This window comes from Brevundimonas sp., from assembly GCF_046299535.1.
Classification (GTDB): domain Bacteria; phylum Pseudomonadota; class Alphaproteobacteria; order Caulobacterales; family Caulobacteraceae; genus Brevundimonas.
In genome coordinates this window covers 1-56,693 of the sequence record NZ_JBKBIB010000004.1, presented here as the reverse complement: position 1 = coordinate 56,693, position 56,693 = coordinate 1, and the positions used below count along the sequence as shown (strand labels likewise).

The following is a 56,693-nucleotide window of genomic DNA, read 5'->3' as shown; positions in this document are numbered from 1 at the left end:
CAGCCTATTACGCCGCTCTGCGGGGACGGCTCGAGCAACGCATGCTCATGGGCGTCCGTCGCCGCGACAAGCACGACGTCTGAAGCGTCAGTCGAAGACCTCGGCCAGGCTTTCGGGCCCCGCGCCTTCCTTGACCGTGCGTAGTTCGTAATACAGCGACGCCACGCCCGCTGAAGCGATCACCCCTGACAGCACATTGACGACCGGTCCGGAGAGAAGGTTGATCCACAGGTTGGGCCCGCCGCCGTCGATCCATGAGCCGCCGGCGGCGACGCTGACGGCCGCGATCGCCACACCCAGGATCCAGGTCAGCAGGATATAGATGACGAGCAGGCCGAACACGTTCCACCGATAGCCTCGCGTGAGGTCCCGGCTTCGCTGAAAGCTCTCCAGCACACCCCGTTTCTCGACGACGACCGCAGGGGCGGCCACCGACCACAGGACGGCCAGGATGACGCCCGGCACGATGAGCAGAAGGAAGGCGAACCCCATGCCCAGACTGGCCAGGATCCCGAGCCCCAGCAACGGAAAGAACGCCCTCACGCCGACGCCCAGAGCGTCGCTCAGGCCTGTCTTCTTGCCGTTGAAGCCGTCCACTGCCGCCTTGACCGCTGTCCCCTGCAGCATGAAGAAGCCGATCAGGTAGAGCAGGGAGCCAAGGCCGACGAAAATAAAGCCCGTCCTTGTCGAATCGTCGCTCCAGAAAAACGTCTGGCCCACGGCTGACAAGGTGCTCGGCAGACCGACCAGCACGAGCGAGGCGACGAGCAGCACCAGCCAATTGTCCCGGATCGACCCGAAGGTCCGGCTGACCACACGGCCCAGATCAAATGCACCCTGGGTCGAGGCGGCGCCGCTCTCGCTGGACTGCAGGATGAAGATTTCCCCGGGCTTGCCATCCTCAGTGGGGCTGAAATCGACCCGCTGCCCCTTGCGGGGTGTAAGTCCGGCATGGACGGCCGTGGCCGGGAACAGATAGCGATTTCCGTCGTCGCCCATGATCGCAACCATTCGGGTGGCTGCATCAAAGGTCAGAATTTCACCGCGCATGTCTCGCTCCCTCTCGTGCCACGACACTATTGAAGAGAGATTCGCACGACGCACGCACGCATTTCATGGCGGCAGGCCAACTTCCAATGCATCGGCGAGTTGCCGCTCCAAGCTCGCTCCTGCTCCCCATGGCTGAAGTGCTCCATCGCCTTCGCCCACGGAATGTTCAGGGGAGTGATGGCGCACATCCGCGCTCCCTCATCGCCGCAATCGGGCGGGGCAGACTGGCCGAACCAGCAAGCTCCAAAAGAAGACGTTGCGCACCGCCGCTTTGAGCCCGAGGCAGACATTCCCGGGTGATGCGGAGTCGAGCCGACTACCCCTTGAGCCGCTCTTGAGTGGTTTTCAGGCGGTTCCAAGTGGTCCCGACACAGCCGCCGGTAGGCGCGGAGGGACTCGAACCCCCAACCAGACCGTTATGAGCGGTCGGCTCTAACCATTGAGCTACGCGCCCGCCGTGGCGGAGCGGACTGGCTAGCAGGCCGGGCGGTCATGGGAAAGCCTGCAACATTACCTTGATGCAGGGCTTGATGAATGGAACCTGCACCGTGGGCCTGTGCGTTCATTCAGGCGCAAAAGGCCAAGGTTCGGCCACGGCTGGGGCGCACGCTCCTGCCGGACGCACAACAGGATGCTCCGAAGGAGACACCATGCCTCGCTTTTCCGCCCGCGCGGTCGCCATGCCCCGCCACAACCTGCCCCTGATGCTGGGCGCCGCCGTGCTCGCCGCCGGCGCGGTCATGACCGCCGCCCCGGCCCTGGCCCAACAGGCCGCGCCCGCCAACCAGACCATTCTGGTCCAGCCCGAGACCCCGACCCTGAACCTGTCGGCCTACGGCGAGGTGCGCGCTGCGCCAGACAAGGCCATGATCACCTTCGGCGTCCAGACCGAGGCGACCACGGCGGCCGAGGCCATGGCCCAGAACCGCACCCGCATGAACCAGGTGATGCAGGCCCTGCGCCGGGCCGGGATCGAGGAGCGGTACATCCAGACCTCGGGCCTGAACCTGTCGCCGCAGTATGATTATGTGCAGAACGAGCCGCCCCGCCTGCGCGGCTATCAGGCCATCAACCGGGTGACCGTCGAGATTCGTGATCTGGACCGGGTCGGCTCAACCGCCGACGCCGTGGTGAACGCCGGAGTCAACCAGATCGACGGCATCAGCTTTGGCCTGATCAACCCGCAACAGGCCGAGGACCAGGCCCGCATGGCCGCCGTCCAGGCGCTGCAGGCCAGGGCCAATCTGTACGCCAACGCCCTGGGCGTGCGCCTGGCCGGCATTCGCAATCTGTCCGAGGGCGGCGGCTATTCGCCCCAGCCGCCCCAGCCCATGTTCGCCCGCACGGCCATGGCCATGGACAGCGCCGAAAGCACCAGCGTGGCGCCCGGCGAACTGACCGTTCGCGTCAATATCAGCGGCGTCTACGACATCGTGCGGTAAGGCTGGCCGCCAGACAGCAAAAAGGCCCGCCATCCGGCGGGCCTTTTCAATTGTGCGCCAAGATCGCGCTCAGGCAGCGAGCGTCCGCGACGCGCGTGTTAGCGCATCAAAGAATAATCAGGCCGCATCCTTGATGTGATTGCCGTCGTCCAGCAGCACCACATTGGGCGTATAGTTGCGGGCCTGTTCGGCGGGCAGCTGGCCATAGGTGACGATGATCACCTTGTCCTTCTTCTGCACCAGACGGGCGGCGGCGCCGTTGACGCCGATGACGCGGGAGCCGCGCGGCGCCTCGATGGCGTAGGTGGTGAAGCGCGCGCCGGTGGTGATGTTCAGCACATCCACCTGCTCGTGCGGATAGATCTCGGCGGCGTCCAGCAGGTCGCGATCAATGGCGATGGAGCCCTCGTAGTCGAGATCCGCCTGGGTCACCGTCGCGCGGTGCAGCTTGGATTTCATCAGGGTGACCAGCATGGGGAGCTCCGGCCTCCTATGTCCGTGAGCGGGGGCACGTCCCCCGTTGATGCGCCGCATATAGGGGTTTCGGCGCCCGTCTTCAATCAGGACTGCGGCGGTGCAGCATGACGTTCGCGCGTTACGGGACGTTCATTTGACGGTGACGGGTCAGGCTCTATGGTCGCCTGTGGGCCATTTCGGCCAAACGGTGATTTCTCAGGACTCCGATGAAGCAGTTCGCTTTGACCATCGCTGGCGTATTTGTCGGCCTTCTGTTGTTCTTCATTGGAATTCCGCTGCTTCTGATCGCGTCCGCCGCCGGCTCTGCCAAACCCGTGGTGCCCGCCCAGGCGGTGCTTGAGGTGGACCTGCGCGGCGGTCTGACCGACCAGGCGCCCACCAATCCCTTCGCCGGGTTCGGCGGGTCGGGTCTGTCCGTGATGCGCGTCGTGGACGTGCTGGCGCAGGCCCAGGACGACGACCGCATCAAGGTGGTGCTGGTGCGTCTGCCCGAAAGCGGCATGACCCCGGCCTCCGCCGATGAATTGCGGCAGGCGATCCACCGCTTTCGTGACACCGGCAAGGTGGTGATCGCCCATTCCCAGGGGTTGATGCCTCTGGGCGCCGTTGTCTCGACCTATATGCTGGGAGCCTCCGCCGACCAGTTCTGGATGCAGGAGAACGCCAGCTTCCAGGCCACAGGCCTGGCGTCCGAAGAAATCTTCTTCGGACGGGCCTTCGAGCGCTACGGCGTGCGCGCCGATTTCGAGCAGCGCTATGAATACAAGAACGCCGTCAACAGCTTCACCCAGAGCGATTTCACCGAAGCGCACCGCGAGGCGGCCGAAAGCTGGATGGGGTCCATCTACGACAGCGCCCTGGCCAATGCGGCCCACGACCGGAACATGGAGCCGGACGCCCTGCGTCAGGCCATCGAATCCGGCCCTCATACGCCTGCGCGCGCCCAGGCGCTGGGGCTGGTGGACAACACCGGCGGCGTCCAGCAAGCCGAAATCGAGGCGCGGCGTCGCGCCGGCGACAACGGCCGGATCATCCGCTTTTCCGAATACGCTTCCGCTGTGGGCCAGCGAAACGGTTCAGGGCGCAACGCCATCGCCATCGTGGGCGGCGAGGGCGCCATCCTGACGGGGCGCAGTTCGGCCGATCCGTTCGGCGCCGGATCCATGATGAGTTCTGACGATATCGCCCGCGCCATCCATGACGCTATCGACGACCGTTCGGTGCGCGCCATCGTCTTCCGGGTTTCTTCTCCCGGCGGGTCTCCCGAGGGCTCCGAACAGATTCTCGACGCGGTCCGCGCGGCCAAGGCGGCGGGAAAGCCGGTGGTGGTCTCCATGGGCGCCTACGCAGCCTCGGGCGGGTACTGGATTTCATCGGAGGCGTCCGCGATTGTGGCCCAGCCCTCCACCCTGACCGGCTCCATCGGCGTGTTCGGGGGCAAATTCGTGCTGGGCGATGCGCTGGGGCGCTTTGGCGTGGACGTGCGCGGGCTGACCGTCGGCGGCGAGTACGCTGACGCCTTCGCCACCGATCGCCCCTTCAACGCCGGAGAGCGAGCCGCCTTCGCCGCCTGGATGGATCAGGTGTATGAGGACTTCGTGACCCGCGTGTCAGCCGGCCGCAACCTGCCCCCCGCCCGGGTGCGGGAGATTGCGCGCGGCCGCGTCTGGACCGGAGCCCAGGCCCATGAGCTTGGCCTGGTGGACGAACTCGGCGGCATTCATGAAGCCATCAGGCGGGCCAAAATCCTCGCCGAGATCCCCGAGGACGAGGCCGTGCGCTTCCGCCGGTATCCGCGACCCCGGTCGACCTGGGAAGCGCTCGGTGAAGCGTTCGGCTCCTCCAGCGAGGCGGCCGAGACGCTGGTTCGCCTCGGCGCGGTCATGGACGATCCCGACGTTCAGGCCGTCATGGCCCGCGCCCGCGCCGAGCGCATGCGCTCCGAGGGCGCCGTGATCATGGCGGACCAGCCGCTGCGCTGACACTCACCTGTGAGGGGATGTCGCATTGACGGCGTCCCCCCGGGGACCGACATTGAGGTTCGTGCGTTGAGCAGGATCACAGCCTTTTTCAGTGATCATTCATGACGGCGTCGCCAAGGTAGCTCATGACCCAATTCCAGACCCGCTTCACCCGTATCGGTTTTTCCACGCGTCCCGCGCGCGGGACGGGTCTGATGGGCTTGGTCATGTGGCTGGGCGGTATGATCGCCGCCGGCATCGCCGTAACCATCGGCGCGCTGCTGGCGATTTTTACCGCCGCCGCTGTGGCTGTGATCGCCCTTGTGGCCGGCGTGGTCATGTTCCTCACCGGCTTCGCCATGCGCGCCCGTCGCTCGGCCCGCGCCCGCACCGCTGCAGCGGGGCCGAACGGCGTGATCGAGGCCGAGAAGGTGGGCGACACCTGGGTGGCCCACGGCTGGGAACGCCAGGGGCGCTGACGCCCCGCTTTCCATCGCGCGCGGTCCGGTCGAATATGGCCCCATGACCGCCCTCGACTTCATCGACGCCCCGACTCCCAACACCGACGCCCGGCGCGCCCCGCCGGACATGATCCTTCTGCACTATACCGGCATGCAGACCGGTCCCGAGGCGCTGGACCGCCTGCGCGATCCCGAGGCGCGCGTCTCGGCCCATTATGTGGTGGAGGAGGACGGCCGGGTGTTTCGTCTGGCCCCCGAAGAGCGCCGCTGCTGGCACGCGGGCGTGTCGTGGTGGAAAGGCGAGTCGGACATCAACGCCGCCTCCATCGGCGTCGAGATCGTCAACCCTGGTCACGAATGGGGCTATCGCGCCTTTCCGGAGGTCCAGATACAGACGGTGATTGCGCTCCTCGCGGACATCCGCTCGCGCTGGACCATTTCCGACCACCGCATTCTGGGCCATTCCGACGTGGCCCCGCGCCGCAAGACCGATCCCGGGGAACTGTTCCCGTGGAGGCGTCTGGCCGAGGCGGGGCATGGACTGTGGTTCGAGCCGGCCGCCGAACGCATCGCCGCCCTCGGCCCGCCGCTGGGTCCCGGCGACGAGGGGCTGGGCGTGCACGTGCTGCAGGCCGGCCTGCACCGCTTCGGCTACGAGCCCGCGCCGTCGGGGACCTATGATGAGGACACCCGTATCGTGGTGGCGGCGTTCCAGCGTCACTGGCGGCCCGAAAAGGTTGACGGGATCGCCGACGGCGAGACCCGCGCGCGCCTGATGGGCCTGCTGCAACTGGCTCAGGTCGAGAGCGTGACGGGCGTGCTGCCGTGAATCCGACGCTGGAGCAGCAACGTCAGGCAGTGCGCCGGGAGGTGGAGCGGCGGAACCTCGCCTCGTTCATGAACGCCACCAAATGGCGAGAACTGAGGGATGCGGTGCTGAACGAACTGCCGTTCCCACCCATGTTCCAGATGCAGCCGATTCTGGGGCCCCGCTTCGACCCATATCCGCCGTATGTGCCAGGCCACTACGGTGGCTGGGACCACGACCTGGAGCCGTTCTGGCATGTGGAGTGGGTCCAGGTGCGGCCGCGGTATGAACGGGGAAGGGGCGTCCTCGTCACGCCGGTGATCGAGGACTGCTCGGAACAGTTTCGCGCCATTCTGGACCGGCTGAACGTTCCCTATGCGGAACGGGGTCAGGATTTCTGGATATATGGCTATGCCGAAACGGCACCCGCTGATTGACGCCCGTCCCTGTTCGGCCCATCTGTCGCCCTGCCAGACGGCCGGACGGTCGCGGCGGGGTTCGCCCCGTCGAGGAAAGTCCGGGCTCCACGGTGAAAAGGCGGCGGATAACTTCCGCCCGGGGCGACCCGAGGGACAGCGCCACAGAAAGCAAACCGCCTTCTTCGGAGGGTAAGGGTGAAAGGGTGGGGTAAGAGCCCACCGCGTCTTCGGCAACGAGGGCGGCATGGCAAGCCCCGCCTGGAGCAAGACCGAATAGGGACGTCGCGCGGCTTCGGCCGCAGGGCTCACCGCCTGGGACGTCCGGGTAGGTCGCGAGAACCGGTCAGCAATGGCCGGTCCAGAGGAATGATCGTCGCCGTCTTTCGAGGCGGAACAAAACCCGGCTTACAGGCCGTCTGGCATTTCACCTCCATTAACCCTTTGGGCGCCCCTGTGGCGACCACAGTCATCCACAGGCTGTGAATACTTATGTGTTCTGTGAATGTTCTGGAAGTTAACAGAAGTGATCGCCCAAAACGGGCCTTCATGGTTAAGAAGTGTCAACTAATCCCATTGTCTCCCAACTGATCCCATGATACCCCATCCGTGAACCTGGGGAGGGTCGGCGTGGTGCCGGCCCGCATACGGCGACGGGTGTCGGGACGGATCGACGGATCCGAGGCGGGCAAGGGTGTTTCTCTCGACCTACGAGAAGCAACTGGACGCGAAACGACGCCTTCAGGCGCCGCAGGAGTTCCGCACCTCCGAAAACGGCGCCGCCACGGGCCTGTACTGCTTTCCCTCCATCGAGGCCGATTGCCTGGAAGCGGGCGGCGAGGGATTTGTGGCCGCCTATCGCGCCTTCATCGACAGCATCCCTTTCGGCGACCCGTTCCGCGCCGCCATGGAAAGCCAGTTCTACGGGGGTCTGAAGCAGCTCTCCTATGACACCGCAGGGCGCATCACCCTGACCGAGGCCCTGGTCGAGCGCGGGGGTCTGTCCGCCGACGTGGTCATGGTCGGCCTGGGCGATCGCTTCCAGATCTGGGACCGGGCCCGCTGGCGCGAGCATGAGGCCGAGCAGCGCAAGCTGGCCCAGCAGGCCATGCGCGAGATGGGCGAGGCGCGCCGCCGCGCCGCCCTGGCCGCGCGCGGGGAGGGCGGGTGATGACCTCTCCGCACGCTCCCGTCCTGCTGGATGAAGTGATCGAGGCGCTGGACCCGAAGCCGGGCGAGGTCATGGTCGACGCCACCTTCGGCGCCGGCGGATACACCCGGGCCATTCTGGCGTGCGGGGCGGCCGTGGTGGGCCTGGACCGCGATCCCACCGTTCGCGCTCACGCCGATGCGGTGGCCGCCGACTTCCCCGGCAAGTTCGAGTTGAGGCAGACGCCCTTCTCGGGCCTGTCCGCCGCCTTCGCGGAGACGGAGCATGAGCGCCTGGACGGCGCGGTGTTCGACATCGGCGTCTCGTCCATGCAGCTTGACCAGGCCGAGCGCGGCTTCTCCTTCATGCGTGACGGCCTGTTGGACGTGCGCATGTCCAGCGAAGGCGAGAGCGCCGCCGACATCGTCAACAGCTGGGACCACGGGCCGCTGGCCCATATCCTCAAGCTCTATGGCGAGGAGCGTCAGTCCGGTCGTGTGGCCACGGCCATCCTGCGCCGCCGCGTCGAGAAGCCCTTCACCCGCACCCTGGATCTGGCGGAAGTCGTGGAGAAAGCTCTGGGCGGGCGTCGCGGCGCCGCCATCCATCCGGCCACCCGCACCTTTCAGGCCCTGCGCATCGCTGTGAACGACGAGTTGGGAGAGCTGACCGCCGGTCTGGAGGCGGCCGAGGCGACCCTTGCGCCTGGCGGACGGCTGGCGGTGGTCACCTTCCATTCGCTGGAGGACCGCATCGTGAAGGCGTTTCTGACAGAGCGCACCGGAAACACGCCTGGCGGATCGCGCCACGCTCCGATGCAGATGGAAGCCCGGGCGCCCAGCTTCACCCTGTTGTTCAAGGGCGCCCGGGAGGCGGGTGAGGCGGAGCGCGCCGCAAACCCCCGCGCACGCTCCGCGCGTCTGCGCGCCGCGACCCGCACCGAGGCCCCGGCGTGGGGAAGGGCGGCGGCATGAGCGCGGCCCGGTCCTTTTTCGACTGGAAGGTGCGCGGCTTCCGCGTGGTCGAGATCATCGGCCTGGCCGTTCTCGCGGTCATCATCATGTCGGTCTATTTCGCCAAGGCCCAGGCCGCCCGCCAAAGCGCCGAAATCGACGGCCTGCACCAGGCCATCAGCAATGAACGCCAGCGGGTTCGTTTGTTGACCGCGGAGGCCGCGCGACTGGAAGAGCCCGGACGCCTTGAGGCCCTGTCGCGTCATGCCGGGCTGGAGCCGGTGTCCGTTGAGCAGCGCGCCGATCTGGATGGCCTGGACGCCCTGATGGGCGATGAGCATGCGCCGGAACTCGCTGCGGAGGCGGCGCAATGAGTTCGGTCGAGCCGCGCCATATCCCGTCAGCCGCGCCCTCATGGCGCTGGCTGACCACTCTGATCTGGTGGATTGAGCACGCCTTCGAGCGGGCCAAGGCGGATCAGCGGCCGGAAGAGGACACCCGCGTCCGCATCGCCCTGATGTTCATTGTCTTTGCGCTGCTTTTCACCGCCCTGGTAGCGGGCGCGGGTCATGCCGCCCTGTTGTCGGGCGGGGCGGGTGTGGGCGGCTGGCGGTCGGGACCGGTGCTGGCGCGCGGCGATCTGACCGACCGCAACGGCAGTCTGCTGGCGAGCAACATTCGTCACTATGGGCTCTATGTGGACCCGGCCGAGGTCTGGGACCGTGAGGCGGCTCTGGGCGCCATGACCGCCGCCCTGCCGCGCCTGCCGCGCCAGCGTCTGCGGGATGCGCTTTACGGTGACCGTCGCGTTGTGGTCATGAACGGCCTGACGCCTCCCGAGCGGGCCGCGCTCCGCGATCTGGCGTTGGGGGGCGTGTATTTTGAGGCCGAGAACGGTCGGGCCTATCCGCTGGGCGCCTCTGCAGCTCATGTGATCGGTTTCGCGGGCGAGCGGGGCGTGACCGGCGCCGAGCTGGCGTTCGACCGCGAAATCCGTGAGGCGGGCCGCACCGGCGCGACGGTGCCCCTGTCCATTGACCTGCGGGTTCAGGCCGCGCTTGAGAACGAACTCTACGCCGCCGCCGCCGGGATGGGCGCGCGCGGTGCGGTGGGCATCGTCACCAATATCCAGACCGGCGAAGTCCTGGGTATGGCCAGTTGGCCTGAATACGACCCGAACCGTAGGGGCCAGTCCCAACCCGGCGAGATGAACCGCGTGGTCTCCGGCCACTACGAGATGGGGTCGGTCTTCAAGGCCTTCACCGTCGCCGCAGGCCTCGACACGGGTCAGGCGGACATGACCACGACCTTCGACGCCTCGGACCCGCTGCGCATCGGCAACCGCACCATCCGCGACTTCCACGCCCAGAACCGTGTGATGACGCTGGAGGAAGTCTTCCTGCATTCGTCCAACATCGGCACCTCGCGTCTGGCCATCGAGATGGGCGGCGACACCATGCGGCGCTATTTCCAGGACATGGGGCTGCTGGACGCCGCACCCATTGAGTTGCACGAGTCCGCCGCGCCGCGCCGCCCCGTGAACTGGTCCGACACGACTCTGGCCTCTCTCTCGTTCGGCTACGGCATCATGGTCACTCCGGCCCAGGCGGCTGCAGGCATGGGTGCGCTGCTGAACGGAGGCCGCTATGTGCCCCTGACCCTGCGCCCCGCCGACGGCCCCCATCCCGGCTTGCGTCGCGTGGTCAGCGAAGACACCTCTCGCCACATGCTGGAGCTGATGCGGGCCAATGTGGTGCGCGGTTCGGGTTCGCGCGCCGATGCGCCTGGCCTGCGTGTGGGCGGCAAGACCGGCTCGGCCAACAAGGTGGTGGGCGGCCGTTACGACCCCACTGTCGCTATCGGCACGTTCGCCGCCGTCTTTCCCACGGACGGACCGCTGGATGCGCCGCGCTACATGGTCTTCATCCTGATGGACGAGCCCCAGGGCTATCCGCGCACCGGCGGTTTCGTGGCCGCCCCGGTGGCCGGGCGGATCATCGACCGCATCGGTGGATTTGTGGGGATCGACCGCGCCGCAGATCGCTGGCGGGCTGCGGACGGTCGTCCGATCCCCCAGGCCGGGGAGGTCGCCCGGTGAGTGGAGTGCGCCTGTCCGAACTGCTACGCCGCGACGTCGGTCATGACCCGATCATTACCGGCGTGACCGCCGACAGCCGCAAGGTCGCGCCTGGAACTCTGTTCGCCGCAATACCCGGCGCATCCGCTGATGGCCGCGCCTTTATCCCCCAGGCTCTCTCGGCCGGCGCCGCCGCGATCCTGGCGCCCAGCGACACGCCGGGCGAGGCTGCTCCGGTGCTGGTGCCCTGCGGTGATGTAAGACGCTCGTACGCCCTGGCGGCTCGGGGCTTCTTCGGCGCCCAGCCGAAGACCTGCGTGGCGGTGACGGGCACCAACGGCAAGACGTCGGTCGCCGCCTTCTGCCGCCAGATCTGGACCTTGCTGGGTATCGAGGGCGCCAGCGTCGGCACCCTGGGCGTCTGGCACGGCGACCTCGCCCTGACCCGCGCCAGCCTCACCAGCCCCGATGCGGCGGATTCGGCCCGTATCCTGTCGAAGCTGGCCGCCCGCGGCGTCACCCATGTGGCGCTCGAAGCCTCGTCACACGGGCTGGATCAACGCCGTCTTGACGGGGTTACCCTCAAGGCTGCGGCCCTTAGCAACCTGACCCAGGATCATCTGGATTATCACGGCGACATGGCGACCTATCGCGACGCCAAATTGCGCCTTTTCGACACCCTGCTGCCGCGCGGCCGCACGGCGGTGCTGAATGCGGATTCGCCGGCCTATTCGGGTTTCGCATCCCACGGCCTGATGGCGGGCCTGTCCATCATGGGCGTGGGCCAGCGCGGTCGCGACCTGTGCTTGATCGCCAGCGACGCTGCCAGCGAGGGCCAGCGCCTGACCATTGATGCCCGTGGCGAGGTGTTTGAGCTCATGCTGCCGCTGGTCGGCGCCTTCCAGGCCTCCAACGCCCTGGTGGCGGCCGGACTGTGCATCGCGGCGGGCGAGGCGCCAGACCGGGTGCTGGCGGCGCTTGAGCATCTGCAGGGCGCAGAGGGCCGCATGCAACATGTGGCGAGCGCCCCCAATGGCGGCGACGCCTATGTGGACTACGCCCATACGCCCGACGGCCTGGAAACAGTCCTGACCTCCCTGCGGCCCCACGCCAGAGGACGGCTGATCGTGGTGTTCGGCTGTGGCGGCGACCGCGACCGGGCCAAGCGGCCCCTGATGGGAGCCATCGCTCAGAAGCTCGCGGACGTGGCCATCCTGACCGATGACAACCCGCGCTCCGAGGATCCCGCCGCCATTCGCGCCGACGCGAAGATCACGGCGCCCGACGCCATAGAGATCGGCGACCGGCGCGAGGCTATCCGCCACGCCCTGTCCATGATGCGCGACGGGGATGTGGTCGTGGTCGCCGGAAAAGGGCATGAACAGGGTCAGATCGTCGGCGGAATCACCCATCCCTTCGACGACGCCCAGGAAATCGCCGAGGCCCTGAAGGAAGACGCGTGATGCCCCAATCGTCGGGGAAAGACCCCCTCTGGACGGCCGTCGACATCGCCGTCGCCACGGGCGGCCGCATGGACGGCGCCGGGTTTCAGGCCCGGGGGGTCACCTTCAACAGCAAGGAAGTGGAGCCCGGCGACCTGTTCGTGGCGCTGAAGGGCGCGCGCGACGGCCATGAGTTCGTCGCCTCCGCCTTCGAGGCCGGCGCGGCGGGCGCTCTGGTCGAGCGGCCGGTCGAAGGGGGGGCCTGCATCGTCGTCCCCGATACGCTGAAGGCGCTGGAGGCCCTCGCCGCCGCCGCCCGCGACCGCGCCCCCCAGGTTCGGCGCGGCGTGGTGACCGGCTCGGTCGGCAAGACCAGCGTCACCCAGGCCATCAAGGCGGGCCTCGATCTGGCCGGTCCGGCCCATGCCTCGGTCAAGAGTTTCAACAATCACATCGGCGTACCGCTGACCCTCGCCCGCATGCCGGCGGACGTGGAGCGCGCCGTCTTCGAGATCGGCATGAACGCCCCGGGCGAGATTGCGCCCCTGTCCCGCATGGTCCAGCCCCACGCCGCCTGCGTCACCACGGTGGGGCCAGTCCACATCGAGGGCTTCACCGACGGCGAGAGCGGCGTGGCCAGGGAAAAGGCCGCTGTATTCCAAGGGCTCGGCCCGGGCGGGGTGGCGGTCGTCAACGGCGACAACGACTGGACGCCCATGCTGCGTCAGGCGGCCCTGCGGGCTGGCGCGCGGGTGGTCTGTTTTGGCTCACCGTCCGACGCTGACGCCCGGTTGATCGACTTTACGCCCAATCCGGACGGTGCGCGGGTCGAGGCGGAGATCTTCGGGCGTCGTCAGGTGTTCACGTTGAAACAGTCCGGGTTTCACTGGGGGCATAACAGCCTCGCCGTGATCCTGATGCTGGACGCCCTCGACGTACCGCTAGAGACGGCGCTTCAGGCACTGTCCGAATTCCAGCCGCTGGCCGGACGGGGGCAGAACAGGACCGTCCGCATTCGCGGCGGCTCTTTCCTGCTGATCGATGAGAGCTACAACGCCAACCCCCTGTCCATGCGGGCGGGCTTCCAGAGTCTGGGCGCGCGGCCCGTGGCGGCGGGCGGACGGCGCATTGTCGCCCTGACCGACATGCTGGAGTTGGGCGATCAGTCCCAGGCCCTGCACGCGGGGCTGGCCGAGACCATCGACGCGGCGGGGCTGGATCTGGTCCATACCGCCGGCGCGCAGATGAGGCGCCTGCATGACGCCCTGCGCCCCGAGCGCCAGGGGATCTGGCGTGAGAGCGCCGCCGATCTGGCGGAAGCCTTGGTCGAGGATGTGCGCCCCAACGACATCGTCATGGTCAAGGGATCGAACGGTTCAAAGGCTTCGGTCATCGCCGCGGCCCTGGCCGACATGGAGCGTCGTCACGACGCGGAAGAAAGCGCCGGCTGATGTTCTACCTGCTCTATCTCTATTACGCCGATATCGCTCAGGATTATCCCCTGCTGCATCTGGTCCAGTATCAGACGGTTCGGGTGGGCCTGGCCCTGGTGACGGCCCTGATCGTGGCCATCGCCATGGGTCAGCGGTTCATCGACTGGATGCGCGCGCGGCAGGGCAAGGGCCAGCCGATCCGCGCCGACGGCCCGGAAAGCCACGTCCTGACCAAACAGGGCACGCCGACCATGGGCGGGCTGATGATCCTGGCGGGCATAGCGGTGGGGGTTTTCCTGTGGGCGGACCTGACCAATCCCTACATCTGGATCGTCTCGCTGGTGACCGCAGCCTTCGGCATCCTGGGCTTCATCGACGACTACGCCAAGGTGACGAAACAGTCCTCGGCGGGGCTGACATCGAAGCAGAAGCTGGCGGCGCAGGTGGTCGTGGCGGCCGTCGCGGGCGTCCTGACCGTCGTCTGGATGCAGATATCGCCGACCTCGCCGGGGCTTGAGACGTCCATCGCCTTTCCGTTCTTCAAGGAGGTGCTGCTGAATATCGGCTGGTTCTATGTGGTTTTCGCCGCTGTCGTGATCATCGGCGCGTCCAACGCCGTGAACCTGACGGACGGCCTGGATGGCCTGGCGGTAGTGCCGGTTATGATGGCGGCGGCCGCCTTCGGGATCATCAGCTATCTGGTGGGCAATTTCCTGTTCTCGGAATATCTGCAGGTCCACCATGTGCCGGGCTCTGGCGAGCTGGCGATTTTCTGCGCCGCCATTATTGGGGGGGGCGTGGGCTTTCTCTGGTACAACGCCCCGCCCGCCAAGATCTTCATGGGCGATACCGGCTCGCTGGCGCTGGGCGGGGCGCTGGGCGCCATCGCCGTGGCCACGAAGCACGAAATCGTCCTGGCCATCGTCGGCGGCCTGTTCGTGGTCGAGGCGCTGTCGGTGATGATCCAGGTGGCCTACTTCAAAGCCACCGGAAGGCGCATCTTCCTGATGGCGCCGATCCACCACCACTTCGAGAAGATGGGCTGGGCCGAGTCGACCGTGGTGATCCGTTTCTGGATCGTGGCGGGCATGCTGGCCCTGATCGGCCTTTCCACCCTTAAGCTGAGATAGCCATGATCGTCGTTCCCGGTTTTGAAGGGCGACGTGTCGCGGTCTTCGGGCTGGGGCGCTCGGGTCTGACCGCCGCCCGCGCGCTCCGCGTCGGCGGCGCCGATCCTGTGCTGTGGGACGACAGCCTGTCCAGCCGCCTCCAGGCCGAGGCGGAAGGCTTCGCGGTCGAGGACCTGTCACGCGCCGACTGGTCCGGTTTCGCCGCCCTGATCCTGTCGCCCGGCGCGCCCCTGACCCACCCCTCGCCCCACTGGACCGTGCAGATCGCCAAAGAGGCCGGCGTACGGGTCATGGGTGACATCGAGCTGTTCGCCCGCGCCGTGTCCGCCCTGCCCGAGGTGGAGCGGCCGAAGGTCATCGCCGTCACCGGCACCAACGGCAAGTCCACCACCACCGCCCTGATCGGATGGATACTCAAACAGGCTGGTCGAACCGTCCATGTGGGCGGCAACATCGGCATTGGCGTCCTGGCCCTGCCCGAGCCGACGCCCGACGCCATTTATGTAATCGAGGTCTCGTCCTACCAGCTGGATCTCACCAGCCGCTTCGGCCCGGACGTCGCGGTGCTCACCAACATCAGCCCGGACCATCTGGACCGCCACGGCGGCATGGCCGGCTATGTGGCCGCCAAGCGCCGCATTTTTCAGGAGCAGCCGCCCGGCGGCGTGGCTGTGATCGGCGTCGATGATCCATACAGCCAGGGCGTGGCCCGGGGGCTGGCCGCCTTCGTGCCGGTCACCGTGGCCGCGCCCGACAGCGACGATGAGTGGACGCCCCGTATTGACGACATGGAAGGGGTCGGCCTGCGCGGCGGCTGGCTCATGGACGGCGACGAGCGCGTCGCCGATCTGTCCACGGCGGTCTCCCTGCCGGGCCGGCACAACGCCCAGAACGCGGCCTGCGCCTACGCCGCCGTGCGCGCCGTGGGTCTGACCCGGGACGAAGCCGTGCGGGGCCTGCTGACCTTTCCCGGCCTGGCCCACCGGATGGAGCCGGTCGCCCGGCTCGGTCGCGTGGTTTTCATCAACGACTCCAAGGCCACCAACACCGATGCGGCGAAGCAGGCCATCGCCAGCTATTCGCGCGTCTGGTGGATCGCCGGCGGTCGCTCCAAGGACGGCGGCATCGCCGACCTGTTCCCGCTGTTCAGCCGTGTCGCCCATGCCTATCTGATCGGCGAGGCCGCCGATGCCTTCGCCGCCGAGATCGACGACGCGGCGCCCGTCTCCCTCTGCGGCGACATGCAGTCGGCGGTGTCGGCCGCCGCCCGTGATGCGGCTGACTGGGCCGGGGCGAACGACGAGGACGCGGTGGTTCTGCTCAGCCCTGCCGCCGCCTCCTTCGACCAGTATCCGGACTTCGAGGCCCGGGGTGAGGCGTTCCGCGCCGCTGTGCTGGGTCTCGGTGCTGTGCCGCCCGTGATCGAGGACGCCGCGTCATGACCGTGAACACCTACGCCCATCCGTTCTCGCGCAACGACACCTCCCATATCGCCCAGTGGTGGTGGACGGTGGACAAGGGCCTGCTGGCCGCCGCGTCTACGCTGATCTTTCTGGGCGTAGCCCTGTCTTTCGCTTCCAGCCCGGCGGCCATCCGCGCCGATGAGTCCATCACCGACCCCTTCCACTACGCCTGGCGCATGATCTTTTTTGCGGGAGCGGGGGGCGTGGCCATGCTGATCGCTTCGCTTCTGTCGCCGCGCGGCGTCCGGCGCATCGCGGTGGCCGCCCTGGCCTGCGCCCTGGTGGTGATGATGCTGCTCCCTTTCATCGGCAACGAGGTGAAAGGCGCGGCGCGCTGGATCAACCTGGGCCCCTTCGGCCTTCAGCCGTCAGAGTTCGCCAAGCCGGCGCTTATCGTGTTCGCCGCGTGGATGTTCGCCGAGGCCCAGAAAGGGCAGGGGGTGCCGGGCGTGTCCATCGCCTTCGGGGTCTATGCGCTGACGGCGGGGCTCCTGGTGATTCAGCCTGACATCGGCCAGACGCTCCTGATCACCACCGTCTTCATGGCCGTGTTCTTCATGGCCGGGGTGCCGGTGCGCTGGATCGCGGCCCTGGGCGGCGTTTTCGCGGGCGGCATGGTGGGCGTATACTTCCTGTTCGGCCATGTGCGTGATCGTCTGGACCGTTTTCTCTCGCCAGGGCAATCCGACACCTATCAGATCGACCGCGCGTCCGAAGCCATCTCGGCGGGGGGTCTGCTGGGCCGCGGGGTAGGCGAGGGGGTGATGAAGCGCAACGTGCCGGACCTGCACACCGACTTCATCTATTCGGTGGCGGCCGAGGAGTTCGGTCTGGTCTTCTCGCTGATCCTGATCGGCCTTTACGCCTTTATCGTTCTGCGCGGGCTGTCGCGGGCCATGAAGCTGGCCGATCCGTTCCAGCAGACGGCGGCGGCGGGCCTGTTCCTGCTCATCGGGCTTCAGGCCACCATCAACATCGCGGTCAATCTGAACCTGATCCCCACCAAGGGCATGACCCTGCCGTTCGTCAGCTATGGGGGATCGTCCATGCTGGCCATGGGTCTGACCATGGGATTCGCCCTGGCCCTGACGCGTCGCCGGCCGGGCGCCTATGAACCGGGCGCCTTGCTGCCGCGCAACCGCCGTCGCATCCTGCCCCGATGAGTCTCTCAAAAGTCTGCGTCCTCGCCGCCGGCGGCACCGGCGGTCACATGTTCCCCGCAGAGGCCCTCGCCCGCGAGATGTCGGCGCGCGGTTGGCGCGTCGTTCTGGCCACCGACCGGCGCGGCGAGCAGTACGCTCACAGTTTTCCCGCCGAGGAGCGCCTCGACCTGGACGCCGCCACGGGGTCCGGTCCCCTGGGCATGCTGAGCGCGGCCGGGGCCATCGCCCAGGGCGTGCTTCAGGCGCGCAAGGCGTTCGACCGGCTGGACCCGGCGGTTGTGGTCGGCTTCGGCGGCTACCCGTCCGCGCCCGCGCTGCTGGCGGCCATCAGCCAGAAGCGGCCGACCCTGATCCACGAGCAAAACGCGGTGCTGGGCCGCACCAATCGCTGGTTGGCCCCGTACGTGGACCAGGTGGTCTCGGCATTCCCGACGCTGGAACGGGCGCCGGCCAGGGTCCGCGCACCCGTCGAGGTGGTGGGCATCCCCGTGCGCGCCGACATCCGGGCCTTGCACGGCCGAGCCTATGTGGCGCCGGACTACCGCATCCGGGTGCTGGTCACCGGCGGCAGCCAGGGCGCCCGCATCCTGTCCGAGACCGTGCCCCGCGCCTTGGCCGCCTTGCCCGAGACCCTGCGCGCCCGCCTGAAGGTGGAGCAGCAGGCCCGTGCCGAGTCGCTGGAGGCGGCCCGGCAGATTTATCTGGAGTCCGGCATCGCGGCCGAGGTCGCGCCCTTCTTCCGCGACATGGCCGCTCGCCTGTCTGGCGCCCATCTGGTGATCGGCCGCGCGGGAGCCTCCACCGTGTCCGAGCTGGCTGTCGCCGGCCTGCCCTCGATCCTGATCCCGTTGAAGATCGCCACCGACGACCATCAGCGCGCGAACGCGAAACTGCTGGCCGATGCGGGCGCCGCCTGGGTCATCACCGAGGACGACCTGACGGTGGACAGCCTGACGGCGGCGGTGCAGTCCCTTCTGTCCAGTGCGTCTGCTCTGGCCGCACGCGCCGGGGCCGCTCGCTCGGTGGCCATGCCGGACGCCGTGAAGAGTCTGGCCGACATCGTGGAGCGAACCGCCGCATCCGGCTGATGCAAATGGGAACGGGAGGTCCGCCCATGACTTACGCCGCCATGCCCGAGGTGATCCGCAACCTGACCCGCGAGGTGTTCGCCCTGTGGCGCCGGTTCGACTGGCTGCCGGAATGGGCGGTGATCGGCCTCGTCGTTCTGGTCACTGTCGCTTTGAGCATCCTCGCCAACAGCATCGTCTTCCGCATCCTGACCTTCGCTGTGCGAAAGCGCGACCTGTTCTGGCGCGGCGTGGTGGCGCGGGCGCGGTTCAAGGTGCGGCTGGCCGTGCTGATCATCGCTTTCGCCCTGGCCATCACCATCTCGCCGCTGGACCCGGAAACCAGCGAGTTCATCCGCCGCACCCTCCTGTTCGCCTTCATCCTGGTGGTGGGCTGGATGGCGATAGGGGCCATGGACATGTGGTCGGCGGTCTATCTGCGCCGCTTCAATATGGAGGCGGAGGACAATCTGGTCGCCAGGAAGCACGTCACCCAGACACGCATCCTCCAGCGGGTGGCTGCGGTGCTGATCGGGGTGATCGCCCTGGCGCTGGCCCTGCTGACCATTCCCGAGGTGCGCAACTGGGGCCTGTCCCTTCTGGCCTCGGCAGGGGTTGTGGGGATCATCGCCGGCCTGGCCCTGCAGCCGTTCCTCACCAATCTGATCGCCGGCGTCCAGATCGCCACGGCTCAGCCGATCCGTATCGACGACGCCGTGATCGTCGAGGGCGAGTTCGGCAATATCGAGGAGATCACCTCCACCTATGTGGTGGTGCGACTGTGGGACTGGCGGCGCATGGTCCTGCCCCTGACCTATTTCATCACCACCCCGTTCCAGAACTGGACCCGCGACAGCTCGCGCCTGATCGGCTCAGCCTTCTTCTTCGTGGACTATGCCGCGCCCATCGACAGGCTGCGCGAGGCCTTCGAGGCCATCGTCAGGGCGTCACCTCACTGGGACGGCGACGTATTGGCCCTGCAGGTCACAGACATCACCGAGCGCACCCTTCAGGTCCGCACCCTGATGAGCGCGAAGAACGGGGGCGCGGCCTTCGACCTGCGCTGCGAGGTGCGCGAGAAGCTGATGGCCTTCATGCGCGACGAGTGCCCGCAGGCCCTGCCGCGCGAGCGCTTCGCCGCCGAGGACGTCAGTCCGTCGGCCCAGGGCCATCCAGCTCGGCCAGACGTGCGCGCCCCAGACTGACCGCCGCCGCCGCCGTGGCGACGCCCTCGTCGTCCGCCGCCGCCCCGCCGCAGGCGATGTCGAACAGGTCGCCCATGTCGCCCCCGGGGCTGACGGGGGCAGGGGGCGTGGAGTCGGGCGTGGCCGGCCCCTCGGTCCCGTCCTCGGCCAGGGACGCGAAATCCAGCCGGTCGCCGGTGCGCGCCGCGCAGTCGAATCGCCAGTGGGACCAGCCGCCCGCATAGGCCCGCCCGCCCGCCTCGAAGCCGGGCTCCACCACCTGAAGCGCCCGGATCGTCACAACGTCGCCCTCGCGCTGCAGGCTGGCCCGGTCGGCGAACACCGCGAACCGCCCGACGCTGCTCAGCACCAGGTCGTGGGCGATCGGCTGGGGCGCGGCGGTGTGAAGGGCGGCGGCGAGAAGGAGGGCGAACATCCTCCTCGCCTAGCAGCGCGCGGAACCACAGGCAAAGCGCCTTGGCCCTTCGCAGGCGGGATTGCGGCGGCTATAGGCCTGTGATGATCGCGCGCCTCAGACCCGTCCCCTTCCATCTCGGCCCCGTCCACTTCGTCGGCATCGGCGGCATCGGCATGAGCGGCATCGCCGAGATCATGCTCAAGATCGGCTATCTGGTGCAGGGCTCCGATGCGAAGGCCAGCGCCAACACCGAGCGGCTGGAGGCCCTGGGCGCCCGCATCTTCATCGGCCACGACGCCGCCCATGTGGGCGAGGGCGTTTCGGCGGTGGTCTATTCGACCGCCGTGAAGGCGGACAATCCCGAAATGGTCGTGGCCCGCCAGCGTCGCATTCCGCTGGTGCGCCGGGCCGAGATGTTGGCCGAGCTGATGCGGCTGCAGTTCTCCATCGCGGTGGGCGGCACCCACGGCAAGACCACCACCACCTCCATGATCGCGGCCCTGCTGGACGCAGGGGATCTGGACCCCACGGTGGTCAACGGCGGCATCATCAACGCCTACGGCACCAACGCCAAGGTCGGCGACGGCGACTGGATCGTGGTGGAGGCCGACGAGAGCGACGGCAGCTTCCTGCGCCTGAAATCCACCGTGGCCATCGTCACCAACATCGACCCGGAGCATCTGGACCACTACGGCGACTTCGACGCCGTGCGCCGGGCCTTCGTGGACTTCATCGAGAACATCCCCTTCTACGGCTTCGGCGTCGTGTGCCTGGACCATCCCGAGGTCCAGCGGCTGGTGGCCACCATCGATAACCGCCGCCTCATCACCTACGGGGTGAACCCCCAGGCCATGGTGCGGGCCGAGCACTGCGACATGGGCCCCGACGGCGCCCGCTTCGACGTGGTGATCCAGGGCGCCGGCCTCGCCGCGCTGGAAGAGCCCCTGCGCATCAGCGGCCTGCACCTGCCCATGGCGGGCTGGCACAATGTCTCCAACGCCCTGGCCGCCATCGCCGTGGCCCGCGAGCTGGGGGTGGACGACGAGGCCATCCGCAAGGGTCTGGCCGGCTTCGGCGGGGTCAAGCGGCGCTTCACCACCACCGGCATCGTGGACGGGGTCCGCATCGTGGACGACTACGGGCACCACCCGGTCGAGATCGCCGCCGTTCTGAAAGCCGCGCGTCAGGTGGTCGACACCGCCGCGGGCGGCAAGGTCATCGCCGTGGTCCAGCCGCACCGCTTCACCCGCCTGCGCGACCTGATGGAGGACTTCTCCACCTGTTTCTCCGATGCGGACACAGTGCTGGTGGCCGACATCTATGCGGCGGGCGAGGCGCCCATTGAGGGGATCGACAAACACGCCCTGGTCGAGGGGCTGCGCCGGTTCGGACACCGCCACGTCATGCCGCTGGAAAACGCCGCCGTCCTGCCTCGCGCGATCAAGGACGAGACCAACCCCGGCGACGTGGTGGTCCTGCTCGGCGCCGGCGACATCACCGCCTGGTCCTACGCGCTCCCGGCACAGCTGGAGGCGCTCGCGTGACCGCCCTGCCGGAGGTTCGCGGCAAGTTGCTGCGGGACGAGCCGCTGGGCCCCTACACCTGGTTCCGGGTGGGCGGCAACGCGGACGTGCTGTTCATCCCCGCCGACGCCGATGATCTGGCCGACTTCCTGAAAGGCCTCGACCCCGCGGTCCCCGTTCAGGTTCTGGGCGTCGGCTCCAATGTCATCGTGCGGGACGGGGGCGTGGAGGGCGTGGTGGTGCGTCTGGCCGGTCGCCCGTTCGGCGGCGTGACGGTGGAGGGAGAGACCGTCACCGCCGGCGCCGGCGCCCTGGACCCCATGGTCGCCCGCGCGGCGGCCAAGGCGGGCGTGGCGGGGCTGGAGTTCTATGCGGGCATTCCCGGCACCATCGGCGGCGCCCTGACCATGAACGCGGGCTGCTACGGGTCCGAGACAAAGGACGTGCTGGTCTCTGCCTGGGGCCTTAACCGGGCGGGCGAGCGGGTCGACTATCAGCTGGCCGATTTCGGCTACACCTATCGCCATTCCGAGGCGCCCGCCGACATCATCTGGATCGAGGCGACCTATCGCGGCCGGCCCGACGATCCGGCCGCCGTGCAGGCCCGCATGACCGAGATCACTGAGCGGCGCGAAAAAACCCAGCCCATCCGCGAAAAGACCGGCGGCTCCACCTTCAAGAATCCCGAGGGCCATTCCTCGTGGAAACTGGTCGACGACGCCGGCTGGCGCGGCAAGCTGTTCGGCGGCGCGAAGTTCAGCGAACTGCATTCCAACTTCATGATCAATTTCGCTGACGCCACGGCCGCCGACATCGAAGGTCTGGGCGAGGCCGTCCGCGCCGACGTTAAGGATAAATTCGGCGTCGACCTGCAATGGGAGATCAGGCGCATCGGGCGGCCCGCCTGAGCGCGGAGCTGGACCATGAACCGCCCGATCAAAGACCTCCACGTCGCCGTCCTGATGGGCGGGCTGTCCCCGGAACGGGAAGTCTCCCTGTCGTCCGGCCGCATGTGCGCCGACGCGCTGGAAGGGCAAGCGGCCCGCGTCACCCGCGTGGACGCCGGACGCGACCTGGCCCAGGTCCTGGCGGAACTGAAGCCCGACGTGGCGTTCAACGCCCTGCACGGCGTCTGGGGCGAGGACGGCTGTGTCCAGGGCATCCTCGAGACCTTGCAGATTCCCTACACCCACTCCGGCGTGCTGGCCTCCGCCGTCGCCATGGACAAGGACAAGTCCAAGGCGGTGCTGCGGGCGGCGGGCATCACGGTGCCCGGCGGCGGCCTGTTCGACCGCCACGACGTCGCATCGCGCCACGTGATCTCGCCCCCCTATGTGGTCAAGCCGAACGCCGAGGGCTCCTCCGTCGGCGTCTATCTGGTGCGCGAGGGCGCGAACCGTCCCGTCGCCGAGGTGGGCGAGCCCGGCTGGACCTATGGCGAGCAGGTCATGGTCGAGCCCTTCATCGCCGGCAACGAACTGGCGGTGACGGTTCTTGGGGAAAAGTCCGGCCCCCGCGCCCTGACCGTGACCGACATCACCCCCACCAAGGGCTTCTATGACTACGAAGCCAAATACACGCCGGGCGGCTCGCGGCACGTGCTTCCGGCCGATTTGCCGGCCCGCGTCTTCGAGGCGGCCCTCAGGATTTCCGAGCGGGCGCACACCGCACTTGGTTGCCGAGGCGTGACCCGATCGGACTTTCGTTATGACGATCTTAACGACGATCTTGTTCTGCTGGAGGTCAATACCCAGCCCGGCATGACGCCGACCTCGCTCGCCCCCGAGCAGGCCGCCTTCACCGGAATGGCGTATGCGGATCTTGTACGGTGGATGGTGGAGGACGCCTCATGCCCGCGGTAGTGCGCGGCGGTCGGCGACAGAGTTCAAATCAGGCCCCCCGAAAGAGCGCTCCCAGGAAAGGGGCGCCGCGTCGGGGCGGTTCGCGCAACGCGCCGAGGAACGCTTCCGGGACCCCCGGCAAGATGGCGGCCCTCGGGCGTCTGGATCTGTCGCCCCGCGCGGTGATCATCAGCTTCGTCGCCGGCGTTGTGCTGGTGGGCGTCGTGCTGTTCACCGGCGCGCGCGCTGATCGCATCGGCGCCTCCGTCACAAACGGCGTAAACGCCCAACTGGCGAGTATGGGTCTGGTCCTGAACCGTGTCCATGTGGCCGGCGCCTCGGACGAGGCGCGCCCCGCCATTCAGGCAGCCATCAATCTCACCCAGGGCCAGCCCATCACCGCCGTCGATCTGGACGCCGTTCGCGCCTCGGTGGAGCAGGTGGGCTGGGTCCGGTCGGCGCGCGTGGTGCGCCTGCTGCCCGACACCCTGGTGGTGTCCGTGGTCGAGCATGACCGGCTGGCGGTCTGGCAGACGGGCGGCCGCAACTATGTGGTCGACAGTTCCGGCCAGGTCATTCCCGGCGCCGACCCGGGCCGCTATCCGCGCCTGCCGCTGGTGGTGGGAACGGGCGCGGCCGAGGCCGCTTCGGACATTCTGCCCCTGCTGCGCCAGCGCCCCCGTCTGATGAACCGGGTCGAGGCTTTGGTGCGCGTCGACGAGCGGCGCTGGGACGTGCGGCTCAGGGACGGGGGCGTGATCCAGCTTCCGGCCGCCAATCAGGAAGCGGCCCTGATTCAACTGGATTCCATGGACCAGCGCGAGCGGCTGCTGGATCTGGGTTTTGATCGTGTGGACCTGCGCGCCCCCGACGCCGTGGCTGTTCGCCCGGCGGGCGCGTCGGCGTGATTTTGTGAGGGCTTGAACACCATGTCAGGGCGCAGGACCGATCAGAACCTTCCCATGGGCGCGCACAACCGCGCGCCGGTGGTGGCCGCCCTCGACCTGGGCCACGCCAAGGTCGCCTGCTTCATCATGAAGCCCGAGGGCGTGCGCCACGCCGACCGCACTGTGCGCGTCGCCGGCGCCAGCCATGTGCAGTCGCGCGGCATCAAGGGCGGCGCCATCGTCAACATGGACGAGGCCGCCCAGGCCATCGGCCACGCCGTCGAGCGGGCCGAGCGGGCGGCGGGCGCGCCTGTGTCCGGCGTGATCGTCTCCACCGCCATCGGCCAGCTGGCCAGCCACCGGGTGCAGGCGCGGGTGTCCCTGGGCGCCAATCCGGTCGGCGACGCCGATCTGGCCCGCGCCATCGCCATGGCCCTGTCGCAGGTGCGCCTGGCCAACCGCCGTCCCATCCACGTCCTGCCTGTGGCCTGGTCGGTGGATGGCTCCCGGGGCGTGCGTGACCCGCGCGCCATGCGCGGAGCCAATCTGGGCCTTGATCTGCTGGTGGTCTCCATGGCCGAGGGCGTTTTCGCCACTCTCAGCCACTGTCTGGAGCTGGCCCATCTGGATCTTCAGGGCGTGGCCGCCGCACCGGTGGTGTCGTCCCTCGCCGCGCTGGAGGATGATGAGATGGATCTTGGCTGCGTCGCCATCGATATGGGCGGCGGCTCCACCTCGGCGGCGCTGTGGGGCGGACGCTCCCTGCTGCACGTGGAAAGCCTGAACGTGGGCGGCGACCACGTCACCGCCGACATCGCGCGCGGCCTGTCCACCTCCAAGGCGGGCGCCGAGCGGCTCAAGACCCTGCACGGCTCCGCCATGGCCTCGCCCAACGAGGACCGCGAGATGCTGGAGGCCCCTCCGCGCGGCGAGGAGCCCGGCTCCAGCCCCGTCATCGTGCCCCGCGCCATGCTCAAGACCGTCATCGCTCCCCGGGTGGAAGAGACGCTGGAACTGCTGCGCGACCGTCTCAAGGCGTCCGGCCCTGGTCTGGAGCCCGGCACGGGCATCGTCCTGACCGGCGGCGCCAGCCAGCTGAACGGCGTACGTGAACTGGCCGTGCGCGTGTTCGACCGCCCGGTGCGCCTGGGCCGTCCCCAGAGGGCGCCCCACCTGGCCGACGCCGCGTCCGGTCCGGCCTTCTGTTCTGCCGCCGGGGTGCTGTTGCGCGCCGCCTATGGCCCGCGTGAGGCCGTGTCGGCCCGCAAGCTGATGTCGCGCCAGATCACCGCCGCCGACGCCCCCCGCGTCCACGCCGGCGGCTTCGTCGCCCGCGCCGCAGGCTGGCTGCGCGAGAACCTGTAGCCACAGGGCCGCCTTCAGCGCGGGCCACTTACATCTTTGGGAAATAGCAAAGCCGTTCGCCTTGGGCCTGCGGGATTCTCTTTCGCTGACCAATCGACAAAGAAAAAGGGCGGCGGGTTTCCCCGCCGCCCTGATCCAGTTTGTTTCGTGAGACCTTAGAAGGTCTTGGAGATCGTCACGAAGCCGGTACGGCCGTTCCAGTCATACTGGGTCGCCAGCGGCGTGTTGCCGATCCGGTTCGAGCCGTTCGACGTGCCGTGGTACGGCGGCGCCTGATCGAACAGGTTGCGGATACCGGCTTGCAGCGTCCAGGTGTCGAAGCGGCGACGCAGCGACACGTTGTGCGACTGGTAGAAGTCGGTTCCACGTTCCACGAACACGGGCTCGCCCAGGTAGGTGGTCTGGTTGCCCGGCGTGGCGAAGAACGGATCGTTGTCCGTCTCACCCACCAGGTCCGCGCTCCAGAATGCGGTCCAGTCGCCGCGATCGAAGCGGGCCGAAATCTGACCCACAAACTCGGGGGATCCGACACGACCATTCAGGATGGTGTCTTCGGAGTCGCCGAACGTCTGGGTCGTCCAGTTGAGGATGTAGCTCCCACGGAAGTTCAGTTGGAGGTCGCCGAAGCTGAACTCGCGGTTGTAGCGCACGTTCAGATCCAGGCCTTCATTGTACTGACGCGAGATGTTCACGTAGCTGTCGTTGACGCTGAGGATCTGGTTGAACCGCGTCGATCCGGGGTTGGTGTCCCGCACGAACAGCGAACAGAGGGCTTCATTCGGGAAGTTTTCCGAGTTGTAGCAGCCGCTGATGATGTTGGCGGCGCCGAACTGGGCCACCTGATCGCTCACCTCGATCTCATAGTAGTCCAGAGCGATGCTCAGATCGATGAAGCTGGGGGTCCAGATCGCACCCACGGAGAAGGCCGTGGCGGTTTCCGGATCGAGAATGCCAAGCCCGCCACCGGTGGTGATGGTGGCCGAAGAGCCCGGGTCATTGTAGTCCGCCGGCACGCCAGCGGCCTGACAGTTGTTCCGCAGCACGTCGTTGCCGGTGATGGTTCCCCAGTTGCGGCAAGGGTCAATGGCGGCCTGGCCCAGGAAGCTGGTCTGGTTGGCCAGGAAGAGTTCATACAGCGCCGGCGCACGGAACGAGGTGCCGTACGACGAGCGGATGCGGAACTGCGGGATCAGTTGCCAGTTCAGACCGACCTTGTAGGTGGAGTTGTCACCGTAGGAGTCGTAGTCGGAGTAGCGGCCCGACAGGTTCAGCGACAGGTTGTCGAACAGCGGCTGGTCGCGGATCACCGGGATTTCGAACTCGGCGAAGATTTCGCGGATCGTGTCCGAGCCGGTGGTGCGTCCGGCAGCCGTCTGACCCCAGATGTTGTTGCGCTGCTGTTCCGCTCCGGGCTGATCGTCGATTTCTTCGCGACGGATCTGGAAGCCCAGGGCGGCGCCCAGGGGACCGGCGGGAAGGTTGAACAGCTCGCCCGAGATGACGCCTTCGATATAGGCGTGATCGTAGCGTGTGGTGCCTTCCTCGTAACCCAGCAGGAACGCCATCTGTTCGGCAGGCAGGACGCCGTTCGTGATGAAGTTCGGGTCGAACCAGTTCACGCCGCCGGTGGGGCAGCTGGTGGCCGAGATCAGCAGGAAGGTGTCGCAGTTGCCGTTTGCCGCGCCGAAGGGACGGGGGGCGGTGACGACATTGCCTTCCAGATCTTCACCGAAGGCCGCCAGCAGACCGGCCGTGGCCTCAACCCGGTCGTTGTAGAAGAAGGAGCCGCCATAGGTGCCGTCCGAGCGGCTGAACTGCGCCGCCAGTTCCCAGTCCCAGGTGCGGCCGCCGAACTGATTGGCGCCGCGGATGCCGCCCACAGCGCGGGCATAGTCGACTTGTTGCTCGCCGCCGGTGTTCACGAGCGCCACGGGCGTGGCGAAATAGCCGACGCCGAAGGTGTTCGTGGTTCCGTTGAAAGGACCGCCCCAGGGGTTGTTGGAGTGGAAGGGCGACACCGTCGGGAACAGCTGACGCCAGCTGCGTTGCTCGGATTCACGACGGTTCAGCAGCAGTTCGCCGAACAGTTCGACGTTCGGGGTCAGGTCGTAACCGCCGAAAGCCGAGAAGCTGGTGCGGGTCACGGGCGAGATGGCTGTCCGCGAACCGTAACGGTCGCTGTAGAGCGGGTAGTCCACATACGCGGCGCGGCGCACGGCGTTCGGGGCCTGGGTGATCGAGCAGTTGTTGCCCACGCCCGTGGCGTTCGCGAAGCCGCCAGCAACCTGCTGCCATCCGTTGATGTCGCAACCGACGAAGCCGCCGCCCTGGACCGCGCCCGGGTTGGGACGGAAGTCGCCGTCACGGCGGAGGTCCGGGGTCACCACCGCGCCACCGGCGCGCTGCGTACGGACGATGCTCTGCAGGGTGAAGTTACACTTGTACCCGTCGCCGACGCGGACGTCGCGGCGGATGGTCAGGTTTTCGTCGGCATAGACGCGGTCCTGCGGGCAATCGAACCAGTCACGATCGCCGAACAGCAGGGCCTTGCGCTCGTAATAGTCAGCGCCGACCGAGATGTAGCCGCGATCAAAGGTGGAGCCCCAGGTGCCGCTGATGCGGTACTCTTCGCCGCCGCCTTCGAACGGCTGGCTGGCGTAGACTTCGGCGAAGCCGCCATCCAGGTTCTGGCGTGTGATGATGTTGATCACGCCGGCGACCGCGTCGGAGCCGTAGATCGACGACGCGCCGTCCGTCAGGATTTCAACGCGCGAAATCTGCGAACCGGGGATGGTGTTGAGGTCCGTGGGACCGACCTGGCCACGCACGCCGGCGGGGCCGACGCGACGGCCGTTCACCAGAACGAGGGTGCGCTGCGCGCCGAGCCCGCGCAGCGAGATCGTGTTCACGCCCGGTCCGCCCGTGGTCACGAAGCCGGTGAAGAAGTTGTTGATCTGGGTCGCGGTGTTGGCGGCGGTCGACGACTGAAGGATTTCGGTCGTGTCGGCCAGGCCTTCCAGGGTGGCCTGTTCAGACGTGATGATCTGGACCGGCTGCGTGCTGGTGAACTCGGTGCGCGCAATGCGCGAGCCGGTCACGACAATGGCCTCGACTTCGGTCGCCTGGCGCTGGGAACGCTCTTCCGCGTCCTGTTCGGACTGGGACTGAGCCATGGCGAACGACGGGAAGGCCATGGCCATTCCCGCAACGATTGTCGTCGCCAAAAGATTTTTTCTGTCGAAAGCCATGCCGTTAAGCACCCCCAAGTGAGACAGTTTAAAATGTGCGCGGTCAAAACCGCTCCGGAAGCGGACTCGCTCCCATCCTTGTCACCGTAGGCAGCATTGTAGAGCGAGCCAAGAAGTTTACGGCCGGATTGGGGCGACCATGACCAAATCGTAGCGTTTTCGCCACAGTTCGGTGTCATGCGAGATATAATTTATCGCGAGCTTTCAGCGTCTTTCGTTGATCCGCCTGCTGCTGCGGCCTTGAATTCGCTCCCGGGACGGGATTGTGCGTGTGGTGAAAATGGGGCGTTATGTGGGCCGCATCGGCGCTCAGGGGCGTAGCGATATGAGGACTCAAAGGCAGTGCAGCATATGAAACTGAGATTTTTCGCAATCGCCGCGATATCCGCAGTTCTGTCGACAGGATCTGTTGGTCCTGCCACGGCCCAGCAACAGCAGCCGTCGGCGGAAGCCTTCGCGCGACGGCCGGCGATCGCGTCGGTGTCCATGTCGCCGGATGGCCGACACGTCGCCGCGGTTGTGTCACCTGACGGTGAAGGTCGTTACGTCTCAATCTGGCGGGCCGACGCCCTGGAGGCGGCGCCGTTCAACATCGGCTCGGATCCCCGTTCCGAGGTGATCAGTGTCCAATTCATCAAGAATGACCGGATATTCGTCACCACCCAGCAGCTGGTCGATCACAACGTCTTCACCGGACGTGCGGAGAGAAGCTACGCCTTGCGTCGGCAGGTGCTCGATCTTCAGGGCAATCCCATTCGGTCCAGCCTGCGTTTTGATGGACTGACCACCGCCCAGCAGGCCTTTGTCGGGGTCGGCTCCCTGGTCAGTTCCCTGCCCAATGACCCCGAGAGCATTCTGGTGAGTTCACCCACCCAGGGCGATATCTACCGTCTCAACCTCTACACGGGCCGGGCCGAGCGCATAGAGCGGGGATCGACCCGGTTTCAGTCCCCCCAGGCCGACCTGAGCGGGGAAATTCGCGCCAGGGAGGAGCTCGATTTCGACAACGGCGCCGCCTACATAGCGGTCTGGCTCAAGCATCCTGACACAGGGCAGTTTGAGGAGCATTTCCGCTGGTATGCCCGGGATCGCGAGCCTGTCTCGGTTGCGGCCTTCACCACCGATCCGAATATCATCCTCGTAGAGTCCACGACCGACCGTGATCGTTCTGCGATCTACGAATACGACATCCGCGCCCGGCAAATGGGCGAGATCGCCTTTGCACACCCGCTTTTCGAAGCGGGCGGCGTCGTGCTTTCGCGAGCGGAACGGGACTATGGGCAGATTCTTGGCTTCACCTACAACGCGGATCGCGGGCGGACCTATTGGGTCGATCCGGCTCTTGCGGATGCGCATGAACGTCTGCGTGACATCCTGAATGTTGAAACCGTCCCGGTGCAGTGGACCGACATCGCCACGGGCGACCGTACCCGCTTCACCGTCGGCGATGGCGCAGATGTCTCCATCAGCGGTTGGTCCGACGACCGTACGCGTTTCGTCATCACGAGGTCCGGAGGCGCGACGCCGCCAGAGTACTACCTCCTGGTCGACGGCCGCCTCCGGCTGCTGGGCCGAGCCTACCCCGAACTGCAAGACGCGCCCCTCGGCGACGTTCGGCTTATCCAGTATGAGGCGCGCGACGGACTGATGATCCCCGGCGTCCTGACCACACCCGATCCCGCGGTATATGGAGAGGGGCCCTGGCCCACCATCATAACGCCCCACGGCGGGCCCTGGTCGAGAGACGATCTGGATTGGGATACGACAGGCTGGAACCAGTATTTCGCCGCTCGCGGCTATGCCGTTCTCCAGCCCCAGTTCCGTGGATCACAGGGCTGGGGTCAACGCCTGTGGCGGGCCGGCGACCGTGAGTGGGGCCGGGCCATGCAGGACGACAACGACGACGGCGCGCGCTGGATGATCAGCGAGGGGCTGGCCGATCCGAACCGCATCGCCATGCATGGCTACTCCTATGGAGGCTATGCCTCGATGATGGCGGCGGTGCGTCCGAACGGCCTCTATCGTTGCGCGGCTGCGGGCGCCGGTCCGGCCACTATCGCCCTGTTCAAGAAAGGCACATTCAACAGTCGCTTCCTGCGTGAGTTCCAACATCCTACGGCGGATGGCGAGGACCCCCTGGCCCGGGTCAATGAAATCTCCATCCCTCTGTATCTCTACACGGGGGACCGCGATACGCGGGTCTTGCCTTCGGAGTCCGAGACCATGGCTGCGGCCATGCGCAGGGCCGGCAAGACCGTCGAGTTGCGCATTTTGCCCAACATGGAACACACCCTGAATACCTGGACGCCGGCCAATTTCGCGGCGATCCTGACGTCTGTAGAGGACTTCCTGGAGGGGCCCTGCGGCATGGCTGTCGAGTAAGCAGCCCGGCAAGACAATCGACATCAGAAGGGGTCGGCGAAACGCTGGCCCCTTTTCTGGCGTTGCGACATCGCGCGATCGTTAACCTTATCCCCCGGGGATCGGGTCCCCGCCTCGCTCCGGCCCTTTATTTTCCTGCGACTCACGCTAACGGGTAACCATCTCTTAACGTTGATGGTTCTTTCATTAACGCAGGGTGCGGACCCATGTGATTCGCGGGGGTGTGTCGCGTAGGGTCCCGTACAAACGGGTCGGAAGGTCGAAACGAAAATGTCGCTGTCGCTGGTCAAGCCGCAACACACTGAACTCAAGCCCCGCATCGTCGTGTTCGGTGTCGGCGGCGCTGGCGGCAACGCCGTCAACAACATGATCGACGCCGGCCTCGAAGGGGTCGAGTTCGTCGTGGCCAACACCGACGCCCAGCATCTGTCGTTCGCCAAGACCGACCGCCGCATCCAGCTGGGCGCCACCATCACGCAGGGGCTGGGCGCGGGCGCTCACCCGGAAGTGGGCATGAACGCCGCCGAGGAGTCCGTGGACGAGATCCACGAGCACCTGGAAGGCGCTCACATGATCTTCATCACCGGCGGCATGGGCGGCGGCACCGGCACCGGCGCGGCCCCCGTCATCGCCAAGTGTGCGCGTGATCGCGGCATCCTGACCGTCGGCGTGGTCACCAAGCCCTTCACCTTCGAGGGCCGTCACCGCATGCGCCTGGCCGACGCCGGCATTGCGGAGCTGCAGCGCTACGTCGACACCCTGATCGTCATTCCGAACCAGAACCTGTTCCGCGTCGCCAACGAGAAGACCACCTTCGCCGACGCCTTCGGCATGGCGGACCAGGTGCTGCACTCGGGCGTCCGCTCCATCACCGACCTGATGATCCTGCCGGGCCTCATCAACCTGGACTTCGCCGATGTGCGCGCGGTCATGTCCGAGATGGGCAAGGCCATGATGGGCACGGGCGAGGCCTCGGGCGAGGATCGCGCCCTGCTGGCCGCCCAGAATGCCATCGCCAACCCCCTGCTGGACGAAACCAGCCTCAAGGGCGCCAAGGCCGTGCTGGTGAACATCACCGGCGGCATGGACATGACCCTGATGGAGGTGGACGAAGCCGCCAACGCCATCTCAGCCGAGGTGGACATGGACGCCAACTTCATCTTCGGCGCCGCCTTCGACCCGGCGCTGGAAGGCAAGCTGCGCGTGTCGGTGGTCGCCACCGGCATGGATGAGGAAGCCACCCAGTCCATCGAACCCCCGCAGCAGCGTCCTGTGGAGACCCCGCGCGCCCCGGCCATGCCGACCGCCGCCACCAGCTACGCCGCCGCCACCCGCCATGAGCCCATGACGGCGCGCGAGCCCGCCGCTCCGGCCTACGCCCGTGAATCGCTCCAGCCCGCCGCCCAGGTCCCCGCGCCCCAGCCCAAGGTCGAGGCCGAGCCGATCATCCGCCAGGCCCAGCCCGCCGCGTCGGCCGAGCCCGAGCGCGTCATCGGCCGCATCGTCGACCCCTCGGTCGACGAGTATGAGGACGAGGCGTCTGAAGCCGGGCAGGGCGATCTGTATTTCGATCGTCGTCCCGAGCCCGCCCCCGTGCGCCGCCCCGCCCCTCAACAGGCTCAGCCGGCGCAATACGCCGACGACAGCCTGTTCGAAAGCCAGGAGCCCAGGCGCGGCTGGAGCCTGTTCGGCCGCGGCCGCCGGTCTCCCACCAGCCAGAGCTATCATCAGGAAGCGCCGGCTCCGACCGCGCCCCAGATGCGGCCGACCCATCAGGTCCAGCCCGTGGACGAGCCCCAGCAGACCCAGGCTGACGACGATCTCGAGATCCCGTCCTTCCTGCGCCGCCTGGCCAACTGATTTGTAACCATCGTGACCCCTTGCGCCGCAAGGGTTTCGCGATGGTTCGAAACAATCCGAAACCCTGATTTCATTTACCCTCTGACGCCCCGTCATTAACTGCATGACGGGGCGTAGACCGTCTTGTGACGGTTGCATTACGGGTATCTCGATTTGTTCGGACGCGACGATCATCACGAAAGCACGGTGAGCGCACCCGCCATTTGCGCGGGCGTCGGCGTGCACTCGGGCGAGCGGGTGCGTCTGGTCATCCGGTCCGCCCCGGCGGGCACGGGCGTTGTCTTCGTGCGCACGGACGTCACCGACCGCGATAACCGCATCCCGGTCTCGGGCGAGGCGGTGGTCGAGGCGCGCCTGAACACCATGATCGAGAACGCCGACGGCGTGCGCCTGTCCACCATCGAACACCTGATGGCGGCCTTTGCGGCCTTGGGCGTGTCCAATGTGATCGTCGAGGTCGATGGCCCCGAACTGCCCATCCTGGACGGCTCGGCCCTGCCGTTCGTCCAGCTTCTGGACCGCGCGGGCTTCCGCCGTCAGCAGGCCCCGGTCCGCTATATCGAGATCCTCGAGCCCATCGTTGTGGAAGAGGGCGACAAGCGCGCCGCCCTGCTGCCCTGCGACCGCTACGAGATGCGCTTCGAGATCGACTTCGACTCGAAGGTCATCGGCAATCAGGTGGTGGACTTCGTGGTCGACGAGGCCACCTTCCGCGACCAGATCATGGCCGCCCGCACCTTCGGCTTCGCCCAGGACGTGGAGGCCCTGCGCCGCGCCGGCCTGGCCCGCGGCGGCAGCCTCGAGAACGCCGTGGTCATCGATGGCGACACCATCCTGAACCCGGGCGGGCTGCGGATGGAGCGCGAGTTCGTCAAGCACAAGGCCCTGGACGCCATCGGCGACCTCTATGTGCTGGGCGCGCCCCTGCTGGGCCGCTACGAAGGGGTCAAGGCGGGCCACGCCCTGAACAACCAGCTGGTCCGCGCCCTTCTGGCCGCGCCCCACGCCTGGCGCGAGGTCACCCGCGTCCCGGAACTGGCCCAGGTCGGCTGATCCACGGCGGAATCCATTGACCGCCGGGCGTTCCGCGCCCTAAGCCCACCCCATGCTGCAAAACATCGAAGCCCTGTCGCGTGAGGCCCGGTCGTGGCCGTTCGAGCAAGCCCGCAACCTGCTGGCCCATCTGCTCAAACATCGCCTCGACACGGACGGCGAACGCGACCTGGCCGCGACCCTGATCGGCAGGAACAAGACGGACGAGGCCCTGGCCACGCTGCCGGCCCTCGCGCGCCCGGTGATCTTCGAGACCGGCTACGGCCCGTCGGGCCTTCCGCACATGGGCACCTTCGGCGAGGTGGCCCGCACCACCATGGTACGCAACGCCTTCCGCGCCCTGACCGGCGACCATTGGCCCACGCGCCTGATCGCCTTTAGCGACGACATGGACGGCCTGCGCAAGGTGCCAGACGGCGTCCCTAACCCGGAGATGCTGGCCGAGGATCTGCACAAGCCCCTGACCCAGGTGCGCGATCCCTTCGGAACCCACGACAGCTTCGGCGCCCACAACAACGCCCGCCTGCGCGCCTTCCTCGACGGATTCGGCTTCCAGTACGAGTTCATGAGCTCCACCGAGGCCTATCGCTCCGGCCGGTTCGATCAGGCCCTGCTGACCCTGCTGGAGCGGTTCGACGCGGTGCAGGCCATCATGCTGCCGACGCTGGGCCCGGACCGTCGCGCCACCTACTCGCCCTTCCTGCCCGTCAGCCCCATCACCGGCCATGTGCTGCAGGTGCCGACGCTGGAGCGCAATCTGGATCGCGGGACCATCGTGTTCGACGACCCCGCGGGCGGTCGCACCGAGGTCCCCGTCACCGGCGGCCATGTGAAGCTGCAGTGGAAGCCTGACTGGGCCATGCGCTGGGCGGCGCTGGGCGTGGACTACGAGATGAGCGGCAAGGATCTGATCGACTCGGTCAAGGTGTCCTCCAAGGTCTGCCGCGCCCTGGGCGGCGTCCCGCCCGAGGGCTTCAACTACGAGATGTTCCTGGACGAGGCCGGTCAGAAAATCTCCAAGTCCAAGGGCAACGGCCTGACCATGGACGAGTGGCTGCGCTACGGCACGCCCGAGAGCCTCAGCTGGTACATGTTCCAGTCGCCCAAGTCGGCCAAGAAGCTGCACTTCGACGTCATCCCACGCGCCATCGACGACTATCTGCAGGCGATCATCAGCTTCCCCGAGCAGGAGCCGCCCAAACAGATCGACAACCCGGTGTGGCACATCCATTCCGGCGCGCCCCCGAAGGACGCCAGCCCGGCGTCCTTCTCTCTGCTGCTGAATCTGGTGGGCGTCGCCAACGCCTCGAACAAGGCGGAGCTGTGGGCCTATTTCGCCCGCTACCTGCCCGACGCCACGCCCGAGAGCGAACCGGTGCTGGACCGGCTGATGGGCCATGCGCTGAACTACTACGAGGACTTCGTGAAGCCCACGAAGGCCTTCCGCGCGCCCACAGAGGCGGAGGCTGCGGCCTTCCTGGACCTGGCGAACCGCCTGCGCGCCCTGCCGGCCGACACCACCGACGGGGAGGTGATCCAGAACGAGGTCTATGCCGTCGGCAAGGAACACGACTTCCAGCCCCTGCGCGCCTGGTTCGCGGCCCTGTACGAGGTCCTGCTGGGCCAGTCGCAGGGCCCCCGCTTCGGCTCCTTCGGCGCCATCTACGGCCTGGACCGCACCATCGCCCTTCTGGAGCAGGGCGCCCGGGGGGAGCTCGCGCAATAAGGTTCCTTACTGGCGGGAATGTTACAGTCGGTAACAAGCAAGTCAGCCGTCTTTTGTCCCTCCCGACCACAGCCCAACTATGAGGCGTCCGCAGTGTGTGGATCGTGGCGGGTCATCCGTCGGAGGAGGTTGAAATGGACGGCTCCTATAGTCTGATTGACGACGGTGCGACCGCATCGCCGGACCAGCTGGCCGGATTGTTCGCGCGTCTGGACCCCCTGCTTCATGGCGGTCCGGTGGCCGTGCGGGATATTGATGAGATGCGCGCCATGGCCCGGGTCTACGACCTCGACCATGAGGCCGAACCCGAAGCCGTATGGGCCCGGCTGCGGGAGGTGCTGACCAAATCCAACCCGAGCCCGGAGGTGGTGTCTGAAATCCGGATGCTGACTTTGCTGGTGGTGGAGGATGACCCAGACAGCGCCCAATCGCTGGTCGACGGGTTGACGGAGGCCGGTCACGCCGTCATCGGCCCCGTCGCGACGGCGGAGGCGGCCGCGGTCCTGGCGGCCCAGCATTCCATCGACGTGGCGTTGCTGGACATCAATCTGGATGGCCCCGGAACCGGCGTCGACCTCGCCGGCGACCTGAAGAGGCGATGGGATGTCCCGTCAGTCTTCATGTCCGGCGACGTTACGCAGGCCGCCCGCCATGCCGGTCTTGCGGCCCATATTCTGGCGAAGCCTTACCGCGTGGCCGACGTGCTCAGAGTGGTCCAGCTGGCCGCCCGGTGACCGGGCGCTGGCCGGATGCGATGCGGATGAACCCAATATAACCGCTGGCGTCCGAACCGCTTCAGGTTCGGCCCGATAGCCTCTCCTCATCGACAACGATCGAACAAAGGAGAGAGCGTCATGTCGAACCTGAAGTCTTCCTCGAAAGCCGCTCTGGCGGTGTTGATGGCCGGCGCCATGGGCCTGGCCGGAACCGCCTCGGCCCAGTCATTCGGCCAGCAGCCCCAGCGCCCTGTCGGCTCCGGCGTCCTCGGCTGCGACGCCCCCGGCGGACGCCAGCAGGCCGGCGCTGTGATCGGCGGCATACTGGGCGCAGCCCTGGGCACCCAGATCTCGCGCAACGAGCGTGAGCTGGGCGCGGTGGGCGGCGGCGTCCTGGGCGCTGCGGCCGGCTCCTACGTCGGTTGCCGTCAGCAGCGCGCGCGCCTCGACAATTACAACGCCGGCTATAACAACGGCCATGCGGAGGCTGCGGCCCGCGCCAACACCTATGTGGCCAACTCGAACCTGCGCATCCGCTCGGGCCCCTCCACCGGCTACGGCCAGATCGGCTCCATCGGCGCCGGTCAGAGCTTCCAGGTCGCGGGGTCGCAGGGCCAGTGGCTCCAGCTGGCCGGCGGCGGCTACGTCCATTCCGGCTACGTCCGCCGCGCGTACTGATCCTCCCGGCCGTGCGCGAGGCGAGGGCCGCTCCGAAAGGAGCGGCCCTTCTTCGTGCCTACTGGCTGACCCACAGGATCCGCGCCATCCAGTCGATGTCCCGGTGATGCAGGACGCGCGGCGGATGGGCCGGATTGATGGAGCCCAGCTCAACCCGCGTGGCGGTCAGACGCGTGACCTCCTTGGCCATGACCTCGCCGCCGGTGGTGCGCACCACCACCCGATCGCCCTTGCGCACGTCGGTCACGGCCCGGTCCACGATCACCACGTCGCCCTCGCGGTACAGGGGCGTCATGGAGTCCCCGCTGATCTTCAGGCTGAAGCGCGTATCTCCGCCGGCGGGCAGCAGGGTGCGGTCCCAGCCCTGGCCCGCCGGATAGCCTGCGTCGTCAAAGAAGCCCTCGGCTCCCGCCTGGGCCATGCCCAGCAGGGGCACGCTCTCGGCCGTGGCCGCGTCCCGCGCCAGCCGCGCGAAGTCGCCCAGGCTGACCCCCGCCACCTCCAGCGCCCGGGTCAGGCTCTCGGTGGACGGCCAGCGCGGCCGCGGCGGCTCGCCGGGCCCGAACCGCTTGGATCGGTTGAAGCTGGTGGGATCCAGTCCCGCCGCCCGCGCCAGCGCCGACGGCGTCATGCCCTCTCGCGCCGCCAGGGCGTCCAGACCTTTCCAGAGTTGGCCGTGCGTCAGCGCCAAGGCGATCTCCCGAATCGCCCGAATCTAGCATGAAATAGGAATAAAAGCCTCTATTCGAGCCCTGCGGCCCGCCGCTCCTGCCAGACCCAGAAGGTGCCGACAGTAAGAGAACCAAGGACCCCTAATGCGCCTATGTTGGCTACGGCGATATGGGACCAGGCCGGAAGGCGAAGATCAAACCAGGGGATCAAAAGCCCCGCGACCACCAGCAACTGAAAGGCCAAGGCCCAAGAGGGCCAGAAGCGAGTTGTCTTCCAGGTCAATCCAATAAGGAACACAAGAACCACGAGGTCTATGGCCACTATTCCGTATTGCAGGTGGTAGAGATCGGTCCTGTGCTGGAGGAGCATGGTTGCAAGCCATGAGACCAAGTAAACGCCGGCGAAGGCACGCTCTGGCTCTTCGCCTTTCCACATGGCGAAGCCCAAAGTTCCGACCACGATGACGGCGCCGATCTGGCTGTAGAGAGTGTCAAACACAAAACCGCCCCCAAGCCTGCGACCTGGAGGCGATAATGAAGGCTTTTCCCCTCAACCGATACGGTCGAGTGCGGAAATTACCAATATTTAAGCGACGCGGAGATCGGGGCGGACGAACGGGCGCTCCGAAGGGCGCGTCATGTCATCCGGCTTGTCCATCGGACCAGCGGCGTAGACGCCCCAGCCCATGCGGCGGTGATCCTTGGCCAGTTCCTGGTGGGCGGCGACGACGGCTTCACGGGCCTGGCCGAGGGTGGCGATCGCTTCCATGGCCTTGGCCTGCGCGCCCGCGCCGGCGATGGCCGACACGCTAAGTTCCGCGCGGCTGGCGATCATGGTCTGCACCAGGCTGGTGGCCTGGGCGATGGCGGCGTCCAGCGCCTGTTCCGTGGCGTAGAGCTCATTGGCGACGCCGTTGACGATTTCAGCCTTGTACACGTTCAAACCCTCCACTGTGGTTAGCAAAGGGTTAACATGGTTCATGTGCCCAGGCTAGTGTCTTTACCTTTGATTCACCATGTTTCGTACGCCGTTCGACCCGTCCATGGGCGGGCGGTCTTCCGGCTTGTCCATGGGGCCGGCGGCCAGCGTCTCCAGCCCCATGCGCCGGGCCAGGGCGGCAAGGGTCCTGTGACCGCCCCCGAGCCGCCCCCGGGCCTGGGTCAGGGCCGACAGGCAAGCCGCCAGATCCTCGAACGCCGCCTGCCCCGTGGCGCCCGAGACGCCCGCGCGCATTCGCGCCTCGGGAAGGGCGGCGGCCAGGGTCGCGACCTCGATCAGGGCGTGATCCAGGGCCGCCTCCGCGGCATGGAGTCGGCGGCTCAGATCGCGACCGACGAGTTCAGCGTGCATGGTTTCGCCCCTCCCTGGAGAGGGGAGCAGAACACGCCAGATGCGCGTTCCGCAACAATACTCGTTTCAGTTGTCGAGCAGGAAGTTGGCGGTCAGGGTGGCGATGGGCTGGCGCCGGGCTTCCTGCCACGCCTCGACCGTCACCGTGGCGACCCGGCGGCCCGCCTTGCTGACGTGAGCGCGGGCGAAGGTGTCCACGGGCTTGCCGGATCTCAGATAGGCCACCGTCACATTGATGGGACGAGGCAGACGGGCCCGGGGGTGCAGCAGCGCCAGTTGCGCCGTGGCCGTCAGTTCCAGCATCGCCGCGGTGGCGCCTCCGTGCAGGGCGGGCAGCATGGGGTTGCCGATCAGGTGGTCTGAAAACGGCATCACCACCGTCAACTCGTCGCCGGACTGCAGCGACTTCAGGCCCAGGAACCGGGCGTAGGGAATGCTGTCCAGATCGAAGGCGGCTGACTCGCTCATGCCCGCCCCCCGGGACGCGGGACATTGGCGCCGGCCCCGCGTTCCCCGTCAGAGTTGATGATATAGGCCGCCTGCGCGGCCGCCACGGGGTCCTCCGGATCCTGTTCATAGGCGAACGCCCGTACGAATCCGATGGAATGGGTCAGACGATAGCACCGGGCCCGCGCCAGCAGATCCCGCCCCGGTTCGGCCGCCCGCATGTAGTCGACGCGCAGGTCCAGTGTGGCGATGGGGCGGAATTCGCCCAGAGCCACCCACACCGCCAGGCCGCCCACATGATCCAGCATGGCGGTGACCAGCCCGCCTGCGAGCACGCCGGCGCCGGGATCGCCCACCAGATCGTCGCGATACGGCGCGCGGAGGGTCACGGCCTCGCCGTCCAGCGCCTCATACCGGAAGTCCAGGGCATGGGTGTGTGCGGAGCCGGCGGCCAGTTGGGGCAGCAGGGATTCAATGGAAAGGGCCATGGGCCGTGTCCTAGTTCATCAGAACAGGGCTGTCGCCCCTGCGGCGCTATCCCGCGAGGCGGGCGTCGCCGGATGCGGCCGGGGCCTCGGAATCGGACAGGGCGGCGTTGACCGCCATGCGCAGACGCTCGGGCTTGATGGGCTTTTCCACTACCGACGCCATGCCCGACGCCACGTATCTGCGGGCGTCATCCGGATCAGCGTTGGCGGTCAGGGCGATGATCGGCGTGCGGGACACCGGTCCGTCCAGGGCGCGGATGGCGAGGGTTGCGGCGACCCCGTCCATGCGCGGCATCTTGATGTCCATGAGGATCAGGTCGTAACGCGTCGACTGAACGGCCTCCAGCGCCTCAAGACCATCTTCCGCCGTTTCGGACGTGCATCCGAACATCTCGCACAGGGCCTGGGCCACCACCCGGTTCGTCGCATTGTCGTCCACGATCAGCACATGGGGCTGGCTCTGCAGGTGCAGTCCGGCGATCTCGGACACGTTTGTATCGGCCTCGACCTCGATAACGGCCTGCGGCGCGCACAGATCGAAGGCGAGGGTGACGCCCATGCCCTGGTTACGCTCGGCCCATATTCTGCCGTTCATGGCCTGAACGATGTGGCGGCAGATCGACAGGCCCAGACCAACCTCGCCCGCCGCTGCGCCGGCGTCGGCGACCTTGAGGAAGGTGGCGAAAAGATCCTCGTCATTCAGTCCCGCCAGGGCGGATCCATTATCCCGCACGCGGGCCTCGATCGCCACCGAGCCGCCGGCTGCTCGCGCCTTCAGGCTCACTTCAACCAGGCCGCCGCGAGAGAATTTCAGGGCGTTGCCGATCAGGTTGTCGAACACCTGCTTGAAGCGGCGTCCGTCCATCTGGCCCGCCAGCTCGGTGTCGCCTTCGTAGCCGACCATCAGCCGGACGCCCTGGTTCAGGGCGCGGGGCTCCCATTCGCTCTGGATCGCGTCCATCACGTCGCGCAGGACGGTCGCTCCGGGCTCGAGGATGAGTTCTCCGGCTTCGGCGCGGCTCAGGTCCATGGCGTTCTGGAGAATGCGCGCCAGCGTCTCCGAGGAATCGACGATGGTCTGCACATGGGCCTGCGCGTTCGGGCCGAGCGGCTGGCGCTGCAGCAATTCACCCACCGCCAGCATGCCGTTCAGGGGCGTGCGCAGGTCGTGGTTCAGGGCGTCGAGAAAGTCGCTGCGTCCACGGGCCACGGCCAGCGCCCGGTCCTGTTCCTCGGCGCGCGCCTGCTCCTGCTCCGCCAGGACGCGGATCTGATGATCCTTGCCCTCGTTTGCGGCGCGCAGCAGGGCCACGGCCGTGCCTACGCCCCAGTAGGCGCCGTCACGGGTGACGATGAAGCCACGCAGAAGTGCGCCGGGGCCGCTGTTCAGGATGGGGCCCGCGAAGGCGTCAATGTGAACGCCGGATTCCACGATGGCCGGCTCTGCGTCCATCACCACCTCGACGGTGCGGTCTGCATAGCGGGCGTGGCCATGGTCGCCGGCGTATTTCAGCAGGAAGGCGTCGCGCTCGATCAGACCGATGGGGCGGCCGTCCTCGACGACCGGTATGACGAGGGTGTCGGGCTCCGCCTGGAACCGCGCATACACCTGTCGCCCGAGGGTCTGAGGGCCGGCGGGGGTGATCCGCTCGGCAATGGACTCAATCGTCGGCATACGGCCGAGAACTCCCTGTTACCGGTGGACCATGCCCCAACAGGTTTTGCGGAAGGGTTAAGCTGGGGATGAATCCAGAAAAACCAGCGAATTCATTCGTGTAGTGGCGTTACGCTGCTCCTGATCCAGGCCAGGAAAGGATCGGATGACCCCTCCGATGATACCGGTAGCACCAGGACGCAGGCCGTGGCGTACGGATGCAGCGCCAGAATCCGGTCCTTCAGACGCGCCGCATTCTCCCGGGTCGTCTTGAACAGGGCCGGGATTTCCGTCGCGTCCTCGACCGCCTGCTCCCAGCGATAGATGGACCGCATGGGCCCCAGGATATTGACGCAGGCGCACAACCGCTCGGCCACCAGAACCCGCCCGGCCGACGCCGCGCTTTCCGCATCGGGCCATGTGGTGTAAAGCACCGCCACTTCGTTTTTCATCACTGGACTCCCTTGCATGCGCGCGGCCCCCGGGCCGACCGCAGATTTGTCATGAGCGCTTCCCCGATCAACCCTTCGTCCTCGGCCCTGGTTCTGTTCTCGGGCGGGCAGGACAGCGCCACGTGCCTGGCCTGGGCGCTGGACCGTTTCGCGCGGGTCGAGACGGTGGGCTTCGACTACGGCCAGCGCCATGCGGTCGAGATGCAGGCCCGGCTGAAGGTGCGCGACGGCATGGCCCGCGTGCTGCCCCAATACGTCGACCGCCTCGGCCCCGACCATGTGGTGGACATCACCGGCTTCGGCCGCATCGCCGACAGCGCCCTGACCACCGACCGGGCCATCGAGATGGACGCGCGCGGCCTGCCCACCACCTTCGTGCCGGGCCGCAATCTGGTGTTCCTGACCTACGCCGCCGCCCTGGCCGACCGGCGCGGGCTCCAGGTGCTGGTGGGGGGCATGTGCGAGACGGACTATTCCGGCTATCCCGACTGCCGACGCGAGACCATGGACGCCATGCAGCAGGCCCTGTCGCTGGGTCTGGACAAGCCGGTCCCTATCGAAACGCCCCTGATGCACCTGACCAAGGCCGGGACCTGGGCCCTTGCCCACGATCTGGGCGGCGATGCGCTGGTCCAGCTGATCATCGAGGACAGCCACACCTGCTACCTGGGCGACCGGGATCACCGCCACCCGTGGGGCTACGGCTGCGGAAGCTGCCCCGCGTGCGAGCTGCGCGCGGCCGGCTACGACCAGTGGGCGGCGGGCGCGTGACCTACACCGCCCGTGAAATCTTCCTCACCGTTCAGGGCGAGGGCGGCCAGGCCGGCCGTCCCGCCGTGTTCCTGCGTTTTTCCGGCTGCAATCTGTGGAGCGGGCGCGAACAGGACCGGGCTGCGGCCGTCTGCTCCTTCTGCGACACCGATTTCGTCGGCGTAGGCCCCGACGGCGGCAAGTTCGCCACGCCCGAGGCTCTGGCCGACCGTGTGGCGTCCCTGTGGCGGGGCGGGGAGGGCGGTCCCCGTCTGGTGGTCTGCACCGGCGGCGAGCCCCTGCTGCAACTGGACCCGCCCCTGATCGCCGCCCTGCACGCCCGCGGCTTCGAGATCGCGGTGGAGACCAACGGCACCATCGCGGCGCCCGACGGCCTCGACTGGATCTGCGTCAGCCCCAAGGCCGACGCCCCCGTCCTCCAGACCACCGGGCAGGAGCTGAAACTGGTCTATCCGCAGGCGCTGGCCCGGCCCGAACAGTTCGCCGACATGGCCTTCGAACGCTTCTGGCTCCAGCCCATGGACGGCCCAGACACGGCTGCCAATACGGCGGCGGCCATGGACTACTGCCTGCAACACCCCAAATGGCGCCTCAGCGTCCAGACCCACAAATACATCGGCGTGCGTTGACCTGACATGACCCAGCCTGTTTTCGAGATCACCAAGGCGGCCACCTTCGACGCGGCCCACCACTTCCCCAATGAGCCGGAGGGCAGCCCCTATCGGCGCATCCACGGCCACTCGTTCCAGGTGGAGGTGTCGATCCGCTCCGACCGGCTGGACGCCAACGGCTGGGTCGCGGACCTGAATGCGCTGGATGCGGCGCTGAAAGCCGCCGCCGGCGAGCTGGACCACGGCATGCTGAACGAGCACGCGGGCCTCGAAATCCCCTCCCTCGAACACCTGTGCCTGTGGTTCGTCCAGCGCCTGACCCCGGAATGGCCGGGCCTGTCCCGCGTCGTGGTCAGCCGCCCCACCATCCACGAACGCTGCGCCCTGGAGCTCTAGGACCTCAGCCGGAACGTGGCCGCCAGGCCCGGCTCCCCGTCGCACACGACCACGCCCCGCCGCGTCAGGTCGATCAGGTGCGCCAGCACCGACAGGGACGCCGCCGGCCACAGGCGTTCATCCACCGCCGCATACAGGCCAGGAACCATGTCGCTTATGGCCCGGTCGCCCGCTTCAAGTCGCGCCAGAATCTGCGCCTCCCGCTCCAGCCGGTGCGCCTTGTAGGCGGTCAGGAACGGCGCAACGTCGGTCACCGGCGCCCCGTGGGTCGGCCAAAGCGTATCGAACCCCCGCGCGGTCACCCGCTCCAAGCTGTCCATATACGCGCCCATGTCGCCGTCGGGCGGCGCCACCACGCTGGTGGCCCAGCCCATCACATGGTCGCCGCTGAACAGGGCGTTCTCCTCGATCAGGGCGAAGGCCAGATGGTTGGACGCATGACCCGGCGTCGCCAGCGTCTCCAGCGTCCAGTCCGGCCCCGCGACCCGGTCGCCGTCTGTCAGGATCACGTCGGGCCGGAACGTCTGGTCCTCCGCCTCGTCCAGCGCCCCCGAGGCGTGCGTCTCCTGCGCCGGCGGCCGCGCGGCCAGCACCAGCGCGCCCACCGCGTCGGCGAAGGGCCGGGCCAGCGGCGCGTGGTCCCGGTGCGTATGGGTCACCAGCACATGACTGACCGTCTCGCCCTCGACCGCCGCCAGCAGCGCGGCCAGATGCGCCCCGTCGTCCGGCCCCGGGTCGATCACCGCCACCGTCCCGTTCCCGACGATGTAGGTTCCCGTGCCCGTATAGGTGAACGGCCCGGGATTGTTCGCCACGACCCGGCGGATGCGCGGCGAGACGCGGCGGCAGACGCCGTATGCGGGATCAAGGTCTTTCACGAACGGGATCATGGGGCTTCCTTCGAACGGCGCGGACCTTGCGGTCAAGGCGGTCTGACCCGCCCGGAGGCGCCGAAATGGCCCGAACCCTCGCCCTGGACGCCCTCATCACTGTCTCAAATCGGCTCCAGCCCCTGACCGCCGCCGTGCTGTGTCTCATGGCGGCGCAACTGATCACCGCCTCCTGCACGCCGGAGCCCGCACAGCCCTACGCCGCCAGGGCGGCGGTGATTCGCTAGAGCGGCAGGCCGGACAGGTCGTACCCGGCCTCGGCGGCCGCCGCCCGCGCCGCATCGGGCGACATCGCGCCTGATGCCGTCCGGGCCATGGCCCATGCCGCGGTCGACCGCATGCCGGACCGGCAGTAGATCAGCACCGAGTCTGCAGTCTCCAGCAGATCCGCCATCGCCGCCGCGTCTGCGCGCGTGGGGCGGCCGGAAATCGGCGCCCAGGCGTAGGCCAGTCCGGCTGACCGCGCCCAGGCCTCGACCTGGGCGGAGGCCGGTTGCCCAGGATCTTCGCCGTCCGGGCGATTATTGATGATGAGCGTGACGCCCAGGTCCCTGGCGCGCGCCACGTCGTCGGGGGTGATCTGCCCCCAGACCCGAACGTCGGGCGTCAGAAGCCGGAAACTCACTGATCGCGCCGCACGCGGATGGCCCGGCTGCTTCCCACGGTCATCATGAAGCTGCCCAGGGATGCGCGGCGGACCCTGACTTCGGTTCCCTCGCGGTTGGGAAAGAACACCGATTCCGAATCGACCTGACGCCACACCGAGCCGTCGGTCAGTCGGAACACCCATTTGCCGTCCCCGCCTCGGCTGGCGCGGCTCAGTGTGGTTTCCAGACTGGAGATGTCTTCCTCGGCCGCAGCGTTGCGTCCGAAAGCGGGCAGGCTGGGCAGGTCGAAGCCGAAAAGAGCCTGTCGACTCTCCCGGACCTGATTGCGGTCCACCACCACGACCTCGCCCTCTCGCTCGGCTGCGTCCAGCGCTTCCACCGCCGCGTCATAGCAGGACAGCCGGGCCATCTGATCCCCCATCGTCCGGCAGGACGTCAGGCGGTTCAGCAACTCCGGCCGGGAGGACTCCTGGGCCTGGGCGATCGCGGGAAAAGTCAGGGCCGCCAGCACCGGCAGCACCGTTCGCAGGAAAGTCATGGGCGGGGGCCTTCTGTCGCCGGGGCGGTCGCCGCCATTTATTACACCTGACAACCTTCTCCGCCAGCTTGCGGCGCGGACGACAGAAGCGTGGCGAGAATGCGACAGTCCGGCGACTGGAATCTTACACGCCTGTAATTCCATTGACGCTTGAGGGACACAATCCATACCGTGGCGTCCAATCTGCTGGAATCTTCCTTGCGGATGACTGCTCAATCTAAACGTACCTGGCGGGGCAGGTCGGTCGCTTTGACCGATAGAGATCGCCGGTCTCAGGAGGGTGACACTTGAATATCCAGAATACTCGCGAACGCCTGTTGGCCTCGACGATGATCGGTGGCGCGGCGCTTCTCGCACTGGCCGCGACGCCCGCCATGGCGCAGGACCAGGAAGCGACCCGCGTCGAGGAGGTCGTCATTACGGGCACGCGTATCGCCCAGGCGAACCTGGTGACCACCAGCCCGGTGACCCAGGTCACGGGCGAGGAAATCACCAACGCCGGCGTGTCGCGCGTCGAGGATCTGGTGAACCAGCTGCCGCAGATCTTCGCGGGGCAGACCTCCACGACCGTCAACGGCTCGTCCGGCACCGCCACCGTCGATCTCCGGGGCCTCGGCCCGGCACGCACGGTCGTGCTGGTGGACGGACGCCGCATGCCCTACGGCTCGCCGGCCATCGCCGCCGCCGACCTGAACCAGATTCCGGCCGCCATGGTCGAGCGGGTTGAAGTCTACACCGGCGGCGCCTCGGCCGTTTACGGCGCCGACGCCGTGGCCGGTGTCGTCAACTTCATCATGCGCAAGAACTTCGAAGGCGTGCGGGTCGACGCCCAGTACGGCTTCTACCAACACAACAACGACTATGACGGCGTGGGCAATGTGCGGGCGGAAATCGCCCGTCGCGGCACCAGCAACCCCGCCGAGTTCCGTCTGCCGGAAGACAACGTCCGGGACGGTGAAACCACTCAGTTCAGCCTGGTCGTCGGCACCGACGTGGGCGGCGGACGCGGCAACATCACCAGCTACTTCACCTATCGTGAAAACAATCCGGTGTTCCAGGCCGACCGCGACTACTCGGCCTGCGCCATCGGCGCGCCCAATGCGGCTACCGGCCCGAACACCTACAGCTGCGGTGGCTCGGCCACCAGCGCCGGCGGTTACTTCACCGATTTCGACACGTTCGGCTTCACTCTGAACCCGAACAACCCGGCTGGCGAATTCATTCCCTACGACCCGAACGTCCACGCCTACAACTACGCGCCGATCAACTACTATATGCGCCCGGAGACGCGTTACTCCTTCGGCGTGTTCGCCAACTATGAGCTGAACCGTGCGGCTGAGGTCTACACCCAGCTGATGTTCACCGACAGCTCGACCCTGGCCCAGATCGCGCCGTCGGGTTCGTTCTTCAACAATGAAACCATCAACTGCGGAAACCCGCTGCTGTCGGCTCAGCAGTCGGCGGCCATCGGCTGTACCCCTGCTGACATCGCTGCCGACAACGACACCCTGCTGTATATCGGTCGTCGTAACGTCGAAGGCGGTCCGCGGGTCCAGGACTACAACCTGAACTCCTACCGGCTCGTCGGCGGCCTGCGCGGCGACATCACCGACGCCTGGTCCTACGACCTGACGGCGCAGTACGCCCGCGTGCAGTACACCGACCGCTATATCGGCGACTTCTCGTCCCAGCGGCTGGGCCGCGCCCTTGACGTGGTCAGCGTCGGCGGCGTTCCCACCTGTCGCTCGGTCGTTGACGGCACCGATCCGAACTGCGTGCCCTACAACCCGTTCCGTCCGGGCGGCATCACCGCAGAGCAGATCGAGTATCTGAGCCTGCCGCTGATCGCCACCGGCTATGTGACCAACCAGGTTCTGACGGCCGCCATGACCGGCGACCTGAGCGCCTATGGCGTGCAGAGCCCGTGGGCCTCCTCGGGCATGCAGGTGGCTTTCGGCACCGAGTACCGTCGGGACTTCCTGACCGTGAACACCGACTCCGGCTACCAGTCCGGCGACGGCACGGGTCAGGGCGGCGCGTTCATCGGCATCACGGGCGCCACCACGGCGCGGGACTACTTCGCCGAGTTGATCCTGCCGATCGCCGAGGGCCTGCCTTTCGCCGATTCCATCACCCTGGACGCCGCCTATCGTCACTCGCAATACAACCTCGCGGAGGACACCGACACCTACCAGGTCGGCCTGGGCTGGGCGCCGACGCGGGACATCCGTTTCCGGGCGTCATACGCCCGTGCGGTTCGCGCGCCGAACGTGTTCAACTACTTCAACGCCCAGAACGTGGTCCTCTTCGGCCGCGGCGGCGGCGACCCCTGCGGCGCGGCGGCTACGGCCACCCTGGCGCAGTGCGTCGCCACCGGCGTGCCCGCCTCCAACTACGGCACCGCCAACATCGACAGCCCCGCCAATCAGTACAATAATCTGACCGGCGGCAATCCCGACCTGAACGCTGAAGAGGCCGACACCTATACCTACGGCCTGGTCTTCACGCCGTCCTTCCTGCCCGGCTTCAACCTCTCGATCGACTATTTCGACATCGAGATTTCGGGCGCGATCGGCACCTTCGGCGCCAACAACACCATCGACGCCTGCTACGGCATCGGCGCCTTCGCGGGCGCAGGCAGCGACGCAGCCGCCTGTGCTCGTCTGAACCGCGCTCCGGGTGGACAGCTGTGGACCAACAACGGCTTCGTGGAAAACCTCACCATCAACACGGGCGGTGAGCGGACCACGGGTATCGACGTGGTCGCCAACTACAACATGAACCTGGATGACTACGGTCTTGCGGGCATGGGCGGGCTGTCGTTCAACCTGACGGGAACCTGGCTCGAGTCTCTGGAGAACACGCCCTTCGACGGAGCTCCGGCTCTGGAGTGCGTGGGCTACTATGAGAACAACTGCGGCTTCGGTTCTCCCGAGTGGCGTCACCGCTTCACCACCAGCTGGGCCACCCCGTGGGATGTGAACCTGCTGCTGACCTGGCGCTACCATGGAGAGGTCGAGCACTTCGGTCTGACCGGAGCTGGACTGGACCGCCTCGACCGCTATTTCGACGCCTACAACTGGTTCGATATCGGCGCCACGTGGCAGGCTTTCGACAACACCCGCGTCCGTGTCGGCATCAACAACGTGTTCGACAAGGACCCGCCCCTCAGCTACTCGGGCGGCGGCAACGGCAACACCTACCCGGGCGTCTATGACTCCATGGGCCGCTACATCTTCTTCGGCATCACCGCCGACTTCTAAAAAGAAGCTGCAAGCGTGAAATCGGGGCGGCGGACTTTCGGGTCCGCCGCCCTTTTTCGTGGCGCATGCGTGATTTCGTCGCCCCAGAAAAACCACCTGGGCCCGTCATGCGTTAGGGTCGATGGCTCAGGCGCGGTGCGCCCGACCATGACGCTATTCGCTATTCAGGAAGCCGCATGTCCGCTCTGTTCGCCCTTGTCGCTGCTCTCGCCGTCCAGCCCGTGGATGACGGCCCTATCCGTACAGGCGGATCCGCCGCAGAAAGCGCCCAGGCCGTGCGTGTCCGCGAGGCGATCGCCTATTCCTACGCCCTTCCTCCCGGCGCCCCCACCGACGATTACGCCCTGACCGCCTGGTGCGACGCCCTCGTCACAGGCCATGTCCGCCTGGGCGAGACCCTGACCGATCCCTCGGATCTGGATCAGGAGATCATGCGTCTGGGCCGGCTTGAGGCGGCCGATTTCCAGGCCGGCCTGAACGCTGCCCGCAGCCGCCAGTCGCCCGAGAGCCTCGCCGCGGCCGAGGCCGCAGCCGCCGAACGCACCGCCCTGTGGGACGCCGCCATCGCCCGCGAGGATGAAAGCTCCCGCAGCGAAGTGTTCGGCCTGTTCTTCGGTCTGCCGGGGCGTTGCGAGCACGCCGCCCGCCGCCTGCGCGACAACATCACCACCCCGCCCGCCACGCCTCAGGATGTTGGTCTGGACTAGGTCTGCAAACTCAGCCGGTCTTCTTCAGCGTCACTCGCCAACCGATGAGGGCGCCGTGATCGTCGTGGGCCTCTGTCTTCTCCTCGACGGTCAGGCCGCAATCCCGGGCATGGGCGAGGAAGTCTGACATGGCGGCCTCGTCCAGCGCGGACCGGATCTGGCTCTGCTGACGACGGCGCCAGGCTGTGTTGGCGGTTTCCGCCTGGGCCAGGCTCTGCAGGGCGCTTTCCGGACGATAGGCCCCGGCGCGCCCGGAAAGGTCAGTCATGAAGGCGAGGTACTGACGGGCGGTCATGGCTCCGGGCTCGTCGCCCAGTCGGGACGTCGCGCGGCCCACGGCCTTCCGGAACGCCGTTTCGGCCGCCCTGATCTTGTCGCTGGCGGGGTTCGTCTGGTGCGCCCGGAAGGTCTGTCGCGCCAGTCTGATCAGGGCCCCGCCGCCCTCCACGCGCTGCAGGGCCGCCAACTCCGTCCTGGCCTGCCGGGTGATGACGCTGCCTTCGTGATGCATCAGGAGCAGCACCGGGGCGTCGGGCTTCAGAACCCGCGCCAGTTCCGACAGGGCCGCCCTGCGGTCGGCGTATTCGATCCCGAATTGTGATGAGGCGGCGTCGAAGGTTTCGGCCTCGAAGGGCAACTGCTCCAGGCGGACTCCCCCGACCAGGCTGAACGGGCCCTTGCTCTGGGGAAGGTCAGCGTAATCAACGCCCACGACCTCGAACGCCCGCTCGCCCAGCCGGGCGGCCTCGCAAGCATAGCCCGCGACCTGGCCCCCGCCGGTGGCCAGATCGAGCACGCGGGAGCCGGGTGGGATCTGCCCGAAGAACGACAGCCACATGGCTCGGGCTTCGAACGGGCGGCGGACTCCGGCCGGCCCCGTGGTCAGAACCTCGGGTCTGGCGCCGCGCCAGTAGTCGCTCCAGTGCCAGCTGGCGTCCGCTTCCGATCGTGTCATCCTGGCCCCTGGTCCATGCGCCCGCCTTTCCACAAGGTAACGGACAGCCGGAGACCCTCAAACATAAACCACACCGCGGCGCCGACCGATGATCACGCCTTCCGCCCGGCCCATGCGCCACCACGTCCCCGGCCGGCCGGCCGGCCGTGCCTGGACAGGTCGGGCTGCAATGGGGGGCGCGGGCCCCTGATCCCGCTTTCTGCGCCGCCTTTTTTAGCCCGCACTGTCCGCCGGCCCTATAATGGCCCGGGGCGGAATAGCGGCCGGAGGGCGAATTCAACAATTCAGACAATTCAGACACTGTTTTTTCGCCGCGCGTTGGACTCAGTTGCACTCCAATTGCACTGTTTTTCGTCCCCGAGCCTTACGTCCACCCCGCCCGATCGGGCCCATCTCCGGCTGACCATGTCCCTGCGCCCCCTGTTCGTGACCCAGGTCTATGAGGCCTCACTGGCCGACACGCCCGGCTTTGATGACCTCGGCGACGGCCTGCTCGACCTCATCGCCATGCTGGCGTCCGAGGACACGGCCGGCCGGGCCTGGTGCCGCAGCCATGGCTATCGCGGATACACGTCATACGGGTCTCTGAACGACCTGCCGCGCCGCTTCCCCGAGTTCGCGGAGCTCAAGCGCCACCTTGATCGCCACGCCGCCGCCTACGCCAGGGCTCTGAACTTCGACCTGGCCCGAAAGCCCCGCCTCGACAACCTGTGGGTGAACGTCCTCAAGCCAGGCGGCGGCCATTCCGGCCACATCCACCCCCACGCCTTCCTGTCGGGCACGGTCTATCTGGCGGTCCCCGACGGGGCCTCGTCCCTCAAGCTGGAAGACCCCCGCCTGCCCATGATGATGGCCCGCCCCGCCGTCCACGCCGACGCGCCCGAGGCCGAGCGCCCGTTCGTCTACCTGTCCCCCGCCGAGGGCACGGTCCTGATGTGGGAAAGCTGGCTCCGCCACGAGGTCCCCCCCAACGCCGCCAAGTCCGAGCGGGTCTCCATCAGCTTCAACTACGCCTGACCGTCATATTTCGGTCCCCCCGCCTCGTCATCCCTGCGGCCAAGCTTCAGAGAGGTGTGCGATGCTGAGACGAGGGTTGATCCTGGCGGGTCTGCTGACAATGGGCCTGTCGGCCTGCGGCGACACGGCGACGAGCGCAGAACAGCCACCGGCCCAGCCGCCCTCATCAGCCACCGCCCAGCGCGGGCAGGGGAGCCCCTACGAACTCCTCGGCACCCAGGTCTGGGACGTGCCCGACCCGGTGTCCGGCCGCGACTATCAGGTCTTCGTCGCCCTGCCGCCCGGCTATGACGCCGAACCAAACCGCCGCTATCCGGTGCTCTATGTCACCGACGCGGACTACGCCTTCCCGCTGCTGCGCCAGATCACCCGCCGCGTGAATCTGGACGAGCCGATGATTGAGGCGTTCATCCTGGTCGGCCTCTCCTACGCGGTGGGTGAAGGCGGCGGCGCCAGCCGCGCCCGCGACTACACCCCGGTCGCCATCAACGACCGGACCGGCGGCGGCGCGGCCTACCAGACCTACTTGAAGACCCAGGTCCTGCCCTTCATCGAGGGCCGCTTCCGGGCGGATCCGGCGCGGCGCATCCTGCTGGGCCATTCCTACGGCGGCCTGCTGGGCGCCCAGATCATGTTCAGCGAGCCCGCGCTCTTCGACGGCTATATCCTCGGCAGCCCGTCCTTCTGGTTCGGCGATCACGCCATGATGCGGGCCGAGGCCGACTACGCCCAGGCCCACACGGACCTCCCCGCGCGGGTCTATATGTACATCGGGGAATACGAGACGCCGGGTGGGGGGCGGCGCAACAACCGCTATGACATGGTCGGCGACAACGCCCGCTTCGAGGCCCGGCTCCGGTCCCGCAACTATGAGGGCCTGACCCTGTCCAGCGAGGTTCTGAACGATGAGGACCACCTGACCGTGGCCCCGCGCGGCTTCACCCACGGCCTGCTGGCGCTGCTGCCGGCTCGGGACTGACGCCGCTACGTTTGCCTAAAGCCCGCGCAATCGCTACATCCCGCGCAACCTCCCCACACGAACGCAAGCAAGGGCGCACCGCACCTCATGGCGCAGCAATACATCTTCCAGATGCAGGGCCTGACCAAGACCTTTCCTGGCGGCAAGAAGATCTTCGAGAACATCTGGCTCAGCTTCTACAACGACGCCAAGATCGGCGTGGTCGGGGTCAACGGCTCCGGCAAGTCCACCCTGCTGAAGATCATGGCCGGTCTCGACACCGAGTTCACGGGCGAGGCCCGGGCCGCCGACGGCGTCAAGCGCGGCTATCTGGAGCAGGAGCCGCACCTGAACCCCGAGCTGAACGTGCGCCAGAACGTGGAGTCCTGGTGCGAGGAGAAGCAGTGGGTCGAGCGCTTCAACGCCATCGCCGCCGAGATGGCCGAGGACTACTCCGACGCGCTGATGGAAGAGATGACGGCGCTGCAGGAGAAGATCGACGCCGCCGACGTCTGGGACATCGACAGCCGCATCGAGATGGCCATGGACGCCCTGCGCTGTCCGCCCGACGACTGGGAGGTCACCAACCTGTCCGGCGGTGAGAAGCGCCGCGTGGCGCTGGCCCGCCTGCTGCTGTCCAAGCCGGACATGCTGCTGCTCGACGAACCGACCAACCACCTGGACGCCGAGTCCGTGGCCTGGCTGCAGCACCACCTGGAGAACTTCCCCGGCTGCGTCATCCTGGTGACCCACGATCGCTACTTCCTCGATCTCGTCACCAAGTGGACGCTGGAGCTGGACCGCGGCAAGGGCCACCCTCACGAGGGCAACTACTCCAGCTGGCTGGAGGCCAAGCAGAAGCGGGTGGTTCAGGAGAACTCCGAGTCCGAAGCCCGCCAGCGCGCCCTGACCCGGGAACTGGAATGGGTCCGCTCGGGCGCCAAGGCCCGTCAGGCCAAGTCCAAGGCCCGTCTGGCCGCCTATGAGCGCATGGTCGAGGAGCAGGAGAGCGCGCGCGGGGCCCAGACCCACGCGCACATCCAGATCCCGCCCGGCCCGCGTCTGGGCAATGTGGTGCTGGAGGTGGAGGGCCTGCAGAAGTCGTATGGCGACAAGCTGCTGTTCGACAACCTGACCTTCAAGCTGCCGCCCAACGGCATCGTCGGCGTCATCGGCCCCAACGGCGCCGGCAAGTCGACCATGTTCAAGCTGATCACCGGCCAGGAAAAGCCCGACGGCGGCTCCATCAAGGTCGGCGAGACCGTCAAGCTGGCCTATGTGGACCAGTCCCGCGACGACCTGAAGCCGGACGAGACCATCTGGCAGGCCATCTCCGGCGGCACCGACGTGATGATGGTGGGCAAGCGCGAGATCAACACCCGCGCCTATGTGGGCAGCTTCAACTTCAAGGGCGGCGACCAGCAGAAGAAGGTCGGCCAGCTGTCCGGCGGTGAGCGCAACCGCGTCCACCTGGCCAAGACCCTGGCGTCGGGCGGCAACCTGATCCTGCTCGACGAACCGACCAACGATCTGGACATCGAGACCCTGCAGAACCTGGAAGAGGCCCTGGAGCAGTTCGCCGGCTGCGCCGTGGTCATCTCCCACGACCGCTGGTTCCTGGACCGTCTGGCCACCCACATCCTGGCCTTCGAGGGCGACAGCCACGTGGAATGGTTCGAAGGGAACTTCGAAGCCTACGAGGAAGACAAGAAGCGCCGCCTCGGCGCCGACAGCCTCATCCCCCACCGCATCAAGTTCCAGAAGTTCGGGCGGTAAACAAAGCAGGTGGTTCGCGCGGAATACGACTTCCGCGCGAACAACTTCCGTGCTGAACTGCGAAGCTTCCAGGGATACTTTTGGGGCCGTACTTCATGCCGACCGATCGCAGCACCGTCTTTCCGTCCAGCGGCTCAATGGCTGTCGATCAGACGTCGGGCATTGTCTATTCCATCGGCGCGGGCCGCGTGACGCTATGGAATGCGAACACCGGCACGTTTCTGGCGCCTATCGACCTGCCCGGGAACCTGGCCGGCATCGCTGTGTCGCCTGACGGGCGCTGGCTGCTGGTGGGTTCGGCGAATCTCGTCACCGTGAATGGCGAGTCCCACGTCGCCATCCACCGCATCGACCTGACCACGATGGAGCGGGATGTGGTCACCATCGAGGCGGCTTATTATGAGGGCGGGGTCGCCGACATAGCCGTCGATTCAAACGGGATGGTTCTGTTCACCACCCAGTTCATGGGGTCCGGGTGGACGCCGTTGCGATTTTTCGACGTCGCCGACGCTGACGCCGTCCCGGCCCGCGTTCCCGGCGTGCAGGAGGTCAGGGGCGGGTCAGATCTGATCGCATCCCCGAGCGGCAATTTCATCCTCGTCACCGAAAGCAACATCAGCAACGGCCCCATCGCTCTCTACTCGACGCAGCAAGGCCGCGTCATTGCAGACACGGATTTGTATGCGTCTGACTTGTCGGGTTTCAATGACGGGCGCGCTGACATCAGCGACGCCGGCTTTATCGCCGTGGTCACCTACAACACGTTTCTCATCTACGACCGTGATCTCAACGTGGTGAGGGATTTTACATCAGGTTCCCATATCGCCGACGCCCAGTTCAGCCACGATGGTCGCCACCTGTTCGTTCTCAACGTCGAGACGGACCGCATCGAGATTTACCGTACGTCCGACTGGACGATGGTGGGCGGTGCGGACGTCGGCGTCGACCTTCACAGGGACGGAAACGGTTCCTCCTATGGTCGACTGGACCTGGTGGGTGATGGGGAGTTGCTGCTGGTCACGACGCCTGCGGGCGTTCGCGTGATCGACCTGCTGGTTCACGCGACAACCACCTCGATCGGAACCGGCGCGTCCGAGACATTGTATGGCTCCGTTGGCGCCGACGTGCTGATGGGGGAGGGGGGCGACGACCGTCTTGAAGGCGGCGCCGGCGACGACCGGCTCTACGGCGGAGCGGGCAACGATCTCCTTATCGGAGGGTCCGGCGCGGATCACATGGAGGGGGGAGCGGGGAACGACGTCTATTACGTCGACAACCGCGACGATCTCGTGATCGAAGCGGCCGGGGGCGGCGTCGATACGGTATTCACGACCGTCAGCTTCGACGCCCGTCTCACCCATGTGGAAAACCTGAGGGCGCAGGGCCGCGCGGCGCTCAATCTCGTGGGCAATGATCTGGACAACGACATCATCGGCAACAACGCCGCCAACATCATAAAGGGCGGGGGCGGCGCCGATCGCATGGAAGGTCGAGGCGGCGACGACACCTACTATGTGGACAACCGGGGCGACGTGGTGATCGAGGTCGCCGGCGGCGGTATCGACACAGTGTTCACGACCGTCAGCTTCGACGCTCGCACCACCCATGTGGAGAATCTGAGGGCGCAGGGCGGCGCGGCCCTCGATCTCATCGGCAATGACCTGGACAACGACATCATCGGCAACAACGCGGCCAACATCATCAAGGGCGGCGCCGGCGCCGATCGCATGGAAGGGCTGGGCGGCGACGACACCTACTATGTGGAC

53 protein-coding genes, 1 tRNA gene, 1 other RNA gene and 1 pseudogene (1 of these 56 running past the window's edge) are annotated in these 56,693 nt (G+C 67.2%); 39 read left to right on the top strand and 17 right to left on the bottom strand.

Features of this window, described 5'->3' with window-relative positions; genetic code table 11:
- A protein-coding gene (locus ACK4FB_RS04430) for an RDD family protein (protein ID WP_409748241.1) crosses the window boundary here: on the top strand, positions 1–83 show its end. Its footprint begins 799 nt before the window's first position; the window shows 83 of its 882 coding nt (coding positions 800–882); its start codon lies off the left edge, out of view; the stop codon is at positions 81–83.
- Between the two features lie 4 nt (positions 84–87).
- On the opposite strand, the gene ACK4FB_RS04425 is transcribed toward ACK4FB_RS04430, so the two are convergent.
- Positions 88–1,050 (bottom strand): hypothetical protein, encoded by a 963-nt coding sequence (locus ACK4FB_RS04425; RefSeq protein WP_409748239.1) that lies wholly within the window; start codon positions 1,048–1,050, stop codon positions 88–90.
- A gap of 381 nt (positions 1,051–1,431) precedes the next feature.
- A tRNA-Ile gene (locus ACK4FB_RS04420) sits at positions 1,432–1,504 on the bottom strand.
- Between the two features lie 196 nt (positions 1,505–1,700).
- Here ACK4FB_RS04420 and ACK4FB_RS04415 point away from each other — a divergent pair.
- Positions 1,701–2,492: an SIMPL domain-containing protein gene (locus ACK4FB_RS04415; RefSeq protein WP_409748237.1), complete on the top strand. Its 792-nt coding sequence runs from the start codon at positions 1,701–1,703 to the stop codon at positions 2,490–2,492.
- Positions 2,493–2,609: 117 nt separating this feature from the next.
- Here the strand turns inward: ACK4FB_RS04415 and panD are convergent, their stop codons facing one another.
- Entirely contained in the window at positions 2,610–2,966 is a 357-nt protein-coding gene (gene panD, locus ACK4FB_RS04410; RefSeq protein ID WP_409748236.1) for an aspartate 1-decarboxylase, read from the bottom strand.
- A 209-nt stretch (positions 2,967–3,175) separates the two neighbouring features.
- Between panD and sppA the strand changes: the two genes are divergently transcribed.
- The 16 genes from sppA to ACK4FB_RS04330 all read left to right on the top strand — a co-directional run bounded on the left by sppA (position 3,176) and on the right by ACK4FB_RS04330 (position 19,698).
- Positions 3,176–4,951 (top strand): signal peptide peptidase SppA, encoded by a 1,776-nt coding sequence (gene sppA / locus ACK4FB_RS04405; RefSeq protein ID WP_409748234.1) that lies wholly within the window; start codon positions 3,176–3,178, stop codon positions 4,949–4,951.
- A gap of 125 nt (positions 4,952–5,076) precedes the next feature.
- Entirely contained in the window at positions 5,077–5,409 is a 333-nt protein-coding gene (locus ACK4FB_RS04400; RefSeq protein WP_409748232.1) for a hypothetical protein, read from the top strand.
- Positions 5,410–5,452: 43 nt separating this feature from the next.
- Positions 5,453–6,220 carry an N-acetylmuramoyl-L-alanine amidase gene (locus ACK4FB_RS04395; protein ID WP_409748230.1) on the top strand — a complete coding sequence of 256 codons (768 nt, stop codon included), beginning with the start codon at positions 5,453–5,455 and terminating at the stop codon, positions 6,218–6,220.
- Positions 6,217–6,636 (top strand): DUF6678 family protein, encoded by a 420-nt coding sequence (locus tag ACK4FB_RS04390; protein ID WP_409748228.1) that lies wholly within the window; start codon positions 6,217–6,219, stop codon positions 6,634–6,636. The genes ACK4FB_RS04395 and ACK4FB_RS04390 overlap by 4 nt, the downstream gene beginning before the upstream one ends.
- A 33-nt stretch (positions 6,637–6,669) precedes the next feature.
- Positions 6,670–7,042, top strand: an RNA gene (rnpB, locus tag ACK4FB_RS04385) — RNase P RNA component class A.
- Between the two features lie 267 nt (positions 7,043–7,309).
- Entirely contained in the window at positions 7,310–7,786 is a 477-nt protein-coding gene (locus ACK4FB_RS04380; RefSeq protein WP_409748226.1) for a division/cell wall cluster transcriptional repressor MraZ, read from the top strand.
- Positions 7,783–8,739: a 16S rRNA (cytosine(1402)-N(4))-methyltransferase RsmH gene (gene rsmH, locus ACK4FB_RS04375; protein WP_409748224.1), complete on the top strand. Its 957-nt coding sequence runs from the start codon at positions 7,783–7,785 to the stop codon at positions 8,737–8,739. The genes ACK4FB_RS04380 and rsmH overlap by 4 nt, the downstream gene beginning before the upstream one ends.
- Complete coding sequence (locus ACK4FB_RS04370; RefSeq protein ID WP_409748222.1) at positions 8,736–9,092, top strand: cell division protein; 357 nt, start codon at positions 8,736–8,738, stop codon at positions 9,090–9,092. The genes rsmH and ACK4FB_RS04370 overlap by 4 nt, the downstream gene beginning before the upstream one ends.
- Entirely contained in the window at positions 9,089–10,816 is a 1,728-nt protein-coding gene (locus ACK4FB_RS04365) for a peptidoglycan D,D-transpeptidase FtsI family protein (RefSeq protein WP_409748220.1), read from the top strand. Before ACK4FB_RS04370 ends, ACK4FB_RS04365 begins: the two co-directional genes overlap by 4 nt.
- Positions 10,813–12,258 (top strand): UDP-N-acetylmuramoyl-L-alanyl-D-glutamate--2,6-diaminopimelate ligase, encoded by a 1,446-nt coding sequence (locus tag ACK4FB_RS04360; protein ID WP_409748218.1) that lies wholly within the window; start codon positions 10,813–10,815, stop codon positions 12,256–12,258. The genes ACK4FB_RS04365 and ACK4FB_RS04360 overlap by 4 nt, the downstream gene beginning before the upstream one ends.
- Positions 12,258–13,688 carry a UDP-N-acetylmuramoyl-tripeptide--D-alanyl-D-alanine ligase gene (murF, locus tag ACK4FB_RS04355; RefSeq protein ID WP_409748216.1) on the top strand — a complete coding sequence of 477 codons (1,431 nt, stop codon included), beginning with the start codon at positions 12,258–12,260 and terminating at the stop codon, positions 13,686–13,688. The genes ACK4FB_RS04360 and murF overlap by 1 nt, the downstream gene beginning before the upstream one ends.
- Positions 13,688–14,800 (top strand): phospho-N-acetylmuramoyl-pentapeptide-transferase, encoded by a 1,113-nt coding sequence (gene mraY / locus ACK4FB_RS04350; RefSeq protein ID WP_409748214.1) that lies wholly within the window; start codon positions 13,688–13,690, stop codon positions 14,798–14,800. The genes murF and mraY overlap by 1 nt, the downstream gene beginning before the upstream one ends.
- 2 nt (positions 14,801–14,802) lie before the next feature.
- Positions 14,803–16,242, top strand: a complete 1,440-nt coding sequence (gene murD / locus ACK4FB_RS04345) for a UDP-N-acetylmuramoyl-L-alanine--D-glutamate ligase (RefSeq protein WP_409748212.1) — start codon at positions 14,803–14,805, stop codon at positions 16,240–16,242.
- Positions 16,239–17,426 (top strand): putative lipid II flippase FtsW, encoded by a 1,188-nt coding sequence (gene ftsW, locus ACK4FB_RS04340; RefSeq protein WP_409748210.1) that lies wholly within the window; start codon positions 16,239–16,241, stop codon positions 17,424–17,426. The genes murD and ftsW overlap by 4 nt, the downstream gene beginning before the upstream one ends.
- On the top strand, positions 17,423–18,514 hold the full coding sequence (murG, locus tag ACK4FB_RS04335; RefSeq protein ID WP_409748208.1) for an undecaprenyldiphospho-muramoylpentapeptide beta-N-acetylglucosaminyltransferase: 1,092 nt from the start codon (positions 17,423–17,425) through the stop codon (positions 18,512–18,514). The genes ftsW and murG overlap by 4 nt, the downstream gene beginning before the upstream one ends.
- 26 nt (positions 18,515–18,540) lie before the next feature.
- The gene (locus ACK4FB_RS04330) at positions 18,541–19,698 is read left to right on the top strand and encodes a mechanosensitive ion channel family protein (protein WP_409748206.1); all 1,158 of its coding nucleotides are present in this window, start codon (positions 18,541–18,543) and stop codon (positions 19,696–19,698) included.
- On the opposite strand, the gene ACK4FB_RS04325 is transcribed toward ACK4FB_RS04330, so the two are convergent.
- Positions 19,643–20,113: a surface-adhesin E family protein gene (locus ACK4FB_RS04325; protein WP_409748204.1), complete on the bottom strand. Its 471-nt coding sequence runs from the start codon at positions 20,111–20,113 to the stop codon at positions 19,643–19,645. The two genes, ACK4FB_RS04330 and ACK4FB_RS04325, sit on opposite strands and share 56 nt — an antisense overlap.
- Before the next feature lie 83 nt (positions 20,114–20,196).
- On the opposite strand from ACK4FB_RS04325, the gene murC reads away from it, so the two are divergent.
- The 5 genes from murC to ftsA are packed head-to-tail and all read left to right on the top strand — an operon-like array spanning position 20,197 to position 25,711.
- On the top strand, positions 20,197–21,639 hold the full coding sequence (gene murC, locus ACK4FB_RS04320) for a UDP-N-acetylmuramate--L-alanine ligase (RefSeq protein ID WP_409748202.1): 1,443 nt from the start codon (positions 20,197–20,199) through the stop codon (positions 21,637–21,639).
- Positions 21,636–22,526 (top strand): UDP-N-acetylmuramate dehydrogenase, encoded by an 891-nt coding sequence (murB, locus tag ACK4FB_RS04315; RefSeq protein WP_409748200.1) that lies wholly within the window; start codon positions 21,636–21,638, stop codon positions 22,524–22,526. Before murC ends, murB begins: the two co-directional genes overlap by 4 nt.
- Before the next feature lie 15 nt (positions 22,527–22,541).
- Positions 22,542–23,480, top strand: coding sequence for a D-alanine--D-alanine ligase (locus ACK4FB_RS04310; RefSeq protein WP_409748198.1), 939 nt, complete (start codon positions 22,542–22,544; stop codon positions 23,478–23,480).
- On the top strand, positions 23,468–24,367 hold the full coding sequence (locus ACK4FB_RS04305) for a cell division protein FtsQ/DivIB (RefSeq protein ID WP_409748196.1): 900 nt from the start codon (positions 23,468–23,470) through the stop codon (positions 24,365–24,367). Before ACK4FB_RS04310 ends, ACK4FB_RS04305 begins: the two co-directional genes overlap by 13 nt.
- 54 nt (positions 24,368–24,421) lie before the next feature.
- Positions 24,422–25,711, top strand: a complete 1,290-nt coding sequence (gene ftsA, locus ACK4FB_RS04300; RefSeq protein WP_409748194.1) for a cell division protein FtsA — start codon at positions 24,422–24,424, stop codon at positions 25,709–25,711.
- Between the two features lie 155 nt (positions 25,712–25,866).
- Here the strand turns inward: ftsA and ACK4FB_RS04295 are convergent, their stop codons facing one another.
- Positions 25,867–28,905, bottom strand: a complete 3,039-nt coding sequence (locus tag ACK4FB_RS04295) for a TonB-dependent receptor plug domain-containing protein (protein ID WP_409748192.1) — start codon at positions 28,903–28,905, stop codon at positions 25,867–25,869.
- Positions 28,906–29,574: 669 nt separating this feature from the next.
- On the opposite strand from ACK4FB_RS04295, the gene ACK4FB_RS04290 reads away from it, so the two are divergent.
- The 6 genes from ACK4FB_RS04290 to ACK4FB_RS04265 all read left to right on the top strand — a co-directional run bounded on the left by ACK4FB_RS04290 (position 29,575) and on the right by ACK4FB_RS04265 (position 37,374).
- Positions 29,575–31,341 carry an alpha/beta hydrolase family protein gene (locus ACK4FB_RS04290; protein ID WP_409748190.1) on the top strand — a complete coding sequence of 589 codons (1,767 nt, stop codon included), beginning with the start codon at positions 29,575–29,577 and terminating at the stop codon, positions 31,339–31,341.
- Positions 31,342–31,611: 270 nt separating this feature from the next.
- Positions 31,612–33,201: a cell division protein FtsZ gene (ftsZ, locus tag ACK4FB_RS04285; RefSeq protein ID WP_409748188.1), complete on the top strand. Its 1,590-nt coding sequence runs from the start codon at positions 31,612–31,614 to the stop codon at positions 33,199–33,201.
- A gap of 153 nt (positions 33,202–33,354) precedes the next feature.
- A complete protein-coding gene (lpxC, locus tag ACK4FB_RS04280; RefSeq protein ID WP_409748186.1) occupies positions 33,355–34,254 on the top strand; it encodes a UDP-3-O-acyl-N-acetylglucosamine deacetylase in 900 nt (299 codons plus the stop codon).
- Positions 34,255–34,306: 52 nt separating this feature from the next.
- Positions 34,307–35,980, top strand: coding sequence for a lysine--tRNA ligase (locus ACK4FB_RS04275; protein WP_409748184.1), 1,674 nt, complete (start codon positions 34,307–34,309; stop codon positions 35,978–35,980).
- Between the two features lie 134 nt (positions 35,981–36,114).
- Entirely contained in the window at positions 36,115–36,714 is a 600-nt protein-coding gene (locus ACK4FB_RS04270) for a response regulator (RefSeq protein WP_409748182.1), read from the top strand.
- 120 nt (positions 36,715–36,834) lie between these two features.
- A complete protein-coding gene (locus ACK4FB_RS04265; RefSeq protein WP_409748180.1) occupies positions 36,835–37,374 on the top strand; it encodes an SH3 domain-containing protein in 540 nt (179 codons plus the stop codon).
- Between the two features lie 58 nt (positions 37,375–37,432).
- On the opposite strand, the gene ACK4FB_RS04260 is transcribed toward ACK4FB_RS04265, so the two are convergent.
- The 8 genes from ACK4FB_RS04260 to cutA form a co-directional block, all read right to left on the bottom strand.
- Positions 37,433–38,065: a S24 family peptidase gene (locus ACK4FB_RS04260; protein WP_409748178.1), complete on the bottom strand. Its 633-nt coding sequence runs from the start codon at positions 38,063–38,065 to the stop codon at positions 37,433–37,435.
- Positions 38,066–38,115: 50 nt separating this feature from the next.
- Positions 38,116–38,544 (bottom strand): hypothetical protein, encoded by a 429-nt coding sequence (locus tag ACK4FB_RS04255; protein ID WP_409748176.1) that lies wholly within the window; start codon positions 38,542–38,544, stop codon positions 38,116–38,118.
- 87 nt (positions 38,545–38,631) lie between these two features.
- Complete coding sequence (locus ACK4FB_RS04250) at positions 38,632–38,982, bottom strand: hypothetical protein (RefSeq protein ID WP_409748174.1); 351 nt, start codon at positions 38,980–38,982, stop codon at positions 38,632–38,634.
- 63 nt (positions 38,983–39,045) lie between these two features.
- Entirely contained in the window at positions 39,046–39,396 is a 351-nt protein-coding gene (locus ACK4FB_RS04245) for a hypothetical protein (RefSeq protein WP_409748172.1), read from the bottom strand.
- A 66-nt stretch (positions 39,397–39,462) separates the two neighbouring features.
- On the bottom strand, positions 39,463–39,864 hold the full coding sequence (locus ACK4FB_RS04240; protein WP_409748171.1) for a PaaI family thioesterase: 402 nt from the start codon (positions 39,862–39,864) through the stop codon (positions 39,463–39,465).
- The gene (locus ACK4FB_RS04235; protein WP_409748169.1) at positions 39,861–40,331 is read right to left on the bottom strand and encodes a PaaI family thioesterase; all 471 of its coding nucleotides are present in this window, start codon (positions 40,329–40,331) and stop codon (positions 39,861–39,863) included. The genes ACK4FB_RS04240 and ACK4FB_RS04235 overlap by 4 nt, the downstream gene beginning before the upstream one ends.
- 46 nt (positions 40,332–40,377) lie before the next feature.
- On the bottom strand, positions 40,378–42,006 hold the full coding sequence (locus ACK4FB_RS04230) for a response regulator (protein WP_409748167.1): 1,629 nt from the start codon (positions 42,004–42,006) through the stop codon (positions 40,378–40,380).
- Positions 42,007–42,098: 92 nt separating this feature from the next.
- Positions 42,099–42,437 (bottom strand): divalent-cation tolerance protein CutA, encoded by a 339-nt coding sequence (cutA, locus tag ACK4FB_RS04225; RefSeq protein ID WP_409748165.1) that lies wholly within the window; start codon positions 42,435–42,437, stop codon positions 42,099–42,101.
- Positions 42,438–42,488: 51 nt separating this feature from the next.
- Here cutA and queC point away from each other — a divergent pair, with 51 nt between their 5' ends.
- The 3 genes from queC to ACK4FB_RS04210 are packed head-to-tail and all read left to right on the top strand — an operon-like array spanning position 42,489 to position 44,215.
- Positions 42,489–43,208: a 7-cyano-7-deazaguanine synthase QueC gene (gene queC / locus ACK4FB_RS04220; RefSeq protein WP_409748163.1), complete on the top strand. Its 720-nt coding sequence runs from the start codon at positions 42,489–42,491 to the stop codon at positions 43,206–43,208.
- Positions 43,205–43,837 carry a 7-carboxy-7-deazaguanine synthase gene (gene queE, locus ACK4FB_RS04215; protein ID WP_409748161.1) on the top strand — a complete coding sequence of 211 codons (633 nt, stop codon included), beginning with the start codon at positions 43,205–43,207 and terminating at the stop codon, positions 43,835–43,837. Before queC ends, queE begins: the two co-directional genes overlap by 4 nt.
- 6 nt (positions 43,838–43,843) lie before the next feature.
- Positions 43,844–44,215 (top strand): 6-pyruvoyl trahydropterin synthase family protein, encoded by a 372-nt coding sequence (locus ACK4FB_RS04210; RefSeq protein WP_409748159.1) that lies wholly within the window; start codon positions 43,844–43,846, stop codon positions 44,213–44,215.
- Here the strand turns inward: ACK4FB_RS04210 and ACK4FB_RS04205 are convergent.
- Positions 44,212–45,105, bottom strand: coding sequence for an MBL fold metallo-hydrolase (locus ACK4FB_RS04205; RefSeq protein WP_409748157.1), 894 nt, complete (start codon positions 45,103–45,105; stop codon positions 44,212–44,214). The genes ACK4FB_RS04210 and ACK4FB_RS04205 overlap by 4 nt on opposite strands.
- A 65-nt stretch (positions 45,106–45,170) precedes the next feature.
- On the opposite strand from ACK4FB_RS04205, the gene ACK4FB_RS04200 reads away from it, so the two are divergent.
- Positions 45,171–45,332 (top strand): hypothetical protein, encoded by a 162-nt coding sequence (locus ACK4FB_RS04200; protein ID WP_409748155.1) that lies wholly within the window; start codon positions 45,171–45,173, stop codon positions 45,330–45,332.
- Here ACK4FB_RS04200 and ACK4FB_RS04195 read toward each other — a convergent pair.
- Positions 45,329–45,730 (bottom strand): TIGR01244 family sulfur transferase, encoded by a 402-nt coding sequence (locus ACK4FB_RS04195; RefSeq protein WP_409748153.1) that lies wholly within the window; start codon positions 45,728–45,730, stop codon positions 45,329–45,331. The genes ACK4FB_RS04200 and ACK4FB_RS04195 overlap by 4 nt on opposite strands.
- A complete protein-coding gene (locus ACK4FB_RS04190) occupies positions 45,727–46,251 on the bottom strand; it encodes a hypothetical protein (protein WP_409748151.1) in 525 nt (174 codons plus the stop codon). Before ACK4FB_RS04190 ends, ACK4FB_RS04195 begins: the two co-directional genes overlap by 4 nt.
- A gap of 287 nt (positions 46,252–46,538) precedes the next feature.
- On the opposite strand from ACK4FB_RS04190, the gene ACK4FB_RS04185 reads away from it, so the two are divergent.
- Both ACK4FB_RS04185 and ACK4FB_RS04180 read left to right on the top strand, forming a co-directional pair.
- Entirely contained in the window at positions 46,539–49,514 is a 2,976-nt protein-coding gene (locus tag ACK4FB_RS04185) for a TonB-dependent receptor domain-containing protein (protein WP_409748149.1), read from the top strand.
- A gap of 176 nt (positions 49,515–49,690) precedes the next feature.
- Entirely contained in the window at positions 49,691–50,221 is a 531-nt protein-coding gene (locus ACK4FB_RS04180) for a hypothetical protein (protein WP_409748147.1), read from the top strand.
- Positions 50,222–50,231: 10 nt separating this feature from the next.
- On the opposite strand, the gene ACK4FB_RS04175 is transcribed toward ACK4FB_RS04180, so the two are convergent.
- On the bottom strand, positions 50,232–51,176 hold the full coding sequence (locus tag ACK4FB_RS04175; protein ID WP_409748145.1) for a class I SAM-dependent methyltransferase: 945 nt from the start codon (positions 51,174–51,176) through the stop codon (positions 50,232–50,234).
- 405 nt (positions 51,177–51,581) lie between these two features.
- Between ACK4FB_RS04175 and ACK4FB_RS04170 the strand changes: the two genes are divergently transcribed.
- The 4 genes and pseudogenes from ACK4FB_RS04170 to ACK4FB_RS04155 all read left to right on the top strand — a co-directional run.
- Complete coding sequence (locus ACK4FB_RS04170) at positions 51,582–52,193, top strand: TIGR02466 family protein (RefSeq protein ID WP_409748143.1); 612 nt, start codon at positions 51,582–51,584, stop codon at positions 52,191–52,193.
- A gap of 61 nt (positions 52,194–52,254) precedes the next feature.
- Complete coding sequence (locus ACK4FB_RS04165) at positions 52,255–53,172, top strand: alpha/beta hydrolase (RefSeq protein WP_409748141.1); 918 nt, start codon at positions 52,255–52,257, stop codon at positions 53,170–53,172.
- Positions 53,173–53,259: 87 nt separating this feature from the next.
- A complete protein-coding gene (ettA, locus tag ACK4FB_RS04160; RefSeq protein WP_409748139.1) occupies positions 53,260–54,927 on the top strand; it encodes an energy-dependent translational throttle protein EttA in 1,668 nt (555 codons plus the stop codon).
- A 95-nt stretch (positions 54,928–55,022) separates the two neighbouring features.
- A pseudogene (locus tag ACK4FB_RS04155) lies at positions 55,023–56,693 on the top strand (hypothetical protein); the annotation flags it as partial.

Coding starts and splice junctions, on each gene's coding strand:
- ftsW (WP_409748210.1), top strand. CDS start 16,239: ATGACCGTGAACACCTACGCCCATCCGTTCTCGCGCAACGACACCTCC.
- ACK4FB_RS04165 (WP_409748141.1), top strand. CDS start 52,255: ATGCTGAGACGAGGGTTGATCCTGGCGGGTCTGCTGACAATGGGCCTG.
- ACK4FB_RS04370 (WP_409748222.1), top strand. CDS start 8,736: ATGAGCGCGGCCCGGTCCTTTTTCGACTGGAAGGTGCGCGGCTTCCGC.
- murC (WP_409748202.1), top strand. CDS start 20,197: ATGATCGCGCGCCTCAGACCCGTCCCCTTCCATCTCGGCCCCGTCCAC.
- ACK4FB_RS04245 (WP_409748172.1), bottom strand. CDS start 39,396: ATGCACGCTGAACTCGTCGGTCGCGATCTGAGCCGCCGACTCCATGCC.
- ACK4FB_RS04190 (WP_409748151.1), bottom strand. CDS start 46,251: ATGACTTTCCTGCGAACGGTGCTGCCGGTGCTGGCGGCCCTGACTTTT.
- ACK4FB_RS04200 (WP_409748155.1), top strand. CDS start 45,171: ATGGCCCGAACCCTCGCCCTGGACGCCCTCATCACTGTCTCAAATCGG.
- ACK4FB_RS04275 (WP_409748184.1), top strand. CDS start 34,307: ATGCTGCAAAACATCGAAGCCCTGTCGCGTGAGGCCCGGTCGTGGCCG.
- murG (WP_409748208.1), top strand. CDS start 17,423: ATGAGTCTCTCAAAAGTCTGCGTCCTCGCCGCCGGCGGCACCGGCGGT.
- ACK4FB_RS04295 (WP_409748192.1), bottom strand. CDS start 28,905: ATGGCCTTCCCGTCGTTCGCCATGGCTCAGTCCCAGTCCGAACAGGAC.
- ACK4FB_RS04240 (WP_409748171.1), bottom strand. CDS start 39,864: ATGAGCGAGTCAGCCGCCTTCGATCTGGACAGCATTCCCTACGCCCGG.
- ACK4FB_RS04265 (WP_409748180.1), top strand. CDS start 36,835: ATGTCGAACCTGAAGTCTTCCTCGAAAGCCGCTCTGGCGGTGTTGATG.
- ACK4FB_RS04310 (WP_409748198.1), top strand. CDS start 22,542: ATGAACCGCCCGATCAAAGACCTCCACGTCGCCGTCCTGATGGGCGGG.
- ACK4FB_RS04400 (WP_409748232.1), top strand. CDS start 5,077: ATGACCCAATTCCAGACCCGCTTCACCCGTATCGGTTTTTCCACGCGT.
- ACK4FB_RS04205 (WP_409748157.1), bottom strand. CDS start 45,105: ATGATCCCGTTCGTGAAAGACCTTGATCCCGCATACGGCGTCTGCCGC.
- ftsZ (WP_409748188.1), top strand. CDS start 31,612: ATGTCGCTGTCGCTGGTCAAGCCGCAACACACTGAACTCAAGCCCCGC.
- murD (WP_409748212.1), top strand. CDS start 14,803: ATGATCGTCGTTCCCGGTTTTGAAGGGCGACGTGTCGCGGTCTTCGGG.
- panD (WP_409748236.1), bottom strand. CDS start 2,966: ATGCTGGTCACCCTGATGAAATCCAAGCTGCACCGCGCGACGGTGACC.
- ACK4FB_RS04325 (WP_409748204.1), bottom strand. CDS start 20,113: ATGTTCGCCCTCCTTCTCGCCGCCGCCCTTCACACCGCCGCGCCCCAG.
- ACK4FB_RS04235 (WP_409748169.1), bottom strand. CDS start 40,331: ATGGCCCTTTCCATTGAATCCCTGCTGCCCCAACTGGCCGCCGGCTCC.
- ACK4FB_RS04270 (WP_409748182.1), top strand. CDS start 36,115: ATGGACGGCTCCTATAGTCTGATTGACGACGGTGCGACCGCATCGCCG.
- mraY (WP_409748214.1), top strand. CDS start 13,688: ATGTTCTACCTGCTCTATCTCTATTACGCCGATATCGCTCAGGATTAT.
- cutA (WP_409748165.1), bottom strand. CDS start 42,437: ATGAAAAACGAAGTGGCGGTGCTTTACACCACATGGCCCGATGCGGAA.
- ACK4FB_RS04175 (WP_409748145.1), bottom strand. CDS start 51,176: ATGACACGATCGGAAGCGGACGCCAGCTGGCACTGGAGCGACTACTGG.
- ACK4FB_RS04230 (WP_409748167.1), bottom strand. CDS start 42,006: ATGCCGACGATTGAGTCCATTGCCGAGCGGATCACCCCCGCCGGCCCT.
- ftsA (WP_409748194.1), top strand. CDS start 24,422: ATGGGCGCGCACAACCGCGCGCCGGTGGTGGCCGCCCTCGACCTGGGC.
- ACK4FB_RS04365 (WP_409748220.1), top strand. CDS start 9,089: ATGAGTTCGGTCGAGCCGCGCCATATCCCGTCAGCCGCGCCCTCATGG.
- ACK4FB_RS04330 (WP_409748206.1), top strand. CDS start 18,541: ATGACTTACGCCGCCATGCCCGAGGTGATCCGCAACCTGACCCGCGAG.
- ACK4FB_RS04395 (WP_409748230.1), top strand. CDS start 5,453: ATGACCGCCCTCGACTTCATCGACGCCCCGACTCCCAACACCGACGCC.
- ACK4FB_RS04425 (WP_409748239.1), bottom strand. CDS start 1,050: ATGCGCGGTGAAATTCTGACCTTTGATGCAGCCACCCGAATGGTTGCG.
- ACK4FB_RS04180 (WP_409748147.1), top strand. CDS start 49,691: ATGTCCGCTCTGTTCGCCCTTGTCGCTGCTCTCGCCGTCCAGCCCGTG.
- sppA (WP_409748234.1), top strand. CDS start 3,176: ATGAAGCAGTTCGCTTTGACCATCGCTGGCGTATTTGTCGGCCTTCTG.
- ACK4FB_RS04415 (WP_409748237.1), top strand. CDS start 1,701: ATGCCTCGCTTTTCCGCCCGCGCGGTCGCCATGCCCCGCCACAACCTG.
- ACK4FB_RS04170 (WP_409748143.1), top strand. CDS start 51,582: ATGTCCCTGCGCCCCCTGTTCGTGACCCAGGTCTATGAGGCCTCACTG.
- murF (WP_409748216.1), top strand. CDS start 12,258: ATGCCCCAATCGTCGGGGAAAGACCCCCTCTGGACGGCCGTCGACATC.
- ettA (WP_409748139.1), top strand. CDS start 53,260: ATGGCGCAGCAATACATCTTCCAGATGCAGGGCCTGACCAAGACCTTT.
- ACK4FB_RS04305 (WP_409748196.1), top strand. CDS start 23,468: ATGCCCGCGGTAGTGCGCGGCGGTCGGCGACAGAGTTCAAATCAGGCC.
- queC (WP_409748163.1), top strand. CDS start 42,489: ATGAGCGCTTCCCCGATCAACCCTTCGTCCTCGGCCCTGGTTCTGTTC.
- ACK4FB_RS04210 (WP_409748159.1), top strand. CDS start 43,844: ATGACCCAGCCTGTTTTCGAGATCACCAAGGCGGCCACCTTCGACGCG.